59 protein-coding genes, 2 pseudogenes and 1 riboswitch (1 of these 62 only partly in view) are annotated in these 57,671 nt (G+C 39.0%); of the genes and pseudogenes, 48 read left to right on the plus strand and 13 right to left on the minus strand.

What is annotated here, in order from left to right; all coding sequences use genetic code 11:
- Nucleotides 1–360: 360 nt before the first annotated feature.
- Nucleotides 361–621: pseudogene (locus AC5WOF_RS16135) on the plus strand (DUF4158 domain-containing protein); the annotation flags it as partial.
- Between the two features lie 139 nt (nucleotides 622–760).
- Here AC5WOF_RS16135 and AC5WOF_RS16140 read toward each other — a convergent pair.
- Both AC5WOF_RS16140 and AC5WOF_RS16145 read right to left on the minus strand, forming a co-directional pair.
- Entirely contained in the window at nucleotides 761–1,726 is a 966-nt protein-coding gene (locus AC5WOF_RS16140; RefSeq protein ID WP_496050982.1) for a M20/M25/M40 family metallo-hydrolase, read from the minus strand.
- Between the two features lie 218 nt (nucleotides 1,727–1,944).
- Complete coding sequence (locus AC5WOF_RS16145) at nucleotides 1,945–2,592, minus strand: DUF2238 domain-containing protein (RefSeq protein WP_496050983.1); 648 nt, start codon at nucleotides 2,590–2,592, stop codon at nucleotides 1,945–1,947.
- 151 nt (nucleotides 2,593–2,743) lie between these two features.
- On the opposite strand from AC5WOF_RS16145, the gene AC5WOF_RS16150 reads away from it, so the two are divergent.
- The 6 genes from AC5WOF_RS16150 (at nucleotide 2,744) to AC5WOF_RS16175 (ending at nucleotide 10,115) form a co-directional block, all read left to right on the plus strand.
- Nucleotides 2,744–5,149 carry an AAA family ATPase gene (locus AC5WOF_RS16150; RefSeq protein ID WP_496050984.1) on the plus strand — a complete coding sequence of 802 codons (2,406 nt, stop codon included), beginning with the start codon at nucleotides 2,744–2,746 and terminating at the stop codon, nucleotides 5,147–5,149.
- A 120-nt stretch (nucleotides 5,150–5,269) separates the two neighbouring features.
- A complete protein-coding gene (locus AC5WOF_RS16155) occupies nucleotides 5,270–6,160 on the plus strand; it encodes a hypothetical protein (RefSeq protein WP_496050985.1) in 891 nt (296 codons plus the stop codon).
- Between the two features lie 164 nt (nucleotides 6,161–6,324).
- Complete coding sequence (locus AC5WOF_RS16160; protein WP_496050986.1) at nucleotides 6,325–6,495, plus strand: hypothetical protein; 171 nt, start codon at nucleotides 6,325–6,327, stop codon at nucleotides 6,493–6,495.
- Nucleotides 6,496–6,510: 15 nt separating this feature from the next.
- Nucleotides 6,511–7,401: an SDH family Clp fold serine proteinase gene (locus AC5WOF_RS16165; RefSeq protein ID WP_496050987.1), complete on the plus strand. Its 891-nt coding sequence runs from the start codon at nucleotides 6,511–6,513 to the stop codon at nucleotides 7,399–7,401.
- Nucleotides 7,402–7,623: 222 nt separating this feature from the next.
- The gene (locus AC5WOF_RS16170) at nucleotides 7,624–8,832 is read left to right on the plus strand and encodes an ATP-grasp domain-containing protein (protein WP_496050988.1); all 1,209 of its coding nucleotides are present in this window, start codon (nucleotides 7,624–7,626) and stop codon (nucleotides 8,830–8,832) included.
- Between the two features lie 71 nt (nucleotides 8,833–8,903).
- On the plus strand, nucleotides 8,904–10,115 hold the full coding sequence (locus AC5WOF_RS16175; protein ID WP_496050989.1) for an ATP-grasp domain-containing protein: 1,212 nt from the start codon (nucleotides 8,904–8,906) through the stop codon (nucleotides 10,113–10,115).
- A gap of 511 nt (nucleotides 10,116–10,626) precedes the next feature.
- On the opposite strand, the gene AC5WOF_RS16180 is transcribed toward AC5WOF_RS16175, so the two are convergent.
- Nucleotides 10,627–11,643 carry an NADP-dependent oxidoreductase gene (locus tag AC5WOF_RS16180; RefSeq protein ID WP_496050990.1) on the minus strand — a complete coding sequence of 339 codons (1,017 nt, stop codon included), beginning with the start codon at nucleotides 11,641–11,643 and terminating at the stop codon, nucleotides 10,627–10,629.
- 295 nt (nucleotides 11,644–11,938) lie between these two features.
- Nucleotides 11,939–12,772 carry an alpha/beta hydrolase gene (locus AC5WOF_RS16185; protein WP_496050991.1) on the minus strand — a complete coding sequence of 278 codons (834 nt, stop codon included), beginning with the start codon at nucleotides 12,770–12,772 and terminating at the stop codon, nucleotides 11,939–11,941.
- A 423-nt stretch (nucleotides 12,773–13,195) separates the two neighbouring features.
- Between AC5WOF_RS16185 and AC5WOF_RS16190 the strand changes: the two genes are divergently transcribed.
- From AC5WOF_RS16190 to AC5WOF_RS16240, 11 genes and pseudogenes are all read left to right on the plus strand, one after another.
- Entirely contained in the window at nucleotides 13,196–13,936 is a 741-nt protein-coding gene (locus AC5WOF_RS16190; RefSeq protein ID WP_496050992.1) for an SDR family NAD(P)-dependent oxidoreductase, read from the plus strand.
- Nucleotides 13,937–14,067: 131 nt separating this feature from the next.
- Nucleotides 14,068–14,172: riboswitch (SAM riboswitch) on the plus strand.
- A gap of 132 nt (nucleotides 14,173–14,304) precedes the next feature.
- Nucleotides 14,305–15,324 (plus strand): annotated as a pseudogene (locus AC5WOF_RS16195) (methionine ABC transporter ATP-binding protein).
- Nucleotides 15,325–15,376: 52 nt separating this feature from the next.
- Nucleotides 15,377–16,063 carry a MetQ/NlpA family ABC transporter substrate-binding protein gene (locus AC5WOF_RS16200; protein ID WP_496051117.1) on the plus strand — a complete coding sequence of 229 codons (687 nt, stop codon included), beginning with the start codon at nucleotides 15,377–15,379 and terminating at the stop codon, nucleotides 16,061–16,063.
- Nucleotides 16,064–16,081: 18 nt separating this feature from the next.
- Nucleotides 16,082–17,278 (plus strand): M20 family metallopeptidase, encoded by a 1,197-nt coding sequence (locus AC5WOF_RS16205; protein WP_496050993.1) that lies wholly within the window; start codon nucleotides 16,082–16,084, stop codon nucleotides 17,276–17,278.
- A gap of 122 nt (nucleotides 17,279–17,400) precedes the next feature.
- Nucleotides 17,401–17,859 (plus strand): hypothetical protein, encoded by a 459-nt coding sequence (locus tag AC5WOF_RS16210; protein ID WP_496050994.1) that lies wholly within the window; start codon nucleotides 17,401–17,403, stop codon nucleotides 17,857–17,859.
- Nucleotides 17,860–17,863: 4 nt separating this feature from the next.
- Nucleotides 17,864–19,441 carry a hypothetical protein gene (locus tag AC5WOF_RS16215; protein ID WP_496050995.1) on the plus strand — a complete coding sequence of 526 codons (1,578 nt, stop codon included), beginning with the start codon at nucleotides 17,864–17,866 and terminating at the stop codon, nucleotides 19,439–19,441.
- Nucleotides 19,442–19,455: 14 nt separating this feature from the next.
- On the plus strand, nucleotides 19,456–19,644 hold the full coding sequence (locus tag AC5WOF_RS16220; RefSeq protein WP_496050996.1) for a hypothetical protein: 189 nt from the start codon (nucleotides 19,456–19,458) through the stop codon (nucleotides 19,642–19,644).
- Nucleotides 19,641–20,159 carry a hypothetical protein gene (locus AC5WOF_RS16225; RefSeq protein WP_496050997.1) on the plus strand — a complete coding sequence of 173 codons (519 nt, stop codon included), beginning with the start codon at nucleotides 19,641–19,643 and terminating at the stop codon, nucleotides 20,157–20,159. The genes AC5WOF_RS16220 and AC5WOF_RS16225 overlap by 4 nt, the downstream gene beginning before the upstream one ends.
- Nucleotides 20,156–21,706, plus strand: a complete 1,551-nt coding sequence (locus AC5WOF_RS16230; RefSeq protein WP_496050998.1) for an AAA family ATPase — start codon at nucleotides 20,156–20,158, stop codon at nucleotides 21,704–21,706. Before AC5WOF_RS16225 ends, AC5WOF_RS16230 begins: the two co-directional genes overlap by 4 nt.
- 136 nt (nucleotides 21,707–21,842) lie before the next feature.
- The gene (locus AC5WOF_RS16235; protein WP_496050999.1) at nucleotides 21,843–23,294 is read left to right on the plus strand and encodes an amino acid permease; all 1,452 of its coding nucleotides are present in this window, start codon (nucleotides 21,843–21,845) and stop codon (nucleotides 23,292–23,294) included.
- Nucleotides 23,295–23,537: 243 nt separating this feature from the next.
- Entirely contained in the window at nucleotides 23,538–23,828 is a 291-nt protein-coding gene (locus tag AC5WOF_RS16240; protein ID WP_496051000.1) for a transposase, read from the plus strand.
- Between the two features lie 38 nt (nucleotides 23,829–23,866).
- Here AC5WOF_RS16240 and AC5WOF_RS16245 read toward each other — a convergent pair whose 3' ends face one another.
- The 4 genes from AC5WOF_RS16245 to AC5WOF_RS16260 form a co-directional block, all read right to left on the minus strand.
- Nucleotides 23,867–24,493, minus strand: a complete 627-nt coding sequence (locus tag AC5WOF_RS16245; RefSeq protein ID WP_496051001.1) for a PspA/IM30 family protein — start codon at nucleotides 24,491–24,493, stop codon at nucleotides 23,867–23,869.
- Nucleotides 24,494–24,520: 27 nt separating this feature from the next.
- Nucleotides 24,521–24,895, minus strand: a complete 375-nt coding sequence (locus AC5WOF_RS16250) for a hypothetical protein (protein ID WP_496051002.1) — start codon at nucleotides 24,893–24,895, stop codon at nucleotides 24,521–24,523.
- Nucleotides 24,896–25,139: 244 nt separating this feature from the next.
- Nucleotides 25,140–25,634 (minus strand): CAP domain-containing protein, encoded by a 495-nt coding sequence (locus AC5WOF_RS16255; RefSeq protein ID WP_496051003.1) that lies wholly within the window; start codon nucleotides 25,632–25,634, stop codon nucleotides 25,140–25,142.
- 174 nt (nucleotides 25,635–25,808) lie between these two features.
- Nucleotides 25,809–26,582: a DODA-type extradiol aromatic ring-opening family dioxygenase gene (locus AC5WOF_RS16260; protein ID WP_496051004.1), complete on the minus strand. Its 774-nt coding sequence runs from the start codon at nucleotides 26,580–26,582 to the stop codon at nucleotides 25,809–25,811.
- Between the two features lie 179 nt (nucleotides 26,583–26,761).
- Here AC5WOF_RS16260 and AC5WOF_RS16265 point away from each other — a divergent pair, with 179 nt between their 5' ends.
- The gene (locus AC5WOF_RS16265) at nucleotides 26,762–27,373 is read left to right on the plus strand and encodes a tetratricopeptide repeat protein (RefSeq protein ID WP_496051005.1); all 612 of its coding nucleotides are present in this window, start codon (nucleotides 26,762–26,764) and stop codon (nucleotides 27,371–27,373) included.
- Here the strand turns inward: AC5WOF_RS16265 and AC5WOF_RS16270 are convergent.
- The 3 genes from AC5WOF_RS16270 to AC5WOF_RS16280 form a co-directional block, all read right to left on the minus strand.
- Nucleotides 27,368–27,781 (minus strand): hypothetical protein, encoded by a 414-nt coding sequence (locus AC5WOF_RS16270; protein ID WP_496051006.1) that lies wholly within the window; start codon nucleotides 27,779–27,781, stop codon nucleotides 27,368–27,370. The genes AC5WOF_RS16265 and AC5WOF_RS16270 overlap by 6 nt on opposite strands.
- A gap of 65 nt (nucleotides 27,782–27,846) precedes the next feature.
- Entirely contained in the window at nucleotides 27,847–28,173 is a 327-nt protein-coding gene (locus AC5WOF_RS16275) for a hypothetical protein (protein ID WP_496051007.1), read from the minus strand.
- A 169-nt stretch (nucleotides 28,174–28,342) separates the two neighbouring features.
- Nucleotides 28,343–28,705, minus strand: coding sequence for a hypothetical protein (locus AC5WOF_RS16280; RefSeq protein ID WP_496051008.1), 363 nt, complete (start codon nucleotides 28,703–28,705; stop codon nucleotides 28,343–28,345).
- Between the two features lie 260 nt (nucleotides 28,706–28,965).
- Between AC5WOF_RS16280 and AC5WOF_RS16285 the strand changes: the two genes are divergently transcribed.
- The 9 genes from AC5WOF_RS16285 to hslU all read left to right on the plus strand — a co-directional run bounded on the left by AC5WOF_RS16285 (nucleotide 28,966) and on the right by hslU (nucleotide 38,505).
- A complete protein-coding gene (locus AC5WOF_RS16285; RefSeq protein ID WP_496051009.1) occupies nucleotides 28,966–29,202 on the plus strand; it encodes a hypothetical protein in 237 nt (78 codons plus the stop codon).
- A 254-nt stretch (nucleotides 29,203–29,456) separates the two neighbouring features.
- On the plus strand, nucleotides 29,457–29,600 hold the full coding sequence (locus tag AC5WOF_RS16290) for a YqzM family protein (protein ID WP_496051010.1): 144 nt from the start codon (nucleotides 29,457–29,459) through the stop codon (nucleotides 29,598–29,600).
- A gap of 157 nt (nucleotides 29,601–29,757) precedes the next feature.
- Nucleotides 29,758–30,918, plus strand: coding sequence for an ADP-forming succinate--CoA ligase subunit beta (gene sucC / locus AC5WOF_RS16295; RefSeq protein WP_496051011.1), 1,161 nt, complete (start codon nucleotides 29,758–29,760; stop codon nucleotides 30,916–30,918).
- 24 nt (nucleotides 30,919–30,942) lie between these two features.
- Nucleotides 30,943–31,848 (plus strand): succinate--CoA ligase subunit alpha, encoded by a 906-nt coding sequence (gene sucD, locus AC5WOF_RS16300; RefSeq protein WP_496051012.1) that lies wholly within the window; start codon nucleotides 30,943–30,945, stop codon nucleotides 31,846–31,848.
- A gap of 62 nt (nucleotides 31,849–31,910) precedes the next feature.
- Nucleotides 31,911–32,993 carry a DNA-processing protein DprA gene (dprA, locus tag AC5WOF_RS16305; protein ID WP_496051013.1) on the plus strand — a complete coding sequence of 361 codons (1,083 nt, stop codon included), beginning with the start codon at nucleotides 31,911–31,913 and terminating at the stop codon, nucleotides 32,991–32,993.
- Between the two features lie 163 nt (nucleotides 32,994–33,156).
- On the plus strand, nucleotides 33,157–35,229 hold the full coding sequence (gene topA / locus AC5WOF_RS16310; RefSeq protein ID WP_496051014.1) for a type I DNA topoisomerase: 2,073 nt from the start codon (nucleotides 33,157–33,159) through the stop codon (nucleotides 35,227–35,229).
- 1 nt (nucleotide 35,230) lies between these two features.
- Nucleotides 35,231–36,562, plus strand: coding sequence for an FADH(2)-oxidizing methylenetetrahydrofolate--tRNA-(uracil(54)-C(5))-methyltransferase TrmFO (trmFO, locus tag AC5WOF_RS16315; RefSeq protein ID WP_496051015.1), 1,332 nt, complete (start codon nucleotides 35,231–35,233; stop codon nucleotides 36,560–36,562).
- Between the two features lie 21 nt (nucleotides 36,563–36,583).
- On the plus strand, nucleotides 36,584–37,123 hold the full coding sequence (gene hslV / locus AC5WOF_RS16320; RefSeq protein ID WP_240876719.1) for an ATP-dependent protease subunit HslV: 540 nt from the start codon (nucleotides 36,584–36,586) through the stop codon (nucleotides 37,121–37,123).
- A gap of 2 nt (nucleotides 37,124–37,125) precedes the next feature.
- On the plus strand, nucleotides 37,126–38,505 hold the full coding sequence (gene hslU, locus AC5WOF_RS16325; RefSeq protein ID WP_496051016.1) for an ATP-dependent protease ATPase subunit HslU: 1,380 nt from the start codon (nucleotides 37,126–37,128) through the stop codon (nucleotides 38,503–38,505).
- 29 nt (nucleotides 38,506–38,534) lie between these two features.
- Here the strand turns inward: hslU and AC5WOF_RS16330 are convergent, their stop codons facing one another.
- Complete coding sequence (locus AC5WOF_RS16330; protein WP_496051017.1) at nucleotides 38,535–39,428, minus strand: PIG-L family deacetylase; 894 nt, start codon at nucleotides 39,426–39,428, stop codon at nucleotides 38,535–38,537.
- A gap of 70 nt (nucleotides 39,429–39,498) precedes the next feature.
- Entirely contained in the window at nucleotides 39,499–39,741 is a 243-nt protein-coding gene (locus tag AC5WOF_RS16335) for a hypothetical protein (protein ID WP_496051018.1), read from the minus strand.
- A 241-nt stretch (nucleotides 39,742–39,982) separates the two neighbouring features.
- Here AC5WOF_RS16335 and AC5WOF_RS16340 point away from each other — a divergent pair, with 241 nt between their 5' ends.
- The 20 genes from AC5WOF_RS16340 to AC5WOF_RS16435 all read left to right on the plus strand — a co-directional run.
- A complete protein-coding gene (locus tag AC5WOF_RS16340; RefSeq protein ID WP_496051019.1) occupies nucleotides 39,983–40,672 on the plus strand; it encodes a tetratricopeptide repeat protein in 690 nt (229 codons plus the stop codon).
- Between the two features lie 159 nt (nucleotides 40,673–40,831).
- Nucleotides 40,832–41,536 carry a 30S ribosomal protein S2 gene (gene rpsB, locus AC5WOF_RS16345; RefSeq protein ID WP_240876723.1) on the plus strand — a complete coding sequence of 235 codons (705 nt, stop codon included), beginning with the start codon at nucleotides 40,832–40,834 and terminating at the stop codon, nucleotides 41,534–41,536.
- Nucleotides 41,537–41,660: 124 nt separating this feature from the next.
- Nucleotides 41,661–42,314 carry a translation elongation factor Ts gene (tsf, locus tag AC5WOF_RS16350; RefSeq protein WP_496051020.1) on the plus strand — a complete coding sequence of 218 codons (654 nt, stop codon included), beginning with the start codon at nucleotides 41,661–41,663 and terminating at the stop codon, nucleotides 42,312–42,314.
- A 66-nt stretch (nucleotides 42,315–42,380) separates the two neighbouring features.
- A complete protein-coding gene (pyrH, locus tag AC5WOF_RS16355) occupies nucleotides 42,381–43,109 on the plus strand; it encodes a UMP kinase (RefSeq protein WP_496051021.1) in 729 nt (242 codons plus the stop codon).
- A gap of 32 nt (nucleotides 43,110–43,141) precedes the next feature.
- Nucleotides 43,142–43,663, plus strand: a complete 522-nt coding sequence (frr, locus tag AC5WOF_RS16360) for a ribosome recycling factor (protein WP_496051118.1) — start codon at nucleotides 43,142–43,144, stop codon at nucleotides 43,661–43,663.
- 93 nt (nucleotides 43,664–43,756) lie between these two features.
- Nucleotides 43,757–44,527: an undecaprenyl pyrophosphate synthase gene (uppS, locus tag AC5WOF_RS16365; RefSeq protein WP_496051022.1), complete on the plus strand. Its 771-nt coding sequence runs from the start codon at nucleotides 43,757–43,759 to the stop codon at nucleotides 44,525–44,527.
- 191 nt (nucleotides 44,528–44,718) lie between these two features.
- Complete coding sequence (locus AC5WOF_RS16370) at nucleotides 44,719–45,522, plus strand: phosphatidate cytidylyltransferase (protein WP_496051023.1); 804 nt, start codon at nucleotides 44,719–44,721, stop codon at nucleotides 45,520–45,522.
- 39 nt (nucleotides 45,523–45,561) lie between these two features.
- Nucleotides 45,562–46,710 (plus strand): 1-deoxy-D-xylulose-5-phosphate reductoisomerase, encoded by a 1,149-nt coding sequence (locus tag AC5WOF_RS16375; RefSeq protein WP_496051024.1) that lies wholly within the window; start codon nucleotides 45,562–45,564, stop codon nucleotides 46,708–46,710.
- A gap of 12 nt (nucleotides 46,711–46,722) precedes the next feature.
- The gene (rseP, locus tag AC5WOF_RS16380) at nucleotides 46,723–47,988 is read left to right on the plus strand and encodes an RIP metalloprotease RseP (protein WP_496051025.1); all 1,266 of its coding nucleotides are present in this window, start codon (nucleotides 46,723–46,725) and stop codon (nucleotides 47,986–47,988) included.
- Between the two features lie 15 nt (nucleotides 47,989–48,003).
- Nucleotides 48,004–49,698 (plus strand): proline--tRNA ligase, encoded by a 1,695-nt coding sequence (locus AC5WOF_RS16385; protein WP_496051026.1) that lies wholly within the window; start codon nucleotides 48,004–48,006, stop codon nucleotides 49,696–49,698.
- A gap of 502 nt (nucleotides 49,699–50,200) precedes the next feature.
- On the plus strand, nucleotides 50,201–51,067 hold the full coding sequence (locus AC5WOF_RS16390) for a hypothetical protein (RefSeq protein WP_496051027.1): 867 nt from the start codon (nucleotides 50,201–50,203) through the stop codon (nucleotides 51,065–51,067).
- A 3-nt stretch (nucleotides 51,068–51,070) separates the two neighbouring features.
- Nucleotides 51,071–51,658: a class D sortase, LPxTATN-specific gene (srtD, locus tag AC5WOF_RS16395; RefSeq protein WP_496051028.1), complete on the plus strand. Its 588-nt coding sequence runs from the start codon at nucleotides 51,071–51,073 to the stop codon at nucleotides 51,656–51,658.
- A gap of 361 nt (nucleotides 51,659–52,019) precedes the next feature.
- Nucleotides 52,020–52,472 carry a ribosome maturation factor RimP gene (rimP, locus tag AC5WOF_RS16400; RefSeq protein WP_496051029.1) on the plus strand — a complete coding sequence of 151 codons (453 nt, stop codon included), beginning with the start codon at nucleotides 52,020–52,022 and terminating at the stop codon, nucleotides 52,470–52,472.
- A 19-nt stretch (nucleotides 52,473–52,491) separates the two neighbouring features.
- The gene (gene nusA / locus AC5WOF_RS16405; RefSeq protein WP_496051030.1) at nucleotides 52,492–53,565 is read left to right on the plus strand and encodes a transcription termination factor NusA; all 1,074 of its coding nucleotides are present in this window, start codon (nucleotides 52,492–52,494) and stop codon (nucleotides 53,563–53,565) included.
- Nucleotides 53,562–53,840: an RNase P modulator RnpM gene (rnpM, locus tag AC5WOF_RS16410; protein WP_496051031.1), complete on the plus strand. Its 279-nt coding sequence runs from the start codon at nucleotides 53,562–53,564 to the stop codon at nucleotides 53,838–53,840. The genes nusA and rnpM overlap by 4 nt, the downstream gene beginning before the upstream one ends.
- Entirely contained in the window at nucleotides 53,830–54,129 is a 300-nt protein-coding gene (locus AC5WOF_RS16415; protein ID WP_240876735.1) for a YlxQ family RNA-binding protein, read from the plus strand. The genes rnpM and AC5WOF_RS16415 overlap by 11 nt, the downstream gene beginning before the upstream one ends.
- Nucleotides 54,130–54,146: 17 nt before the next feature.
- Nucleotides 54,147–56,339, plus strand: a complete 2,193-nt coding sequence (gene infB, locus AC5WOF_RS16420) for a translation initiation factor IF-2 (protein WP_496051032.1) — start codon at nucleotides 54,147–54,149, stop codon at nucleotides 56,337–56,339.
- Nucleotides 56,340–56,621 carry a DUF503 domain-containing protein gene (locus AC5WOF_RS16425; RefSeq protein ID WP_496051033.1) on the plus strand — a complete coding sequence of 94 codons (282 nt, stop codon included), beginning with the start codon at nucleotides 56,340–56,342 and terminating at the stop codon, nucleotides 56,619–56,621.
- Nucleotides 56,622–56,633: 12 nt separating this feature from the next.
- A complete protein-coding gene (gene rbfA / locus AC5WOF_RS16430) occupies nucleotides 56,634–56,981 on the plus strand; it encodes a 30S ribosome-binding factor RbfA (RefSeq protein ID WP_240876738.1) in 348 nt (115 codons plus the stop codon).
- 12 nt (nucleotides 56,982–56,993) lie between these two features.
- Nucleotides 56,994–57,671, plus strand: the 5' portion of a protein-coding gene (locus AC5WOF_RS16435) for a DHH family phosphoesterase (RefSeq protein ID WP_496051034.1). The gene runs 267 nt beyond the window's last position; the window shows 678 of its 945 coding nt (coding positions 1–678); the start codon lies at nucleotides 56,994–56,996; its stop codon lies beyond the right edge, outside the window.

Raw genomic sequence — 57,671 nt, forward strand, 5'->3', positions numbered from 1 at the left:
TCTCGATGATATGTTGCCGGACACATATTTAATTTAACACCTTTCTATGTTGCCGGCAACAGGAAACTATATCCAAACCAATTATGTTTTATCCAGACTATGAAAGGTATCATCTCCCAAATTACCTACACAAATACAAAATGACTAGAAATCGCACATGTGTAGCCTCCAGTCATTTTGTATTTATTGTTGTTCCGAATTTTGTTTTGAAATTGGAACTTTCTGCATTTTTACTTTGGTCTTGCCTGAAAAATCAAAGTGCCTTATATTCAGATAGGTAGAAAAGTACCGACTCTAACCATACTAGGAAATTTAGAAAGGATTGCACCTTGGTTGAAATAACAATGGACAAAAGAAGAATTTATTGAACATTTTAATTTATTGCAGCCGGAGAGGCTATTGATTGCAGCCAAGAAATTCGAGACACAATTAGAATTTACAGTTTTATTTAAATACTTTCAGCACGAAGCTTGTTTTCCTGGTGGACCAGAAAATATTCCTTTTCCAGTAGTTGAGTTCTTGGCCAAGCATATATGTAAATTGCTTGAAGCATATTCTAAATTATCCATAACCGACGCTCAGTATGAATATGAACGTATCATCCCGAAGTTTCCTGTATAAACACGAAATAACTTGGGTTTACTACTTGCAAAGCTTCAAGTCATTTAATCATTTAATGGATCAATGATACCAAAATCGGTCTTTGCTCCCTCTACCCCCAGTAAGAACCCCCATTTAAAAAAATGGAGGTTCTTATCATTTAGAATGCTTTATTTGCCTTTTCGATCAACTCTGTGAGAACAATAGTAAACCCTCTTAAATGTTCTTTTACTCTCCCAGGGAATTCTTTTTCCAAAAAGGTGAGGTTATCATTTTCTGTGTGCCAGATTTCACCATGTTTAACTGTTTGTGTATAACCGTCTAAATCACCGATTTCCCAGTTTGTTGCTTCAAAGTATGCATAAGGGATACCAGCAGCTTTAAAAGGAGCATGATCACTCCAATCACCAGTTGTTCCTGCTGGGTAGTCTGGATTTAAGCCTGGGTTAGTAGACATCGGAATTTTATGTTTTTTGGCAATCTCTAACGCTAAGTCTCTTAGCTTCCCTTGTTTCCCTTGATCACCATAAACATACATATTATCTCCAGCGATTAAGCTATCTAGGTTAATCATCGCTACTGTATTTTTTTTCTCGGCATCTGTCATTTGAGATACATAGTATTTGGAACCTTGTAAACCAGCTTCTTCTGATCCAAAGAAAATGATTTTTAGTGTGAAAGGGGTTTTCTTTTTGGAGAGAGTTTGGAGTGTCTCTAGCACAACACCGATACTGGATCCGTTATCATCTGCTCCTTTTCCAACAGAAATGGAGTCATAGTGAGCGCCGATAATAAGCTCTTTGTTCGATTTCCCTTTCTTTGTTGCAATAATATTTTGTGATTGATAGGTGGTGTTTTTACGGGTGTACGTAAAGTTTTGAGTGGTTGGGTTTAATCCTAAATTTTTTAGTTGAGCAGTAAGATATTCACTTGCTGTTTTTTCAGCAGTTGTTCCAGTTACTCTTGACCCAATCTGTTCAGATAAATACTTTACTTGGTTGTATGCTGTTTCTCCAACATCTTTTGGTTTAGCTGTTGCGATCGAAAATGGTGTAAGAATAAGAGAGAGTGCAATAACATTTGTAAGTGCCCATTTTAATGGTTTCTTTTGTACAGATAACTCCAAAAAATAACCCCCTATGTACTTATTCTAATTTGGTATGAATCTATTTAATTTTAATTTATTATCGGATACTTTACTATAGTTTTTAGTCATGAAATATATTTATAGTGGGATTATTTTGTGAAGTATCTATACAATGAAGGGTTTGTATGTATGATTTGGAGGCTATCCATCATTATAAAAACTAAAAAAGCTGTATGAAAAAATACAGCTTTTTGATGTTAATTTGGTTGAAGACGTGGTCTATGTTTTATCCACTGCTTTTTCTTCTTCATATAAAGCATTTGTTTGTTTTGAAGTTTTCCTAAACTAAGGATGATTATCGAACCTATTAATGCGCAAATCATATCCCAGTGTGAATCAAAAATATCACCTTGATAGCCTAAAAAGTTTTGAATATTACCATCGAAGAAATATGCAACACTGAATTCAAATATCTCAAAAAAAGCACTGATGGATAAGCTTAACATGCCTATAATCAGAAATTGCCATTTTTTTTGTTTTAATAGTTTCATACGGGCGAAGTATTCACGGAATAAAACGGTAGAAATCATGCCTTGAAATATATGCCCAAATCGATCAAAATCATTTCGCTTAAGGTGAAGAGCTTTTTTTAATGAGTTAAATAAGGGTACCCCTCCATAGGTATAGTGACCACCTATTAACATGATGAGAGTTCCGAAAAAAATAATCCAATAGGACAATGGAGTCAAAGGGAATCGTTTATATGTAAAGATCAGTACTAAGATTAATGCAATTGCTGGTGTTACCTCGAAAAACCATATACTTCGTTTAATAGGGTGGATACCCGACCATATGAGGACAATGGTAAATAAAATGAGTTGTAAGACCAAAATGGATTTTTTCACCGTTCCACCCCTTTTTTATGTTTCTATTATTGTCTCGAATAGTTGGAATACCTATGCGTAGTTGGTTCTATTTACCTTTTCCCAATCTTGCGTCTCATTTGATCAAAAGGTAAGATTAATAAGAATGTTTTAGTTTTTAGGAGGTGTTTATTTGTCTCAAACCCCTATACAGAAAGGAAAGGCTGAACTAACTGAATTATTGTATACACGTGTACGTTCAGATGGATATCGAAGAATTTCCCCCGCTGAAATGAACATCTGGAGGAAAAAATCGGAATATAAAACAAATCAGTATCTAGCTTCCTATCCATTTCTGCGTATGTTTCGTTATATATTAATTGGCTTTTTCAGTATTCCTTGGGTATTCAAATTTGCTATACTTTTTGCGTATCTCTTTGTTTCCTGGAAATTTATACCTTACTTTTTTGTTCTATTGCTGGTTACCCCTATTTGGTTAGCTGTTTTAGGTTATTTTATAGAACGATCTTCTTGGTTAATGGAGAAAATGGGCAAGGGCAGTGAGTTAGATCGATTTCGAAATAATTTGGTCCATTATACGAATTTGATCATAGATCTGGTTAATTTGGATCAAGATCTATATTCCTATCGTGTTGCATCTTGTGGAAAAGATTATCCAGACTGGTTTGATTTTTATTTGGAAAAACAACAAGCCAATAGTGCACTTACTCCTTTTCAAGAACAAAAATATTTGGAAGTCTATTTGAATCAACGCATTTATCACTATGCAGTACAACAAAAAGACGTTTATTTTCGTATCAATATAATGGCTCAAACTCAAATATCGGAAGAAGAAAGACGAAAACAATTAGATAAAATGATGCAACAAGCATCTATATCCATTCCCAATCATCAGGGTTGGAAATATGATTTTTCATCGGAGACAGCAGCATCTATATTTGAGTTAAAGAAAGAGGATCGAGCTCAATTACTAAAAGAAGCCATGCGAGAATTAGATGGTATGATTGGACTAGCACCAGTGAAAGAATTTGTACATGAGATGAAAGACATGGTAGCTATCCAAATTGAACGTGCCAAAATAGGACAAAATGTCCAAAATCAAAGTTTGCACATGATTTACACAGGGAATCCAGGAACTGGGAAAACCACGGTGGCACGTATTGTAGCAAAAATATTCCAAGCACTTGGTGTCGTTTCCAAAGGACATTTGGTTGAAGTGACAAGAGAAGATCTTGTCGGAGAATATATTGGACATACAGCACCAAAAACGAGAAAAGTTATAGAAAAAGCGATTGATGGAATTTTATTTATAGATGAAGCCTATGCTCTTTCACGAGGTGGAGATAATGACTTCGGTAAAGAAGCGATTGATTCTCTTGTGAAAGGTATGGAGGAAAATAGAGAAGATCTGGTTGTTATTCTAGCTGGTTACACCAAGGAAATGATGGAGTTTATGAAGGTCAATAGTGGATTAAAATCCAGATTTCCTAGTCAGATTAAATTTCCAGATTATACAGCAGAAGAATTGTTATCGATTGCAAAAAAATCTTTGGCAAAAGAACAGTTCCAACTTGATCCACAAGTGGAAAAAACATTGCTTTCCGTATTAGAACGTCGGCAAATAGCTGGCAGAAATGATGATGGAAATGGCCGTTTGGTTCGAAATGTCATCCAAGAAGCTATACGTAAACAATCGAAGAGATTGAAGCAAGATGGTTATCGTTCTTCAGAGGAATTAAAGATTTTACGACCTGAAGATTTTGGAGTTAATCAAACAGATGAAGTTTTTGACTTAGAAGCCGAATTTGCCAAAATAATAGGCAATGAAAAAGTAAAAGAACATATTCGAAGTCTTGTTGCTCAAGTGAAAATTCAAAAGTTGCGAAGAGATCGAGGATTTTCAAAAGGAACGGGGCAATCTCTTCATATGATTTTTAAAGGCAATCCGGGTACAGGAAAGACTACCTTTGCGCGAATTATCGGAAAAGCATTGAAAGAATTAGGAGTTTTAAAATCAGGTCAATTGATAGAGACAGACAGAAGTGGATTAGTTGCAACATATATAGGACAAACCGCACAAAAAGTAAATGAGGTCGTTCAAGAAGCATTGGGTGGAATTTTATTTATTGATGAAGCTTATGCGCTTGCTTCGAAAACCGAAGGTGATTTTGGGAAAGAGGCGATTGATACGTTAGTTAAGGCGATCGAGGACCATCGAGAAAATTTGTTGGTGATACTCGCTGGGTATGATCATGATATGGATGTTTTCTTGCAAACCAATGCGGGTCTTACTTCGCGTTTTCCTAATGTATTTCAGTTTTCAGATTATACAGTTGATCAATTATATTTGATTTTGTTAAAAATAGCTGAAGAGGAACAATACCAGATTGTACCAGAATGTAAAAATGTCGTTCATTCTGTGTTGCGATCGCATATACAAAGTGGTAAATCAAGCAATGGTAGGTTTGTTCGGAATTTATTTGAGCATGCTGTACGGAAACAATCTGTACGTCTTGGCAATAAAGGCAATATTGACAAAGAAGACTTAGCAAAATTATTACCTGAAGATTTTATTTGATAAGGAATCCACATGTGATTCCTTATTTTTTATGACGTAAAAATGAACGGGGAAGCCAATTTTGCCAAAATACGATATAGTTGGATTAATGGGATTTTTTCTAAACAGGAGGTATTTCGATTGCGAAAGATTGTTACTTATACATTTATCGTTTTTCTTCTTATCTCAATTATGCCTAGACCTTTAACGTTTGCAGCAGAACCACAGATGGAGTCAATGCAAAAAAAAATAGATGAATTAGAGTTAGAATTAAATAAATCCAATTTGTTAGATGAAAAATTGAATCTAATAGAAAAGAATAATGATGATTTTAAAGATAATATGGAAAAGAATCAAGAAAATTTAATTAGTACATTCAATATTTTTATTGCAGTAGCCGCGTTTTTATTTGGAGTCATGGCCGTTGTCTTGTCTATTACGATTGGTCAAAGCAGGAAAGAATTTAAAGAAAATATCAATGACTCGATGGATATTATGAAATCTGAAGTGGAACGCCAGTTTGATCAAGAGTTAAAAGAAAGCTTAAATCGGAACAAACAACATTTTCAAGAAAGCATTGAAGAGGAAAAGAAGACGATCCAATATATGATTGAACGTGAACTCGCTTATAAAAAAGTAAGGGTATTGATCACAGGCTCAAAAGAGGAGATACATCTTATGAAGACAAGAGAACTCAAACCAATTGAGCGCAGAGGAATAACAGATATAACACTTATGCCTTTTGATGAACAATTATTTAAAGAAAAACTGCTCGATAACGATTTTGATATTGTTGTATACCGCTATAAGACAGCATGGGGGAATAACCAAGATGCCAGAGTGAGAGTTGTTGTTGATGAGCTTACAAAGGCTGGTTCTGATATTCCTTTAATCGTATATAACTATGAAAACGGACGCGTGGAAGGAGAAGATAAACGCAAATTAGAGGAGTACTTATGGACTCGTTATGCCAATGTGCCTGCAACACTAGGGGATAGTTTGATTACTGTAGCTTATACGTTTTCTAAGTAATAGGTGTACTGATTTCCCGCTGAAATGTTTTTCCAATTATGTACATGCTTGTCCAAACCATGTTAAAATAAAGTTGCTTAGTGTTTTGATCACCATAAACCGTTCATCATATTCAATAGGTTGCATATACTAAGTTTGATGAAATATCAAAGGGGGTTTTTTGGTTGTTCCAATCACTTCTAAGAGCAAAACAACAATTTGTCGAAGAGACGAATACTGATAAAAACTTTGAAATGTTTGTTAAGTCATTCCAAGAGTTTGAGAAAAACATGGTAGCAATAGAAGAGAAACCAGAACGAAAAAAACTTTATGGGAGACCCTATCGGTCTAGCTAAGAAAGGGGGGTAGGCGTGGATTTTTTATCTCCCAGTATGTCACAACTACCGCCAAATCAACCACTATACCAAGCTGTTCACCGTGATCGATACACTAGGCAGTCTTTAATGAAAGAGATTGAGAAAGCGACTGGCCGTCGTTTGATTGTATATATTGCCAATTTCAACCATCCAGAAAGTGCGATTACTCGTGAGGATATTGCTCCATTTAGTGAGATGGTAACAAGTCTTGATAAAGATAGTGAAGTTGATCTTATGATTCAAAGTCCTGGTGGCGATCCAAATGCAGCTGAAATCATTGTACACACCCTGCTTGCTAAAACAAAACATTTACGCGTTGTGGTGCCCCAAGCAGCAAAAAGTGCTGCAACGTTAGTCAGTTTAGCTGCAGATGAGATCCTGATGAGCAATACATCTGAGCTTGGACCTATCGATCCGCAAGTTACAATCCCCACCGCTTTTGGGCTTGCATTCCGACCCGCCCAAGCTTTTTTAAATGGGTTGGAAATGATTAAAAGAGAACATGCAGGTGGACAAGCGCTGAATCCTGCATACTATCCATTCTTAAAAGGGGTAGATGCTGCATTAATCGATTATTGCTTAAAATCGATTGAACATTCCAAACGTTTAGCCGTCAAATGGTTGTCTCGATCCATGTTTAAGGGACAGCTAGAGGAAGCCAAACGTATTGCTGAAGAGCTGATAAACATCGAAAAGTATCCCAATCATGGTCAAGTTATTAATTACCAAGATGCTAGAAAAATCGGGTTAAATGTCGTTTATAAGGCAGATCATGACCCACTATGGAGAGCAATGTGGCAACTTTATATTAATTACATCATTATGATGAGAGAGAAAGAAAGCATAAAGATTTATGAAAGCACTTACTCTTCCATCATGGTTTAATTGTCAAGTAGAAATGATCGAATACCTTCAATGCTGAAGAGTAATCGGTCATTTCTATTATTTTTTAAGAAAACTTTTTTTATTTGTAGTTGATCGACGATTTGGTGAAATGGTATAATTTTAAGCAGGCCAGCAAAGACATTTGTAATTTTACACAGATATTACAGAAAGGAGTGCGTTTCTTCTTATAAAATAATTGCTCCATACAGTGGGGAGGTTTTTATGAGCATTTTAATAATTAACCGTTTTGCTCATGACCGTTGTCAGTATGAACAATGGCTAAAAGGTCTGGATGAAGAATTGCTTCTTCTAACATCAGAGGAAGTAATGGATAGTTTCCCAGCGAAAGCCTATGCTTATATCGAATCCTTTCCTCAGTTTGACATCAATGGTAAAGTGGAGCTCCGTGCAATTGAATTATTTGCACGATATCAATTTCATACCATTATCGCCATTTCTGAAAGAGATGTGCTTCGTGCGAGTTACTTGCGTCAATATTTTGGGCTGCAAGGACAGTTGCCTGAAAGTGCCATCCATTTTCGGGATAAAGTAATGATGAAACAAATTGCACAAGCGCATCAACTTGCTGTTCCGCAATTTGAATCCTTATCTACCAATTTGGATTTAATAACGTTTGTGGAGAGGTATGGTTACCCTGTTGTGATCAAACCAGTTGATGGTGCTGGATCACAGAATATTCAAGTAATTGATGATCCGCTGGCTCTAGAATTGGTTTTAGAAAGTGGCATATGCCACTCCACAGAAGTGGAAACGTTTATTGCTGGAAATATGTATCACGTGGATGGTCTCGTTACCGAAGGAGAGGTTGCATTTATTTCTGTCTCCAAATATGCGAGCGGATGTCTTGCATATCAATCAGGTGGGTATAATGCTAGTTATTTAATCAGTCGTGACAATCCGATGTTTGAAAGACTTGTAACTTTTACAACTCGTTTGTTACAAGCACTAGATACTCCGCAACATACTGCATTTCATGCAGAATTATTTCATACTCCAAATGATGAAATTTTTTTGTGTGAGATCGCTAGTCGAACAGGCGGAGGACGTCTCGATGCTTATTTGGAACAAGCATATGGCATTCACTTGACTCGAGCTTGGGTACAAGCTCAGTGTGGAATAGATTTATTTGAACAAGTATCAAGTGTAATGCGAATGGATCAAAGGGTTCTAACGGGTGATGTTCTTATCCCTCCAAAAAAAGGAGAATTTATTTCTGGTCCATCAGAAAGCCCCCCTTCTTGGGTAACGGAATATCGTATGCTAGCAACACCAGGACAACGTTATGATCATCCCAAATTAAGTATTGACCATATCGCATCTTTTGTAGTACAAGGCGAAACAGAAGAAGAAATAGAGGATCGACTAACTTATATAGCCAATTGGTTTGAACAGTCTTCATATTGGAAATAAGGTCTATCTTAAGAGGGAGCACATGGAAAGGGTAAAAACAAAAATTTTAATATTCAGAAAAGAGTGATGGCATGAGTATTTTAATTTTAAATCGTGTTTCGCGTGATCTTGCACCATATGAAGAATGGTTAAATCACTTAAACGAAGATTTAATTTTATTGACATCCGACGAATATTCAGAAGACTTTAATCCAGAAAATTATTCCTATTTCGAGTCTTTTTCGAACTATAATTACAATGCAAATGTGGAACAAAGAGCAATTGATTTGTTTGATCGGTATAAATATCGTGCTATTATTGGCTTATCCGAACGAGATGTTCTTCGTGCTGCTTATTTACGTGGCCGCTTTGGCTTGGAAGGTCAGACATGGGACAGTGCATGGAATTTTCGCAGTAAAATCAAAATGAAAGAATTGGCGAATGGACATGGTTTACCATGCCCGGCTTACCGTGAGATTCATAATAGTTTTGATCTGATTGAGTTTGTGGAAGAGCATAATCTTCCGGTTGTGATCAAGCCAATTGACAGTGCCGGTTCCGTAGGTACTATGGTTATTGAGACACAAGAGCAACTGGAAACTATTTTGTATGAAGGTGTCCCGCATAACTGGGAAGCAGAAAAGTTTGTAGAAGGTGATTTGTATCACGTAGATGGGTTTATTTATCATGGAGAATTGATCTTTACTTCTTGTAGCAAATACGTTGAATCATGTTTATCTTTTCACGAAGATGGTAAATTCACAGGTAGTTATATTTTAGATCAGACAACTGATTTGGCAAAAAGACTATCTGACCGAGTAACGAAACACCTACGTATTATGGCTCCTCCAGAGCATACACCATTTCACGCTGAATTTTTCCATACACCTGATGATCAAATTATTCTTTGTGAAATAGCGAGCAGAACAGGGGGAGGAAGGGTAAATATCCAGATCGATCAATCTTTTGGAATCAACCTGAATAAATCTTGGATTTATGCCCAGCTCGGATTACCTTTGGAATTGCCTACAGGTGGAAGAAAACAAGTAAAACCACATATTTTGACGGGTTCCGCACTACTGCCCCCAAGAAAAGGAATTTTCAACGGTTTCCGTGCAGAAGTATGGCCAGATTATGTAACCGAATATCGTTTACTTGCCAAACCAGGTGAGAAATTCAATGGTCCAAAATCAAGTGTGGATCATATGGCATCCCTGGTTATTGTCGCCAGCACAGAAGAAGAGATGGAAGAGCGACTCCAAGAGTGTAACCGGCTGTTTCGAGAGCATAGTGTATGGTCGTAATTTCCTAACTTAAAAGACTGACAAGCACCACGAGAGCAGGTTTCTTTATGAACCAACTCTCGTGGTGCTTGTATTTCTAAAAGGAGTGATACTTTGTAGTGAATCTATCAAGCTAAACATGGGGTGAAAATTAACTGGTAAGTTCTTTCGTGATCGCGAGCAAAATCAGTTGGTGATAATAAGGTTATGTTAATTTTGACAACTCCGCACGGCTCAAGCCGTTGGATTCTTGGGACGATAGCTTATGACTATTTCATTACCAAGCTAACCCCGTGTGCCCCGCGGTTTACAAATGTTTATTTCTTTTTTGCCGCTAACAACTTGGTTTTCGTCTGCTGCGACTATACATATATCACCATGAGAATGTTTGTTTGTAAAGTTGCTTTTTTCAAAGGTTGGACTGGTGAAGGAATCTTCCTTCACCAGTCCAACGCTCGCTTCCAGCCCGCGATTGAAACCGTGGGCTTTCTCGCTAACAATGTTATAATGCGATGTCTTGATGAAAAGGGAACTATAATTCCGTTAGTTGAACCAAAGATTTACCTATTTTTTGACCAGTGAAAAGTCTTTTATATGCTTCTAAGGTGTTTTCCAGTCCCTGTGTGACATCAAATTCCATTTTCAGTTTTCCTGCTTCATACCAAGGGCGCATAATTCGGTTCACATCAGGTCCGCGATGATAAAAATCTGGGGAGAAAAATCCGGTGAATTGCAAGCGTTTCATTAAAACTTGATCAAATTTATACGGGCCTGGGATTGGGCTTTCTTGGTCATAATTCATCAGTAAGCCGCATATTGCTACTTGTCCAAACAGAGCCATATTTTCTAAAGCTGCATCCAAAATAGTTCCGCCCACATTATCATAATATACATTGATTCCCTCTGGACACAATTCACGTAAGCGTGTTGCGACATCTTCCTTGCGATGGTCAATAGTCGCTGTAAAACCTAGTTTCTCTGTCAACCAAGCCCCTTTTTCCGCTGAACCTGTAATCCCAATTACTTTGCAGCCAAGCTGTGCAGCTACTTGTCCAGCTAAAGCACCGGTTACACCTGATGCGGCAGAGACGACAAAAGTATCCCCCGGTTTTGTTTTTCCATACTCCACTACTCCCAAATAGGCAGTCCAACCATTCGGGCCAAAAACAGCTAGATGTTGACGCAGGTCATCAAGTTGCCAACTGACTCGTTCTACATAGGTGTCATCTGGTCTGGAGATCGAATAATCAGACCATTGTCCATAAGCACGAGCTAAATCCCCAGCACGAAAATCAGGGTGCCGAGATTCGACAACTGTTCCTAGTACCATTCCTATTACCGGAGAATTCAGCGGAGTTGGAGGGGAGTAAGAATCTTCTCTAGCGGTCATCCACATTCTAGTGCCAGCATCAAGGGAAAAATATGCGTTACGAATTAATACATCGCCGTCAACAAGTGGAGGGATTTCTTCTTCAACGAGTTCTAATGCTGAAGCATAATCATTACCGACAGGTCGCTTGGTCAATACCCAGTACCGATTTTTTTCCACTATATCGCCTCATTTTGCTTGTGATTTTGTTTGGGCTGTTCTACAAAAGGCGTATTTTTTGTAATTCATTAAAAAAGATAAAGCTTCTATACGCGTATAATATACTTGTAGCAGAAGAATTAGATATTAGTCAAGTTGCATATGAGTATACAGAAAGTGGGACATGCCTTTGGAGAGGGGATGGAAGTAAAGCAGGAGGTAAGCATATGTGGTGACTTCGTGTAGTCTTGAAATTTTTTAAAAAGAGAATCAACACTTAGGGGGTGACGGCTGTCGCGTGACAGCCGTCTTTCTCTTAGTTTCCTTGGATTCGAGAGATGAACCCATCCATTACTTCACAAACGATCGGACAGGAAGTGCTGAGAAGACTGTTGTGTCCTCCCGGCACTTCCACTACTTCTACCTGCCTGATTCTTTTCTTGGCGAACCGAGTGGTCTGTGTGCTGTCAACCAGCTCGTCTTTTTCGGACACGACGACCAAAACAGGCAGTTGAAGGGTATTCTCTTTGAGTGTCTGATTGGTATATCTGATTGCTCGAATCAGTTCGATGGTGGAAATCAAGGTACGATCCACCTCTGAGCTCCAGTATTCTTCCAATACATATTTGGAATGAGGGAAGTGGATTGTCGGGAAGAATCGACTGGCTTGCTTAGCGATCTGGCGGTCGAGGGTGGAAGCTCGAATTACTTCCGTTGGAAGACGCAATTTCCATCGGAGCTTAAGAGGGGGACTGACGGCGATCACTCCGATAACCTCTAGCCCGTACTCTTGCATCAGACGATCTTTGAGTGTCGATATCTGAAGAGCGATGAGCCCGCCCAAGGAGAATCCTAGCAAGTAGAGTTTCTTGATTCCCCGCGAACGGATTTCCAGCAATTGTGTCCAGATCGAACGCACCCAGTCTGTCCATTTGCTGTTATCGAAGTCAGGATAACTCGGCACCTCTACGGAATGACCCAGACTCGACAGCTTTGTGGAACTTGGTTGCATACAGCTGGGTTTCTCATACCATCCTGGGATGGCATAAACAGCGGTGTCACTGGTTACCGGAAGGAGAATTCCCGGAAGGAAGAATGGACCTTCGATTGCTTCTTTTAGATCGGTGCCAAGTAGTTCGTTAAATGGCATGGTGTCCTCTCTGTGATCTCTTTGGGAAACGTAGGGGAGTGATTTTCTCACTTCGTTTCTATCATTAACATATCTTGATGAGTAAACTTTCGTCAAGATATGTTCGTGTTTATTTTGGGAATTCTTCATCAATAGGTGGAAATACTTATATAAATTCGAATTATTATTTATAATTTTGTATTTTTATATATAAAGCAAAGATAAATAGAAAATAAATAAATAACGTTTCATTCTATTAACAAAGATCTTTGACAATTCATTATCATTTTTATAACACATGAAAGTAAAATAATATCTTTATATTATTACAAATATTATGTAGATACAAATTAAAAGATGTTATAATGTTCCATATATTCAATAGAAAGCGGTTCATCATGATAGAATCGCAAAACATCTGCGATTTCAAAGGGGATAGGTGCTATGGGGCGCTTAGCGGGTAAAGTTGCAATTATCACAGGTTCGGCAAGTGGACAAGGGAAAGCAGAAGCTATTCTTTTTGCCAAAGAAGGTGCAAAAGTGATTCTTGCAGATATCCAGAAACAAAAAGTATATAAAGTAGCAGAGGATATTCAAAAAAATGGCGGGGAAGCAATTGCTTTTTTTCATGATATTTCGATTGAAGAGCATTGGAGTAATTTGATAAGAGCAATTTGCAAGAAATATGGGAAAGTAGATGTTTTAATAAATAATGCTAGTACAACAGCGAGTCATGACGATTTGATTGAAGAATGGAGACGAGTATTAGATATAAATATGATTGGAACTTTTTTAGGAATGAAATATGTCGTTCCAGTTATGAAAGAAATAGGTGGTGGTTCGATCATAAATATTTCTTCAGTTGCAGGTTTAATAGCTGGTGGAGTCAATCCATACACTGCTTCAAAAGGGGCGATTCGAGCGATTAGCAGAAGTGCTGCTGTCGAATATGCCAAGTACAATATACGGGTAAATTCTGTTTATCCAGGAATGATACATACACCAATGACGGAAGATTTGCTTGCTAATGAAGGGATTCGAAAACATTTTGAATCCGTTACACCGCTCCCTTTTTTAGGTGAATCAAATGATGTGGCTTACGGAGTCTTATATTTAGCTTCAGATGAATCGAGATTTACTACAGGTACCGAATTAGTTATCGATGGAGGTTGGACATCTCATTAGAGATATCTATTTTCTTTTGGGTTAAGCGATTTAAGGAGAAAATAAGCATTATACCCTTTATTGATTAATATTTAAAATTCTATTGACTTACTATGTATTTAAATATAAAATGACCTCAATTAAATATTAACTTCTTATCTAGAGAGATGGAGGGACCGGCCCTTTGATATCTCAGCAACAGATCATTTACGATACTGTGCTAATTCCTGCAAGCAAGTTTGCTTGGGAGATAGGAAGAGTTATTTAAATGAGCGGATATTCCTTAGTTTAAAAGCCTCTTTCTATTGATGAATAGCAAGAGGCTTTTTTTGTTTTTCTACGATTTATCCATCTATTGGGATGTAATATTTTTACTAGGAGTATGGAATTTGATTGAATTGAGTAATATCAGCAAAATCTACCCTGGATCGCCACCAGTGGAAGCACTGAAAGAAGTGTCTCTACATATAGAAAAAGGAGAGATCTATGGGGTAGTGGGGGTGAGTGGAGCGGGGAAAAGTTCGTTAATTCGATCTGTCAATCTGTTAGAGGAACCAACCACAGGTGAAGTAATAGTAGATGGTGTCGCATTGGCTGCTCTGTCATCTGAAAAATTAAGGGAAGCTCGTCGAAAAATTGGTATGATCTTTCAGCAATTTAACCTGCTAGAGTCCAAAACAGTTTTTCACAATGTCGCATTGCCTCTCTATTTAGTTGGAAAAAAGCGTAAAGAAGTAGAAGAAAAAGTAATGCAGCTTCTTACCTTTGTTGGTTTAGCAGATCAGGCTGAACATTACCCTGGGCAATTGTCAGGTGGACAAAAACAACGGGTAGGTATTGCTAGGGCTTTGGCTACTGATCCCCATATCTTGTTGTGTGATGAGGCAACTTCTGCTTTAGATCCTGATACAACGAGATCAGTACTCGATTTGCTTTGAAAGGTGAATACAGACTATGGGATCACCATTTTGTTGATTACTCATGAGATGGATGTGGTGAGAAATCTGTGTGACCGCGTAGCAGTGATTGATCAAGGGAGAATTGTGGAACAAGGAACGGTTTATGAAGTGTTTACCAATCCAAAGTCCGAAACAGCACAGCGATTTGTTCGTACTATTTTTGGACAGGAACTACCAGAAAGTGTCCGCCAATCCTTGAAAAAACAGGATTAAATCTTACGAATTGTATTTACTGGTGAAAACGCAAAGAGACCACTTATTGCAGAAGCAATAAGGAAATTTCAAACCGATATCAATATTTTGCAGGGTAGTATTACAGAATTACAAGGGAAACCTTTTGGAGACTTATTAAGAAGTATTCAAGGTGATTGGAAGGTAACAGAAGACATTATTCAATATTTACAACAGCATCAAGTACTAGTGAAAGAGGTGACATCAATTGGCGTTTGATTGGGCGGTTTTTTGGCCGCAGTTAGTAGATGGAACAATTGCAACGTTCATCATGGTTTTCGTATCGCTTGTTTTTTCCATATTGATTGGTTTTCCATTGGGAGTGGTGCTGGTTGTAACTCGGCCAGGACATATATTAGAAAACAGAACGCTTTTCACGATTCTCAACGCAATCATCAATATTTTTCGATCCGTTCCTTTTATTATTTTATTGGTTACGATCATCCCTTTTACACGATTGGTAACAGGCTCATCAATCGGTACAGCAGCTGCTATTGTACCATTGATTTTTTATGCAGCGCCTTATTTCGGACGCTTAGTAGAAAGTTCTTTATTAGAAGTAGATGCTGGAGTGATAGAAGCAGCAAAGGTGATGGGAGCTAATGGAAAAGGTCTGATGGAAGCAATAGCTTCTAATCCCAAGCATTTAAAAATTGTTACGGTTGCAGCACCACAGACCCCTCGCTCGATGGATGATGCAGCTGCTGCAGTTATTAACAATGGGATTGCTGTAAGTGCAGGTCTCAGCCCAGTAAAAGACCCAATATTTAAGGAAGACAAAACTGCAAAGCCATATATCAATATTATCGCTACACAAACCAAGAACAAAGATAATGCTAATTTGAAAAAACTAGTAAAAATCTATCAATCTTCTGAGGTAAGTGAATATATTAAGAAGGTCTATAATGGAGGAGTAATTCCAACGGTTGTTCCCATTTCTGAAATTGAAAATTTATAAAAAAGGGGCAGGATAAACTTGGCGCAAACTAAAATAGTAACCATTCGTGAGCAAATAACTCAATATATTGATGAAACACGTGATACATGGATTCAAGTAAGTCATGACATACATGAACGTCCTGAAATAGGGAATGAAGAGTATTTTGCAAGTGGTCTGCATACCAAATTGCTAAAAGAACACGGATTTGATGTGGAAGTGGATATCTCAGGTCACCCAACTGGGTTCATTGCAAGAAAGAAAAGCCAAAAACCTGGTCCTGTGATTGGTTTTCTAGCAGAGTATGATGCACTTCCAGGGTTAGGACATGCTTGTGGACATAATATTATTGGCACAGCAAGTGTATCAGCAGGGATTGCACTGAGTAAAGTTTTAGATGAAATTGGCGGAGAAGTAGTAGTATTTGGTACCCCAGCAGAAGAAGGAGGACCAAATGGGAGCGCAAAAGCTAGTTTTGTAAAAGATAATCGCTTTGCTGGAGTGGACGCCTGTGCCATGATTCATCCCAATTCGGAAACCGCCAGAACATCTCCATCTCTGGCATTAGATCCTTTGATTTTTTCTTTCTATGGTAAACCTGCACATGCAGCAGTTGCTCCTGAGAAAGGGATCAATGCATTGGACGCAGTTATTCAACTCTACAATGGTATAAATGCACTTAGACAACATGTTCCAGATGACGTTCGGATTCATGGAGTGATTACACACGGTGGAGATGCTCCCAATATTGTCCCCGAATACGCTGAAGCGAGATTTTTTATTCGGGCTGCAAAACGGACAATCCTCAATGGTGTGACAACAAAAGTAAAAGCAATCGCGGAAGGTGCAGCATTAGCTACTGGTGCTCGGGTAGAAATCAAACCATTGCAAAATGAGATTGACGATTTACTTCTCAACCCTGCATTTGATGAAGTATTAATAAAAGAGCTGGAAAATTTAGGGGAAAAGATAGTAGAACAAACAAAAGGTTTAGGTTCGACTGATGCTGGTAATGTTAGCCATGTTGTTCCTACCGTACATGCATATATCAAGATCGGCCCATCTGATCTAGTTGGTCATACGGATGAGTTTCGCCAGGCAGCTAAATCTCCGCTAGGGGATAAAGCATTGATTCGTTCGAGTAAGGCTTTAGCACTTACTGGAGTCCGTTTAATTACTGAGCCATCCCTGCTTACATCCATTCAAGAAGACTTTCGGAATCGAGTTTCAAACTAGCGAAAAGTGTAATAGATGTTTCAGAAAGAAAAGGTAGGCGACATGCCAAAACCTTTTCTTTTTTGTATACTCTATTTGCAATATAATGAAGGAAAGTTATTTTGGGAAAGGGGCGGATTATTTTGCGTCGACCTATTATTCCAGGTTTAAAAGAAAGAGATCAGGAAACCAATTTGGTCACTCGCCCGATTACTTCAAAGTTGGAATTGGCAGAACGATTAAGGAGAAAGAGGACAAAAGAATATTTGGAATTATTAGCTGATTTAGATGTACACAGTGCAGTATCAATGGACGTAGATTCGGTTATCACTTCCATTGAGAAACAATTTATGGATGTACCAAAAAAAGAACAATTAATTGGGATATTAGCAAAGTGTTATTTAGATGATTGCTACGATGTGCATCTGATTGATCGAGATAAAACAATACTACAACACATAAAAAAAACGGATTCCCTGCCTAAAGAATTCTCTAAAGCAAGAAGGTTGGCACTTCATCCGAGTTATGCTTGTATCGAAATATATCCGGATTGCCTACGAGCCATTGCTGTAAATGGTGAAGTATCTGTTGTAAAGGAGTGAAACTATGCCTGATATTGATTTGCAATTAGCTGAAATTCGATTGGTACGTGTGAAGCAAGAACTAGAACAAAAATACGGTCATTATGATCAACTCCGGCGTACCGCTACGGGAATCTTGCAAGCAATTGATTTATCGTTAGTCAGATCAAATATGATAAAAAGTGTGACAGAAGAGATGATGGTCGTTACCCCAAAATACTGGCTAGCACCTGCATTGGTAGCGTTAACGGGATGGGTAAGTGATCAAAGAGATCTGGCTCAAAGAGCTTTAGAGGAAGCTATGCGACGGGACCCCAAGAAGGCCAGTTTATTTTTTGCATTAGTCAGTAGACGATACAATCGACAAGAAGCATGTCGACAGTGGTTTGCGCAATATTTCCAAGAAGTAAACCCCATGAAGATGGATCGGGATATGGTGATGGTGATCGATGGAATAACAAATGGGATCTTACCTCTATCTATCTGTAATTCCTTTATGGATCAAAGTGAGCAGTGGATTGAGGAATTTACATCTAAAGTAGATTTACTGACAGAGGAGAGAGCCAAATGGCGTGATGCTCTATTCCAACGTGTAAACTATCCGTCAAAAGATGAGAATTACCCTTATTTAGCAGAAAATAGCACCAACTGGAAAGAAGTTGGATACTCGGCTCAGATTGTTCAATATCATGAAGAGATTGGTAATTATATGGAACAAGCACTGAATAGAGATCTTACACCCTCTTCACGAGTAGAAGAAGCAGTGGATGATTTACTAGAAAAACTAGTATTCCAATACGAGGAAGATGAGCTTCCGCTCCGGCGAGAAGAAAGATCCATGCAGATCATAATTGAAGCGGGTGGAGAAGATGATGAGATTGAACAAAAGGTAAAAGCAGAAGCAGAATTATTTGCTCCAACGCAAAATTACTTAGAGTTATTACGGAATATGGCTATGTATCCAGAGACACTAAAAGTTTCGGCTGCATCTCAGCGATATGCTTTAGCTGTTTTAAAAGATGTAGTGCTGGAAACGCACAATGATCTGGCCTTATCTATTCGAAATCAAATCCCTGTTGATATTCAGCTAATCAGTCCGAAAAAGGTAAGAGAGTTACACTTGATGGATGATTGGAAATTTTTTACCCAAGATGGCAACAATGAAAAATTATGCGAAGAATCGGTTCGAGAAGCCTTAAAGAAGTCCAGTAAAAGGAAAATAAAAGAGATGTGGAAAACGCGCTTTTCTAAAAGTTATTTAAAACATAAAAAGGCAAAACTCATTCTGACAGCAGTGTTATCTTTCGGAGTATTTTCCTATCTTTCTTTCCAGTACTCGCCCATTATTGGTCTGCTTCCGATCTTAGCAGGAGTTTTTTTCTATAAATGGCGAAAGGAAAAACCATTTCGTGACCAACTAAAAGAGATAGAACAATATGTACAGATGGAGATGCAAGCAACTTTAGCTGATGTAGTAGATTATCGAGCTGCATTTGAAGAAGCGGATCAGAAAGCAGAACGCTTGCCAGAGCTGTTAAAACCATTACATGTAAAAGAAGCATTGCAACGGAACTATGATAAAACGCGCGTTATTATGAGATGAGGAGGAGAAAGAAGATGGATGATAATCCGTTTAAAGATGAGGAGCCAATGAGTGTATTTAAAGATACGCCGGCTAAAGAAACAGCAAAACATACTAGTCCTGTAAAACAAGATAATCATCTAGAAGATGGGGAGTATAGCCAATTTCCAAAATGGGATCTATTACCTCCATCTAAATTGATCAAAAGAGGGAAAAAACAATGAGCGGATTCAAACCCCCAACTACGTATTCTGATTGGATCGCTAGTTTTCAAATTTTTCGTGAAGCAGACCATGACGAAGAATTACTAGAAACAGTAGCTATCGGACAAGTTCCTTGGACAAAAGGGGTTGCAGAGCGTTTTACCCAAAAGATGGGGGAAGCAGTCTCTTTTCGTCTGCAAAAAGCAGTAAATCAGTTTACAAAAGAATTAGGTCGTGTACATGGAAATGAAAATGCAATGGTACAAGCTATTCTCGCTTTTCGACGTCAAATTAATTACCTTGTACGCTTTGTGTCTGTTCCTGTATTTCCAGAAGAACTTAGGAGCAAAATGAATGAGGAATTGGAAAAGAATGTGAAAGAGATTCAGTCTTATCTTTTGGACGAAGCTAAGAAAGAATCTAGTGGAAGGCTGCTTCGGATTATTCAACACACTCCAATTTGGGTAAATCAACCACAGGAAAATCAATCCCCTATTCCAATGGGAAAAACGAAGAGGAGAATCATATTCGAATGAGCGACCTAAAAGGCTTTACAGATGTAGTAGAGAGATATTTAAAGGCACGTATACCGTTTATTTCCATTAGGAGTTCGGAACGGTCACGGGTATTGGAAGTAGTTCGCCATTTAGCTCAGAAGATAAATATACCTATGTATGTTCATACACTGTCACAAGGAATGAGAGATTTAGTGCAGCATCGGACAGTTAGTGAGGATAGATCGGTTTTAGGAGCGATTGATTTTATTAGTAGCCAATTTTCACAAAGACAAAATCTCACATATATCTTAACAGAAGTCTCTGATTTAGAAGATGATACACCAACAGCACGTTATTTTTATGATGTAGCAATGTTAGCAGCGGAAACGGGTGGTTCTGTAGTAGTCATCACCTCTAATCCAGTTTGGAACCCGCTGGCGCGACTTGGAATGTCTGTCACACTAGATGTTCCTACAGAAGATGAAATGCTGGAGATTATTCGAGAGCAGATCAATCCATACCGAGGGCAAATGCCAATTTCTTGGACAGAAAAAGAAGAGAAGGAAGCAGCTGCTATATTAGCTGGTATCAGTCAAATTGAAGCGGAGAATGTAATTGCTACTCTGTTAGCCAAAGGGAAAATTGAACAAGGAGATCTCGCCGAACTATCACAAGTAAAAGATAGCGTTTTCTCTGATATTTCCGGACTCGAACGAATTTATATACGCGATCAAGATTTAACGGTTGGAGGATTAGAAGGGCTTAGAAAATGGTTAGATCATGAAAGACCATTGCTTACTGCGGATTTACGAGAGAGGGGAATACGTCCACCAAGAGGAGTGTTGCTCGTTGGAGTACCAGGGTGTGGAAAATCCTTATCTGCAAAAGCGATAGCTGCTAGTTGGAACCTACCCCTTTATCGATTAGATTTAGCTACGATCTATGGGCAGTATGTAGGTCAATCAGAGAGTAGGTTAAAAGATGCATTGAGTACTGCAGATCATGTATCTCCTTGTGTATTATGGATCGATGAGATTGAAAAAGGCTTGGCAGGTACGCAAGGAGACTCTACTGGAGTTACCAATCGTATCGTAGGTCAGTTTTTATTTTGGTTGCAGGAAGCACGTTCGCGTGTGTTTGTGGTAGCGACTGCAAATGATGTTTCTAAACTTCCCCCAGAACTTTTACGGCGAGGTCGCTTTGATGAGTTATTTTTTGTTGATTTGCCAACACCAGAGGAACGAAAAGATATTATTAATATCTATATACATCGTGGTTTAAAACGAAATTTAGATGACAGATTATTAGATGAGCTAGTTCGTCTATCAGATGGATTTGCAGGTGCTGATATTGAGTCCGCTGTGCGTGATGTCGTTAAACAAGCATTTCTCAATGGAGATACTTCTATCACGGTCGATCTCTTTCGCCGAAGTTTTCAAAATGTGGTACCACTTTCTCAAACAAGCCCCGAGCAAATCAAAGCCATCCGAAAGTGGGGGAGAGAAAGAGCTGTGCCTGCTTCCGGAAAACCAATTGTCGATGACGATACAGATTTAAGTCAGATTAGAAGCATACTCTTCCCTTAAAGTTATATATAATTATTTAAAAATAATGTTGAAATTTTTATTTTTTAGCTTTATTCTAGATGAAGGTAAAATTATTTAAAAGAAGGCAAAATAGGGGAAAAAATACCGCTTCACAGCGGTATTTTTTCTTAAGAACATGGAGGTGTTTTGCTTGGAAGAAAATAATTTGCATCGCAAGTTGTCTTCTCGTCACATATCTATGTTGGCGATTGGTGGATCAATTGGTACAGGGCTATTTCTAGCTAGTGGTTCTGCTATACATCAAGCCGGTGCAGGCGGTGCAGTATTGGCTTATGCAGTCATTGGAATAATGGTATTTTTTCTGATGACAAGTTTAGGTGAAATGGCGAGCTATATGCCTGTAACTGGATCATTCAGTACATATTCATCTCGCTTCGTTGATCCAGCACTTGGCTTTGCTATGGGTTGGAATTACTGGTATAACTGGGCCATTACCATCGCAGTAGAATTATCAGCTGGGGCACTTTTAATGAAGTTTTGGTTTCCGAATACACCTTCTTATGTTTGGAGTTTATTATTTTTAATCGTATTTGTAATTTTTAATCTCATCTCTGTTCGTGGATTTGGAGAAGCAGAGTTTTGGTTTGCATTAATTAAAGTATTGGCTATTATTGTTTTTATTATTGTGGGTATCTTAATGATTTTTGGTGTGATAGGTGGGTCAGCGGTAGGTTTTTCTAACTTCCATGCTGGATCAGGTGCTTTTCATGGCGGTTATTTTACTTTGTTTCAGTTGCTAATTGTTGCTGGTTTCTCTTTTCAAGGAACAGAACTAGTGGGAGTGACAGCAGGTGAAAGCAAAGAGCCTGGGAAGTCTTTGCCAAAAGCAGTGAAGCAGATTTTTTGGCGTATATTGCTCTTTTATGTTCTAGCATTACTTGTAATCGGTTTCTTAATCCCCTCTAACGATCCTAGGCTCTTGGGTGGAGATGGAACTCAAATTGCCCTCAGTCCATTTACGATCGTATTTTCAAAAGCGGGACTTGCTGGTGCAGCCTCCTTTATTAACTTTATTGTATTGACAGCAGTACTTTCTGCTGGTAACTCAGCCATCTATGCATGTACTCGTATGCTTTGGAATCTGGCGAAAGAAAAACAAGCACCGAAAAAATTAGGGAAGTTAAATCATAGAGGAGTTCCTGTGATTGCATTAATCATAACCGTATTAGTGGGAGGACTTACCTTTTTGTCATCTTTATATGGGGACGGGAAAGTTTATCTATGGTTACTCAATGCCTCTGGTCTGTCTGGTTTTATTGCATGGCTAGGAATCGCAATTAGTCACTACCGATTTCGAAAGGCATGGGTAGCTCAAGGGAAGGATCTAGCCTTACTCCCATACCGTGCACGATGGTTTCCGTTTGGACCCATTTTTGCTGGGGTATTTTGCTTTGTGATTATTATTGGTCAAAACATACAAGCATTTACTGGTCCTAGTATTGATTGGCAAGGTGTGCTTGTTTCTTATATCAGTATTCCGTTGTTCCTTATTTTATATGGTGTTTATAAGTGGAGAAAGAAAACAAAGTATATTCCTTTGCAGCATGTGAAATTGAATAATGAATAAAGAAATAGAGGTTGTTGCATAAATAAGACGGAACTCAGGATAAAGTCGCTTGATGTGAGTGTTTTCCGCGTTTGTTGTTGAAAAAACACAAAGGACGCTCCACTCATCCAAAGCGCAGATGTGCCCTTGTCTGAGGTGCACATCTGCGCTTTTACGTTGAATAATGCAACAAGCTCGAAATAGATTAATTGAAGCATGTATGGGAAGTTTATTCACCGCAAACACTGATAATGGGTGATAAGAATGAAAGTGTTGCTGGTGATAGGAATCATATTTTTACCACTTTTTCTCTGTTTGGTTCAACGAATATGGCCAAGACTAGAAGTTTACTTGAATAGTGCCGCTGTTGTGTTTCTGTTAATCTTTAGCAGCATTGCTTCCATTGAGATCTATACGATTATTCATGATCACACTGTTTTCATGACCAGCATTCATGGGCTGTTTCTCAATCCTTTTTTCTTAGTTACTGGTGCTTATTTAGGGTTGTACGTAATCTATCGTCTTTGGCTTATTTTAGGTAGAGAGTGGAAGTAGAAAAACAGAGGAGTACATTCGTACATCCCCTGTTTTTTCTATTGTGCTTCTTTTGATTCTTTTAGTTTTTCGATTCGTAAGTCGATTTCATCTAATTCTTCAATCTCATTTGTTTTCGTAATCTCTTTCTGATGACCATTCAAGTGATTGATTTCATCGTTGATCCTTTGAAAATCGTGAAGTAATTCCTCTGATTTTAAGGCTTCGAGTGTTTGGTTGATGCTATGATATGCTTTTGCTCGGTTTACTCTTGCGACCAAGCTGTTTTTCTTATCTACGAGATTTAGGTATTCCCGTTCTAAGGTGTAAAGTTTTTCTTTTAAATCTTCGATTCCAGCTTCCGTTTCCGCGATATATACTGCATATTCTTCTGTTTTTGCTTGATAGTGAATCTTTTCATTGGAAGCTTTTGTGGCCAATGCTTCTTCGCCTGCTTTTGCAGCTATTTCTGCTTGCTTTTCTCGTTTCACTATTAGCAATTTTGCTTCTTCCTGTTGTTTTTGAAAGTTTTGGAGATAACCAAGCTGTTTACTAATCACATCTTTTACTACGAAAATTTCTTTCTCCATATCTTTTAAATATTGTTTTAACATGGATTCTGGATCTTCTATTTCACTGATTACCTGTCGGTAGGTGGATTTAAAAAAACGACGAAAGCGTCCCATTCCTATTCTCTCCCTTCTAAAATGAACCTAAGTATGTTTATTTTTTTCTACAAAGGCCTTCCAATCGGCGTCAAAGCTGTTGTCAAAAGAATGTTTGGCAGCGGTTGATCCAGTAACGCTAGTCGAAGAGGCTTGATAGAGTAATTTCCATCCGAAGTAGAGTAAGGTTCCGCTGATGAGTAAGGCAAATAGCAAAGGTACGATAAACAAACAACATATCGCTGCTATTCCCAAAAGGAGATAAGCTTTGTTTTTCCCTTGTCTTGTATGGGCATGCTTTAATTTTTTTACTCCATAAAATGCAAGGCTTGCCATTAGTACCAAGAGGAAAATGCGTCCGAAATGGACAAGCAGCACAATGGAACCAATGACAAGCAGGATAATCCCAGCAACTTTCTTCATCTTGTTTCCCCCCTTTGTTGTTGTTGCTAGCATTAGAATATAGTAGATGGAAGTGAACCAAAACGATCTAGAGGTTTAACTTTATCTAAGACTTTAGTCGCATTTCGACTGATTCATATAGGTATTCATTTTTTATTCGATAGAAAGTAATCATTTACCTGTTTTTTTATGAGAAACATACAGAAAACGTCATAAAAACAAATTAGAATCAATCACATAAGAAAAACAGTGGAATACCCACTGCTTATCCTATAAATTGTTGAGTCCAATACGTTTCGTACTTTCCTCCACCGTCTGCATAACCTACCCCGATATGTGTGTAGTTGGGATTTAAGATATTTTCTCGATGTCCTTCGCTCTTCATCCAGCCTTCCATCACTTCTTCTGGAGTTTTGTATGCTGCTGCGATGTTTTCACCACAATATCTGTAATCTACCCCTTCTTTTTTCATATGGTCACAAGGTTTTCCATAAGTAGGAGAGGTGTGATTAAAATAATTTTTATCACGCATATCTTCTGATTTTTGACGAGCTAGTTGACTCACTTTAAGATCAAATTTTAGTGGTTTTAAATTGCGTTTTTTTCGCTCTTCATTTACTAAGTTGATTACTTGTTGTTCGTATTTGGATACGGTGTATTCTTTTTTTGAACTGACATTTTGAGCAAAAGTTGTTGGGATAAGAGAGAATAGGCTGATGAATAAAGAGAGAATAAGAAAGCATGAAAATATTTTTCGCAATGGAGTAACCCCTTTCTGAATGTATGAGAATATCTCCATTATAAAGAAAATTAGCATTATTTAGGTGGCGAAAAGATTAACATATCTATTTCGTTTCTACATTTTTTTCTTTCTGTTATTGCTATTTGTTTGGGATCGTATTTCTTATACACACGATCCCGTTGTATATACCGCTTATAGATTTAAATCAAACCCAACACAAAGATAGCTAAGGCTACCTAGTTCATAGCCTTCAAATAAAACAGATGTTTTAGAAGAACATGTCCCTGCGGCGATCAAAAAAGGAACAAAATGTTCAGGTCTTGGAACTGCTCGACCAACATGAGGAGCAAGTGCAGTGTATTGTAGTAAAGCTTCTTTATTTTGAGCTGTGATTTGATCGACGAGCCATTGGTCAAATTGTATTGCCCATTGCTCAGGCTCTTCTTGATCCCAGTTTAAGATTCGAAGATTGTGGACTGTAGAACCACTGCCGATCAGCAAAATATCATGTTTGGCTAATTCGCGGAGCGCCTCTCCGATCCGATATTGTTCTTCTGCTGGAAGAAATGGATTTACAGATGCTTGTACGATCGGGATTGCGGCATCGGGATAAAGGTGTTTGAGCAATGTCCAACTCCCATGATCGAGACCTCGAACGGGATCTAATTTTGTGGAGATTCCTTTATCTGAAAGGAGTTGCTGGGTGAGTTTCGCTACTTCAGTAGAACCTTTTGCAGGATAAGTAATCTGATACATTTCATCTGGAAAACCACCAAAATCATAGATCATTTTATAAGTTTCATCGTGATAGGATAGCGTGAGAATTTCGCTTTCCCAATGAGCACTAAAGAGGACAATGGCTTTTGGGCGTTTCAGGTCTTGTCCTAGCTTATGTAGAAATTTGCTATAACTATCTTCTCGAATGGCAATAAGAGGAGAACCATGAGACAGGAAAAGGGATGACATAGGTGAGCTCCTTTTTGGTTATAGTTTCCCCGATTGGTAGTAAAGACAAACTGTTATTTTGCTAAAGTGATGATACCGGTTTTCTAAAGTCTGATTCTTTCCTATTTTGATGCTGCTTGATAAGGTAGGACCATCCAATTTCATGCTATAATGGAATCGGAAGGGGCCAGAAAAATAAAATGAGATTATCGAAACTTAAAGAGAAATTACCGAATCTATCGCATTATATGCAATATAATCCAGCTCAATTTCTCCGTGAACAGCCAGTCGATGAAGGGGAATTAAAGGCTGTTTTAGAAGAAGCAAATACATATCTTCGGCAAGTATTACAAGAACCAAAAGTCGATCCGCAAGTGTTGATTTTTCTCTATAGTTACCTTGGCAATGGTTATCGGGTATTATACCAAACTTCAAAAGCAGTACAATATTTGGAGAAGGCCTTAGAGTTGACAAAAAAAGAGGAAGATTTACAGGGTGAATTACGAGCCCTGATTCGACTTGGGGAAGCTTTTAAATATGATGAGAGACATGAAGCAGCTTTAGCTTGTTTTGAACAAGCCTTAGCGATCAGCAGCTACAAAGATTTAGAGAATTATCGGGACTACGCACTTCAACATATGGGGAAATGTTTACTGGAATTAGGAGAGTATGAAAATGCGATCCTGCGCTTTGAAGAAGCGCTTGATCTGAGGAAAAAGAAAAACAATCCATCGCTTATTTTAGCAACAGAAACAGCGATTGTTATGGCTTATATTATGAAAGATGAAGAAGGGAACACGCCAAGTTTATAACATCTGGGGATAGAGAAGACGGAATTGTCCAATGACTGTTGCGTAATCTTTTTCCACAATTTCTAAAAGTTGCCCATCTTGCAAATAGAAGAAATAGGTACTGTGTTGTTCTGTTTTGGAATAATACATGCCGACCAATTTATCTTGATAATCAAAAGTAGCTCCTAAAATTACGGCTATTTCACTATCATCTTCTGTTAGCAAAACTTGAAAAAAATAAGGCTCCAGTTCGTCCAATAAACGTTCCCGATAAGTTTCACCTGGAAAGCGAAGGGTGATAGTATCGGGTGTTTCTGTGTCTACAAGGTAAATGTCTTTTCGTGATTCTTTGTCCCAAACGATCAGGGCATGTTGGACTTGATGATGGGAGAAGAGATATTGGTGATCCGTGGCAAATTTTATATTCAAGACAAAAACTCCTTTCAAGTGCGGCGCCCGGAGTACACAGTTGTGTGCTCCGGGCGCTTGCTGAATCAGAGTTCTCCGTTGAGAATCCTACTGATCCAGTTTTCCTTTGCCTCCTTCACAGGAGACTCAGGTGCTTCCTGCATTCGCTCATACTGGATGACCTCCAGCATGGCTCCGACGGCTCCTTCGAGAGTACCGAGGGAATCCCCCCTTCCGCGCACCATCTGGAGCAGGGTGATGAGCTGCTCGACAGACTGAGGCAAGTACGAGAGACCAACCGTAGCGCTGATGTGAGCCAGAGCGTTCTGGAACGTCGCATTCTGCGGCAGCTTCTCTTCCGGGTGGAACGTCTTCAGGTGTTCCTGAAGGGCATCGACAGCGGTTGACAGCATGTGCCGTCCTTTCTAAATGTGCGGCGATTGCTATGCCTTGCACTTTAAGTATATGCCAAATATTTGTTTTTTTCCAATTGGGATAATTTCTTTTGGAACGCGCGGCGCCCGAGCTTGTACGTGAGTACATGCTCGGGCGCCTCTGCCTCTATGACAAAGGGAGTATTTACTAGTCCGAGAGGCGGCTTCTCCTCCACAGAGTGGTTGAGGGAGTGTTGTTTTTATAAGCGACTCGCAGAACTTGCAGTCGTTTGTTGAGTGCATCCAGAGCCCAGTCGATACGGCCGTTGATCTGGATGAGTTTTTTGAACTGCATGTCTGGTACCGTTTCGAGCACTTCGACGATAAACCGGACTTTCAGGTGCAACGGGAGGTCGAGCAGCGGCCAGTCTGCCCTCTCTCGAACACCATGCCTCTTCAGTTCCCAGAGTGCAACATCAGCTGCACGCTCAAGATCGCCATCCTGAGGAATCCTATCGTGTTTCGAAAATTCTTCCGACAGGAAAGAGCGAATGTAAGGGTTAGGGTTCATGGTGGACCTCGACCTTTTACCTGTTATATGGGAGTCTGCAAGTTCGCTAATCTTATATATTATTATAGGGTTATTTTTATATTATGACTATATTTTTTTGGAATTATAAATCCAAAACATGAGATGAAAAGAAGTTTTAAAAATAATTAATTGAAAATTACATATATACGTGTTTTCCTTGTCAAAACGTTTGTAGTGTTGTTACAATACAAATAACCGATGAGAACATCATGTTCGCATCACTCTCTCCAGGAGAATCCATGAACTTCGGTGCCAAGACCCACAACGGCATCACCGGCGGTACCCCCATCGAGCGTGTGGAGACCAAGACGTCCCCGACGTACGGTGCCCCGGACCACGGCGACGGTGTCAGCGGTGGTACTCCCATCCAGCGTGTGGAGACCCCGAGGAACCGCGCGGATCACGGCAACGGCATCACCGGCGGACAGCCTGTCCCGTCGAAGCCGGCTCCCTACCGTGGGGTCGTTGTGGAGTAGAGCTCCTACTCCATTAGTTGAGCTCCCGTCTCGGGTATTCATTCTGGAGCGCCGGTCGCAGAGCAATCTGTGACCGGCATCCAAATGCCAATAATCAAATTTACTATAGAAAAGCCGTCAAAACCTCACTAGGTATTGACGGCTTTCGTTTGTGATGAAATAAATAATTCTATAAAATAGTTTTCAGTCTATAAGATGTTTTTACTCTCGCTTTTTTGGTATACTAAGCCTGTTATAAGAGGGGAGGGTCCTTGGTGAGTTCACAAGTGCAAGCGCATGATGATTCCAATGAAAACAAAGAAAATGAATTTATTGATTTTATGGTATCCGCAGGGGTAGCAGGTGGACTGCTCTTCGGGATTTTTATCATTGCAACCATCATCAAGTTATTGATGTAAGGACACCTTGATTTGGTGTCCTTTTTCTCTTGGCAAGTCAAAAAAAATGGACTATACTTGCAGAGGAGCCGAGGGAGAGAAAACTTGAGCAAATGATTTTATTTGCCATTACATATACCCTGATTTGGCTTTTTATCTATGGACTGGAGGATGGAGCATGAACGTACATGAGTACCAAGGAAAAGAAGTGCTAAAGAAATTTGGCGTCCAAGTACCAAATGGATATGTCGCTTTTAATGCAGATGAAGCAGTAAAAGCAGCACAATCCTTAGGTGGAAACCTATGGGTGGTAAAGGCACAAATCCATGCAGGTGGACGTGGAAAAGCTGGTGGAGTAAAACTAGCAAAAAGCCTAGATGAAGTACGTGAATTTGCAAATGAATTAATCGGAAAAGTACTAGTTACACATCAAACTGGTCCAGAAGGAAAAGAAGTAAAACGTCTTCTTGTCGAAGAAGGCTGTCCTATTGAAAAAGAATATTATATCGGTGTGGTCATCGACCGTTCTTCTAACTCTGTTGTATTGATGGGTTCTGAAGAAGGTGGAACAGAAATCGAAGAAGTAGCTGAAAAAACACCTGAAAAAATCTTCAAAGAAGTGGTAGATCCAGCAGTAGGTTTGCTGCCTTTCCAAGCAAACCGCCTTGCAAATCGGATCAATATCCCTAAAGATAAAGTGAGAGAAGCAGTGAAGTTTATGCTCGCTCTTTATAAAGCTTTCGTAGAAAAAGATTGTGCATTAGCAGAAATCAACCCACTTGTTACGACGACAGATGGCCGAGTTATGGCTCTTGACGCAAAATTAAACTTTGACTCCAATGCTTTGTATCGTCAAAAAGATATCGTTGCTCTTCGCGATCTAGATGAAGAAGATCCAAAAGAGATCGAAGCATCCAAATATGACTTGAGTTATATTGCCTTAGATGGAAACATCGGTTGCATGGTAAATGGTGCTGGACTTGCAATGGCAACAATGGATATCATCAAACATTATAATGGAGACCCAGCTAACTTCTTGGATGTTGGGGGCGGAGCAACTGCTGAGAAAGTAACAGAAGCTTTTAAAATTATTTTGTCTGATGAAAAAGTAAAAGGTATATTTGTCAACATCTTTGGTGGAATCATGAAATGTGATGTTATTGCAGATGGCGTTATTCAAGCTGCAAAACAAGTTGAACTTGATCGCCCACTTGTGGTTCGTCTCGAAGGAACCAATGTGGAACTCGGCAAGAAAATGTTGAATGAGTCCGGTCTTGCAATTGTAGCAGCAGATTCCATGGCTGATGGAGCACAAAAAATCGTCGAACTAGTGAAATAAGGTTGATAGAGAGGAGCATGCAAGGTGAGTATTTTCGTTAATAAAGACACCAAAGTGATCACTCAAGGAATCACTGGTGCAGTTGGTCTTTTCCATACCCAACAAGCGCTTGCGTATGGAACTCAAGTAGTAGGTGGGGTAACTCCTGGTAAAGGTGGTACCACTGTAGAAGGTCTTCCTGTTTTTAATACAGTTGTAGATGCAGTTGCAGCAACTGGTGCTACTGCTTCAGTTATTTATGTAGCAGCTCCATTTGCCGCTGATGCAATTATGGAAGCAATTGACGCAGAACTCGATCTTGTTGTTTGTATTACAGAAGGTATTCCAGTATTAGATATGGTAAAAGTAAAACGTTATTTAGTTGGCAAGAAAACTCGTCTGATCGGCCCAAACTGCCCTGGTGTTATCACTCCTGATGAATGCAAAATTGGGATTATGCCTGGGTATATTCATAAAAAAGGTCATGTAGGTATCGTCTCTCGATCTGGAACCTTGACTTATGAAGCAGTACATCAGCTCAGTACTCGTGGTATTGGACAATCTACAGCAGTTGGTATCGGTGGAGACCCAGTAAACGGAACCAACTTTATCGATGTGTTGGAAGCATTTGAAAATGATCCAGAGACCAAAGCAGTTATCATGATTGGTGAAATTGGCGGTACCGCTGAAGAAGAAGCGGCAGAATGGATCAAAGCAAATATGACAAAGCCTGTTGTGGGCTTCATCGGTGGGCAAACTGCACCTCCTGGAAAACGTATGGGTCACGCTGGTGCGATTATCTCTGGTGGGAAGGGAACAGCAGCTGAGAAAATCGCTACCTTAGAGCGTTGTGGTGTGTCTGTAGCATCAACTCCTGCTGTTATCGGAGAAACCTTGGTAAACTTATTGGAAGCAAAAGGATTATTGGATGGATTTGTCGTAAAGAGCTAATAGTATGAAAAGGGAACCTATGATAGGTTCCTTTTTTGTTTCCAATAGAGGAGGCTCATCTCTTGCTGCGCAAATCATTAATTGCTATCCATCATCTAAAAGGTGTTGGTTGGTCAACTATTCGTCACCTATTTCAATTTGGATGGGAAGGTGGCAAAATACAAGAGAGTATTTTAAGTAAACTGCCAGTGAAATCTGCCCAAGTGATCCGTAAAAACTGGTCATCTAGTTATATGGAAAAAGTGCTGCGCAAACTGGAGGGAAAACAAATTGATACCATGACAATATTTGATGATGATTACCCTCCTCTGTTGCGTGAGCTTCCCCAAGCACCGTGGGTATTGTACTTGCTCGGCGACCGAGCACTATTGAATACAAAATGTATTGCCATTGTCGGAACAAGAAAAGCTAGCATATATGGTCGAAGAGTAACTGAACAATTGAGTCGTGAATTATCTCAGGCGAACTGGACGGTTGTCAGTGGGATGGCAGCTGGAATTGATGGGATAGCTCATCAGAGTGTATTAGCAGTTGGAGGTAAGACGATCGCTGTTTTAGGGACAGGGATCGATGAAATATTTCCAAAATATCATCAAAAATTGTATCATCAGTTGATTCGATCTGGTTTGGTGATCTCCGAATATCCGCCAAGTACACCTGGCCATCCTGGACTTTTTCCACAACGAAATCGAATCATCAGTGGTTTGTCTTTTGGGACAGTAGTCGTAGAAGCGGCAGAGAGAAGCGGGTCTTTAATAACTGCTGAGTTTAGCATGGAACAAGGCAGAGAAGTCTTTGCTGTTCCAGGTCCGATTCATTCGCAAGGAAGCAGAGGAACACTCTCTTTGATTCAACAAGGAGCAAAGTGTGTGCAATCAGTAACCGATATATTAGAAGAACTACCAGATTGGCGGACAGAAGCCTTTACGGAAACAAAGCAGGAGATTGCAGTTACGATCGAATTCACTCCCCTAGAACAAGAAGTATGGAAATATCTTTCTGATGAACCTGAGCATCTTACATCTTTAATGGAAAGAATTGCTGATAAAATGACAATTAGCGATCTACATAGTTCTTTGTTATCTTTAGAAATAAAAGGTTGTATCGCTCAGTTACCAGGTTCGCAATACATAAAGAAATCTTGATTTGTTTTAAATTTGCAGTACAGATCCATACTGATCTGCATTGGATGTAAGGTGAAATCATTTTTCTTAACCTAAATATACAACTTATACCTATTGTTGCACACTGATGTTTGGTTTGGTATGTTATCAGGTATGAACGAAAGGCGAGGAAGGAGGGCCCCTGATGGCCGACTCGTTGGTGATCGTAGAGTCCCCAGCAAAAGCAAAAACTATTAGTAAATATTTGGGTCGAGGCTATATTGTAAAGGCATCGATGGGCCATGTTCGAGATTTACCAAAGAGCCAGTTAGGTGTAGATGTGGAGCAAAATTTTCAGCCTAAATATATAACAGTTCGTGGTAAAGGCGATGTGATGAAACAATTAAAAGATGCCAAAAAGCGTGTAAAACGGGTTTATCTGGCAGCTGACCCTGATCGTGAAGGAGAAGCGATTGCTTGGCATTTGGCTAACAGTTTAAATATTGATCCAAATGAAAGTTGTCGTGTTGTTTTTCGGGAAATTACCAAACAGGCTGTGAAAGACGCGTTTAAACAACCGCGTCCCATTAATATGGATTTGGTAAACGCGCAACAAGCACGACGAATTCTCGATCGTTTGGTTGGTTATGGCATAAGCCCGCTTCTTTGGAGAAAAGTAAAACGAGGTTTGAGTGCTGGTCGAGTACAATCGATTGCAGTTAAACTTGTGATTGATCGTGAAAAAGAAATACGAAATTTTAAACCAGAAGAATATTGGACAGTTACTGCTCATTTATCGACTGGCAAAGACACGATTGAAGCACAATTTTATGGATATGAAAATAAAAAGACAGAATTAAAAAAAGAGGCCGATGTTGAAAAGTTATTAGCGACGATAAAAGGAAAAAGATTTATTGTATCAGACGTCCGTTTAACAGAGCGCAAGCGAAATCCGTCTCCTCCTTTTATAACCAGTACGTTGCAACAAGAAGCTGCTCGTAAACTCAATTTCCGTCCACAAAAAACAATGGCAATAGCTCAGCAGCTCTATGAAGGAATAGAGCTTGGAAAAGCGGGTAGCGTAGGACTTATTACTTATATGCGTACAGACTCAACGAGAATAAGTGATACGGCAAAAGAGGAAGCAAAAAATTATATTCAGAAGACGTATGGAGATAATTATGTATCCAAAGGAAGCAATGAAGCTACTAGGAAAGCAAATTCTCAAGATGCTCACGAGGCAGTTCGACCATCTTCTGTGCTCCGTACTCCCTCGGAGGTAAAGGATTATTTAAAACGAGATCAACTCCAATTATATAAGCTCATTTGGGAAAGATTTGTTGCGAGTCAAATGGCTCCTGCTGTTTTGGATGCCGTTACAGCTGATATACAAGCAGGAGAAGCGACATTTCGTGCAACTGGTTCAAAAATAAAATTTCAAGGGTTTATGAAGGTATACATTGAGGGAACAGATGAAAAGAAGCAGGAAGAGGAAAAATTTCTACCTGCTTTGGAACCGAAACAAACATTGACCAAGAAAAAAATAGATCCAAAGCAACACTTTACACAACCACCGCCTCGATATACAGAAGCGAGATTGGTCAAAATACTTGAAGAAAAAGGGATAGGCAGACCTAGTACCTATGCACCAACATTGGATACCATTCAAAAACGCGGCTATGTTTTGATGGAGGATAAACGTTTTGTCCCATCTGAACTCGGGGAAATAGTGTTAGCTATGATGGAGGAATTTTTTCCAGAGATTTTAGATGTTACCTTTACTGCCCATATGGAAGAAGATTTGGATCAAGTTGAAGAAGGGCAAATCGATTGGGTGAAGTTGTTGGCTGAATTTTATAAGCCCTTTCGAAGTCGTTTATCCGTTGCTGAGGAAGAGATGGCAGAAGTAGAGATTGCAGACGAAGAATCAGATGAAGTCTGTGAGAAGTGTGGCAAGGTAATGGTTTACAAGCATGGTCGTTTTGGGAAATTTTTAGCTTGTTCTGGATTTCCTGATTGTCGTAATACAAAGGCAATCGTCAAATCTACTGGTGTAACTTGTCCTGTTTGTCATGAAGGGGAAGTAGTAGAGCGAAAGAGTAAAAAGAATCGTTTGTTTTATGGATGTACACGCTACCCCGGGTGCGATTTTGTTTCTTGGGATAAACCAGTACCTCGTCCATGCCCCCGATGTAAGGGGATGTTAGTAGAAAAAAAGAAAAAGAAAGAAACATTCATTGTTTGCACCAAGTGTGATTACGAAGAGGAGAAAAGTTAACATGAAAAGCGTTACAGTAATAGGTGCAGGACTGGCAGGCAGTGAGGCAGCTTGGCAAATTGCTTCCCGTGGGGTTGCCGTTAAATTGATTGAGATGCGACCTGTACGGAAAACACCTGCACACCGGTCAGACCAGTTTGCAGAACTAGTATGCAGTAATTCCCTCAGAGCTGCTGGTCTTACCAATGCAGTCGGTATTTTAAAAGAAGAGATGAGGAAACTTCATTCTTTGATCATAAAAAGCGCAGACCAGCACGCAGTTCCTGCTGGTGGCGCACTTGCTGTGGATCGAGAAGCATTTTCGGAGACGATTACCCGTACTTTATCCGAGCATCCTAACATAGAAGTAGTCAAAGAAGAAGTAAAAGAGTTACCTGATGGCATAACGGTTGTCGCTACAGGTCCTCTGACATCGCCAGATTTGTCTGCTAAACTTCAAGCATTGACAGGAGAAGAATATTTGTATTTCTATGATGCTGCTGCACCTATTGTAGAGAAAGACAGCATAGATATGGAGAAGGTTTTCCTGCAATCACGTTATGACAAAGGTGAGGCAGCATACCTCAATTGTCCAATGAATGAAGAAGAATTTAATCGGTTTTATGATGCACTCATCTCAGCAGAATCTGCACCTTTAAAAGAATTCGAAAAAGAAATCTATTTTGAGGGATGCATGCCTATAGAGGTGATGGCTCGTCGCGGCAAGAAAACATTGCTCTTTGGACCGATGAAACCAGTTGGATTGACAGATCCACGAACAGGAAAACGTCCTTTTGCTGTTGTCCAGCTCAGACAAGATAATAGTGCTGGAACTTTGTTTAACCTAGTTGGATTTCAAACACACCTTAAATGGGGACCACAAAAAGAAGTACTTCAACTAATTCCTGGTTTGGAAAATGCAGAAATTGTTCGCTACGGTGTTATGCACCGCAATACATTTTTAAATTCGCCTAAATTACTCAAACCTACTTATCAGTTTCGAGGTCGTGACGATTTATTTTTTGCCGGCCAAATTACAGGTGTAGAAGGGTATGTTGAGTCTGCTGCATCTGGTTTATTAGCAGGGATAAATGCTGCGCGTATGGCTAGAGCAGAAGAACCTGTTACTTTGTCTCCTGTTTCAACAATGGGGAGTTTGGCTCACTACATAACAACAACAGATAGCAAACATTTTCAACCGATGAATGCAAATTTTGGGTTATTCGCTCCACTGGATTCTCCAATGAGAGGAAAGAAGGAGCGGGCAGAGCAATATGCTGAGCGTGCTATAGTAGAGTTGGATAAAATATCTCCTCAGATCAATGTACAATCAAGCAAACAGATCATCTCATGATAGATAGAAAGTAGGGATACAATGGAGCAATTTCATGCAACTACTATCTTTGCCATTCGTCATAATGGGGAAGCTGCGATAGCTGGTGATGGTCAGGTCACATTTGGAAATCAGATGATCATGAAACACGGTGCTAAAAAAATTCGTCGACTTTATCGTGGGCAGGTAGTAGCAGGATTCGCTGGTTCTGTGGCAGATGCTATTACATTGTTTGAAAAATTTGAAGGGAAGCTTGAAGAATACCAAGGTTCCCTCACCAGAGCAGCAGTAGAGTTAGCAAAAGAATGGCGTACAGATAAGATGTTGAAATCTTTAGAAGCGATGTTGATTGTTTTAAATAAAGAGCAATTGTTATTAGTTTCTGGTAATGGGGAAGTGATCGAGCCAGACGATGATGTATTAGCTATCGGTTCAGGTGGAAGCTATGCATTGTCTGCTGGTCGTGCACTAAAAAGATATGCCCCTGATTTAACCGCAAAAGAGATAGCCAAAGCCTCTTTGACTATTGCTAGTGAAGTTTGCGTGTTTACCAATGATCATATCATCGTTGAGGAGGCTTAAAGATGTTAACTCCAAGGCAAATTGTTACAGAATTAAACAAGCATATCGTAGGTCAAGATGAAGCCAAACGGGCTGTTGCGATAGCACTACGCAATCGTTATCGTCGTAGTTTGTTGCCTGCTGATTTAAAAGAGGAGATTGTTCCTAAAAATATTTTGATGGTTGGACCTACAGGTGTGGGGAAAACAGAGATCGCTCGAAGGCTTGCAAAATTGGTGGGAGCACCATTTGTAAAGCTTGAAGCTACCAAGTTTACCGAAGTTGGGTATGTGGGTCGAGATGTCGAATCTATGATTCGTGATCTTACAGAGACAGCAATTCGAATGATAAAAGGCGAAAAGCTATCGAAAGTGAAGGAACAAGCAAAAATATTGGCAGACGAACGTCTGGTGGAGTTGTTGGTACCAGATAAAAAGCAAACTTCCTCTTTTAAAAATCCAATTGAAATGCTTTTTCAAACAGGTCAGCCAAAAGAAGAGCCTTCTAAAGAAGAGAATGCATCTATGCGACTGGAACGAAATAGGATGGCTGCACGATTACAGCAAGGAGAGCTCGAAAATCAATTAGTTGAACTGGAAATTGAAGAACAAATGGGCTCCATGTTCGATATGTTTGCTGGTATGGGTGGAGACCAAATGGGCATGAATATGCAAGAAATGTTTAGTAATATTATGCCTAAGAAAAAGAAAAAACGCCGTCTTCCTGTAAAAGAAGCTAGGGAAATATTGATCCAAGAAGAAGGGCAAAAATTGATCGATATGGATCAAGTGACCCAAGAAGCATTGGAACGTGTAGAACAAACAGGGATTATTTTCTTAGATGAAATTGATAAAATCGCCGGTAAAGATAAGCATGGTCCAGACGTTTCACGTGAAGGCGTGCAACGTGATATTTTGCCGATAGTAGAAGGGTCAACTGTGGTTACCAAGTATGGTTCTATTAGAACAGATCATATTTTGTTTATTGCAGCAGGAGCATTTCATGTTGCAAAACCATCTGATCTCATCCCAGAACTTCAAGGGCGTTTTCCTATTCGCGTTGAATTAAATGATCTAACATCAGACGACTTTGTCCGTATTTTGACAGAACCGAAAAGTGCACTTTTGAAACAATATGCAGCTCTGTTGGAAACGGAAGGGATTAAAGTTATCTTTACAGAATCTGCCATCAGAGAGATTGCGAAGTTAGCTGCTGATGTGAACAGTCAAACTGAAAACATTGGTGCAAGAAGGTTGCATACGATACTTGAGCGATTGTTAGAAGAGCTTTCATTTGAGGCTCCTGATATTACTTTGGAGGAAATCACAGTAACTCCTGAGTATGTCAAGGAAAGATTGCATAGTATTGTATCGGATCGAGATTTAAGCCAATTTATTTTGTAAACAAAAAGAAGCCGTTTTGGCTTCTTTTTTTACTGTGTTGGTGTATGCTGTCTATTTTGAATGTTTGCTAGCATAGAAATAAACTGTGGGGAAACACTGTGATAGCCGATAGCAAACGAATCTACCATGGGATTCCAAGCTTGATATACAAATGCAGCTTTTTTCACTCGGAAGGCTTGGTTTGTGTTGGGAGTAACAGTGGAACCAACTTTAACTGTATTCCAATCGTTTCTAGATACATATAAACGGACATCTGTTAATTCTTTTTGATTATACAAATCTACCAAAGCTTGTCCACTGATGGAGTGCGATAAAGAGCTGTCGTGTTGGGACATCGCTTTAAAACTTGCGCCAGGATATTTTTGTGCATATTCCAGTACCAACGATTTCATTTCATCTAAAGTCAAAGTTCCATCAGATGTGAGATTACGAATATGAATATTTTCAGGTTTGACACCTAACTGCATCAGTGCTGATTTTAGTTCATTTGTTCTAGCATCAGAAAATCTTTGATTATCAATAGGTTTGTATCCTTCCACAGCGGGGTTGTGTGTTCCGCCCCACCAACTGGAACCAACTTCCCCATTTAATATCTTTTGAGCAACTGATCCAGCGCCATCGGTATATAAAACCGCTATGACTTCTCTTCCAGCATCTAGGTGTTGGGTGATGGCAACTCCCATCGATAAGGTTTCATCATCTTGGTGAGGGATAAAAAAAATGGCAGGTGGAGTACTTGCAATTCGGGTTGATGGTGAGGTTATTTTTGGAGCTAAGGTATCAGGATCTTTTAATGTTTTGGATTGGGTGACAACAATAAAGTTTCCTCCCCCAGTTACTTCCGCTAAAATTTTATTTTTTTTAGCATCATAGCTTTGGTTTTCTACACGAAAATATCCCGCTTCTTTCTCCAGAAGATTCATATCGATATAATACTGCTTCTTTTACATCTTTTTTGACAGGTATGTTCAAAATATACATAAGGCTCTTATCTTAGGAATTTATTTCGAATTTCAATTCTTCCCCCATCTTTAATGATTGGAGGTTACTAGGACGGATAGTGAACTTTTTGCTTACATCTCCTGTTCCTTTCACCGTTCCAGTTATTTTCCATTGGTTACTTGGAATAGGGCTGCTCTTTTTGGAGATGGCACTAGCAGATGGAGTAGAGAAAAGGTTAAAGGAGAGAAGGGAGCAACAAATAACAAAAAACAATAATAGATGTAATTTTCTCAAAGTTGATTCCCCTTTTGTTTTAGGATGATATTATTTTCATTTGTTACATAATTTATTTTAATAGAAAATTCTCGATATTGTTATGTGAAAATATTGAGTCTGAAATGTTCAGAGATGTCTTTTTAGAATCACAAAAGAAAGATATCTATTATATGTTTTTCCTCGTATTTGTCTACCATTTTCTCTATTTTTGTGATAATAATATTTGTTGTAATAATGTTAACAAAGGAGCTGGATATACATGAGTGATCACGTTATGTCTGATGGCGAAAAATGGTTACGAAAATCAGCTGAAATGGGCAATGTAAAAGCAATGCATAATCTAGGATGGAGATTACTAGATGCTGCGGGTCTTCCTCATAATGAGCAAGAAGGGGAAATGTGGCTAAAAAGAGCTATTTCTCTTAATTATGATCCGGCATTAAGTGCATTGGGCTGGAGACTTTTAGATGGGAAGGGAATTACGCAAAACATTGAAGAAGGTGAACGCCTGCTTAGAGAAGCAACGAATAAAGGTAATACATATGCTATGTGCTCTCTAGCATGGGCTATTTTAAAGGGAACTCTTCCAAATAATGATCTAGCTGAAGCAGAAAGACTATTGACTCGTGCTGCAGAAGGTGGAAATTTAGATGCAATGGATAGCTTGGGATGGCGTTATCTAGATGCAAGTGGATTTCCTTATAATCAAGAATTAGGAGAGCACTGGTTGAAAAAAGCTGCAGATGCAGGTAGTGCAGAATCCATGTACCAATTAGGATGGCGTTTAGTTGAAGGTTTTACCTTGCCACACAATGAACCTGAAGGAATTATGTGGTTGGAAAAATCCTCCAACGCAGGTCATACTCATGCGATGTCATATCTTGGGAATTTATTGCTGGACAAAGAAGAATTTGCTCAAAAACAACAGAATCCCAGTAATTTACACTGATTTACGAACTTAAGCCTTGCAAGCTATTTGCTTTATATGATATATTCGTCATTGGTGTAAAACACACGTCAGAGGAGTGAACAGTGGTGCCAAAAATGTTGGTTGCTGTTTCTCGATGATCCTTGGCGGAGGATTAAAAACCATAAGGAGGCTGAATTCATGGCAGTTGTATCCATGAAACAATTATTAGAAGCAGGTGTTCACTTCGGTCATCAGACTCGTCGTTGGAACCCAAAAATGAGTCGTTTTATTTTTACTGAACGTAATGGTATTTACATCATTGATCTACAAAAAACAGTGAAAATGATGGAACAAGCATACCAATTTGTTCGCGATCTATCTCGTGAAGGTGGAAATGTATTATTCGTTGGAACAAAAAAACAAGCACAAGAAGCAGTAAAGGATGAAGCAATTCGTTCTGACATGTTTTTTGTAAATCATCGTTGGTTAGGTGGAACATTGACCAACTTTGGAACTATCCAAAAACGTATTCAACGACTACATGAGCTAGAGCGCATGGAAGAAGACGGTACTTTTGAAGTACTTCCTAAAAAAGAAGTTGTTCTCTTGAAAAAAGAACAAGCTCGCTTGGAGAAATTCCTTGGCGGTATTAAAAATATGAAAAAACTTCCTGATGCAATCTTTATTATAGATCCTCGTAAGGAACGGATTGCTGTTGCAGAAGCTCGCAAATTAAACATTCCGATTATCTCTATTGTAGATACTAACTGTGACCCAGACGAAGTAGATTATGTAATTCCTGGTAACGATGATGCTATCCGCGCTGTGCGTCTATTTACTGCTAAAATCGCTGATGCGATTATTGAAGGAAGACAAGGCGAACAACAAAGTTCAGCTTCGTAAGTTTTTTGCGTAGGGGTGGTAGAGCCACCCCTTTTTATTAGTAGTTTATTGTTAAATGGTTTCATTTTGGGAATTTGACCATATAGATGATTAATTGATTTGTAGTGAAAGGTAGTGGCAATAGATGGCTATTTCTGCATCAATGGTAAAAGATTTGAGACAAAAAACAGGCGCTGGAATGATGGATTGCAAAAAAGCGCTTACAGAAACAAATGGCGACATGGAGAAAGCAATCGAATACCTTCGTGAAAAAGGTATCGCTGGTGCTTCTAAAAAAGCAGATCGTATCGCTGCAGAAGGTATAGTTGAGTCTTACATACATGCTGGCGGCCGTATTGGTGTGCTGGTAGAAGTAAACTGTGAAACAGACTTTGTTGCAAAAACTCCTGAATTTGGAGCATTTGTAAAAGATATTGCTATGCAAATCGCAGCAATGAATCCAAAATATGTTCGTCGTGAAGATGTTGGAGAAGAAGAAGTAGAAAAAGAACGTGAGATTTTGAAGCAACAAGCACTTCAAGAGGGCAAACCAGCTAACATTGTGGATAAAATGGTAGAAGGTCGTCTTGTAAAACACTTCAAGGAAATCTGTTTACTTGATCAAGTATTTGTAAAAGACAATGACAAAACGATTGATCAATTGGTAAAAGAGCAAATTTCACGTATTGGAGAAAATATTACTATCCGTCGTTTTGTTCGTTACGAACTTGGAGAAGGTATTGAAAAGCGCCAAGACAACTTTGTAGAAGAAGTAATGTCTCAGGTAAACAAAGGCTAAAGCGATATGGGGAGCACATTTCGTGTATCCCCCTTTTTCAAATACTGACAGAAAGGTGGGGATCGTGTGAGCACTCCCAAATATAAACGGGTTGTCTTAAAGTTGAGCGGTGAAGCACTAGCTGGTGAGCAAGGGTATGGGATTGACTCAGCGGTACTTACTTCTATTTCCCGTCAAATCAAAGAGATCATTCATTTAGGTGTAGAGGTTGCAATAGTAGTAGGCGGAGGAAATATTTGGAGGGGTATTGCTGGAACGAAACGCGGGATGGATCGTGCCACAGCTGACTACATGGGGATGTTAGCTACGGTAATGAATTCACTTGCACTGCAAGATTCCTTGGAATCCATGGATGTAGCTACAAGGGTACAGAGCTCTATCGAAATGAGACAGATTGCTGAGCCTTATATCAGACGAAGAGCTATTCGCCATCTAGAAAAAGGACGGGTTGTGATTTTTGCAGCCGGAAACGGTAATCCTTACTTTTCAACAGATACGACAGCTGCTCTACGGGCTGCGGAAATAGAGGCAGAAGTCATTCTCATGGCGAAAAATAATGTGGATGGTGTTTATAACACAGATCCACGCCTCGATCCAAATGCTGAAAAATATGATACACTTACTTTCCTAGAAGTATTGAACAAAGGATTAGCCGTAATGGATTCTACAGCTTCTTCCTTGTGTATGGATAATAATATTCCTTTGATTGTATTCAATATTACGACAGAAGGTAATATTCGCCGGGTATTAATGGGTGAATACATAGGAACTGTTGTGAGGGGGAATCACACTTGATTAATGAAGTAAAATCAACTGCTCAAGATAAGATGGAAAAAGCGGTTCAAGTATTAAAACGGGATTTAATGTCTCTTCGGGCGGGGCGTGCTAATCCTGCTTTATTGGATAAAGTGATCGTAGATTATTATGGAAGCCCCACACCAGTAAATCAACTGGCAAACATTAGTACACCAGATCCTCGTACTTTGTTTATCCAACCATGGGATAAATCAGCTGTAGCACAAATCGAAAAATCTATCCTCAAATCCGAACTAGGTCTTACACCAAATAATGATGGTTCTTCCATACGAATCACAATTCCACCACTAACAGAAGAGCGTCGAGCAGATTTAGTAAAAGTAGCGAGAAAAACTGGCGAAGAAGCAAAAGTAGCTGTACGAAATATACGCCGAGAAGCTAATGATGAATTGAAAAAGTTAGAAAAAAACGGTGAAGTAAATGAAGATTCTTCTCGTCGTGGCCAAGAAGAGATTCAAAAAGTAACTGATCAATTCATCAAATTGATTGATAAGGTAGTTGCTGATAAAGAAAAAGAGATAATGGAAATTTAACATTGGGTAATAGAAAACTCCTTCATTTGAAGGGGTTTTCGACTACACCTTTTTTATCCACAGAAGCAATTTTCAGTGGCGGAGGTATATATTATGCGGTTAGGATTAAAGGGGCTGTTTAACCAACACAACCAAGGTAATGGTCTTACTGAGGAGATTGATAAACAAACTTTGCCAAAACACGTAGCCATTATCACAGATGGCAATGGCCGCTGGGCTAAAAAACGTGGATTACCGAGGACAGCTGGTCATGCAGCAGGTATGAGGAGAGTAAGAGAAACGATTAGAGCAGCAAATGATTTGGGGATTGAAGTACTCACTTTCTATTCTTTTTCGACTGAAAATTGGAAAAGACCTAAAGAAGAAGTAGACTATCTTATGAAATTGCCTGTCGAATTCCTAAAAACAGATTTACAAGAACTAATAGATCGTAATGTTAAGGTGCAAATGTTGGGAGAAAAACGACAAACCCCCAATTTTACTCAGGAAGCTCTAACGAAATTTGAGGATAAAACCAAACACAATACAGGTATGATTTTAAACTTTGCAATCAACTATGGTTCGCGTGATGAAATTCTTTCCATGATCCAACAGATTATAGATGACGTTGAATTGGGAAATATTAGTAAAGAAGACATATCTGAACAAGTAGTCAGTGAACGCTTGCTTACTAAGGGATTGCCTGATCCAGACTTGGTGATCCGATCTAGTGGCGAGATTCGAATAAGTAATTTTTTGCTCTGGCAAATTGCTTATAGTGAGTTTTGGTTTACAGAAGCACTCTGGCCTGATTTTTCGAAAGAGATGTTCTTTGAAGCAATAAAGGAATATCAACGGAGATCGAGACGATATGGATCTCTCTAAAAAGGGTAACATTATTAAGTTGGAAAATAGCGAATCGTGACATTATGATTCTGCCATATCTAATGGATTTGTATTTTGCAATTCCTGTAAGGGAGGTAGGACAGGGGAGGATAGTTGCTCTCGGTTAAAAACTGAGAAATCCCGACATTCCTCTACACCAACGTCATAAGGTGGTTATCCTGTCGGCAATTATGAAAGAACGCATCATTTCAGGAGTACTAGGAGCAGGTTTCTTTTTGCTCGCATTATGGCTAGGCTCTTGGTGGTATTCTACATTCATTTGGATACTGGCATCCATCTGTTTTTTGGAATACTGTCGTCTGTTCGGATATTCATACCGTAAACCCCAAGTAATCCTTGGGTTGGTGTTCGTTTTCTTGATTATTGTCGCTGGATTACGGACGCAATTAAGGTTAGAGTCTATTGCCTTGTTACATAGTGAAAATATGTTAATTCTTATTTTGGTTGTATTTCTTGCTTTATTGGTATTTTCTCGTAATCAGTTTGATATTTATCAAATGGCGCACTTATTTATTGGTACGATATACATAGGTCTTGGTTTTTCATATATGATTAATATTATTTGGCATCCGAATGGTTTTTTATGGGCATTGTTTATATTGTTAATCATTTGGGCTAACGATACAGGTGCGTATTTTACTGGAAAAAGTTTGGGTAAACACAAGCTATGGCCTTCGATTAGTCCTAATAAAACCATTGAGGGTTCTGCTGGCGGAGTATTAGTTGGTTTAGTAGTTAGTGGCATTTTTGGGTATCTGTTCCCGCAGATTTGGTCAATTGAATCTGCGATAGGATTAGGATTCCTTATTTCGGTAGTAGGGCAACTAGGAGATTTAGTTGAATCTGCTATTAAGAGGACCACTGGGACAAAAGATTCAGGTCGGATTCTTCCAGGACATGGAGGTATTCTCGATCGGTTTGATAGTTTAATTTTCACTTATCTTATTCTTCATATCTTTACTGGTTTTTTTTAGAGAGAAGATATTTAATGGGAATGTAAAAGGAGAACATAGATGTTAGAAAAAATATCTATCTTAGGTTCAACTGGATCTATTGGAACCAGTACGCTAAATGTAGTTAAGCAGCATCCAGAACAATTTCAAGTGGTTGCTCTAGCTGCTGGTAGTAACATTGAAGAAATGATCTATCAGGCACAATTTTTTCGGCCTAAATTAATTTCCATGTCTACAAAAGAATTGGCCGATAGAGTAGCTAGAGAAATTCCTGATACAATCAAAGTGGTATGGGGAGATAAGGGTTTATTAGAAGTGGCAACGCATCCAGATTCGACTTATGTTGTATCCTCTCTCGTTGGTAGTAGAGGATTAGAACCTACTTTAGCTGCAATCGAGGCAGGTAAAAAGATCGGTCTTGCCAACAAAGAATCATTAGTTACAGCTGGTCATCTTGTGATGGATCTCGCTAAAAAAAATAAGATAGATATTTTACCGATTGATAGTGAACACTCTGCCATATTTCAGTGTTTAAATGGGGAGAGAAGAGAAGATGTTAAAAAGTTAATATTAACAGCTTCTGGAGGAGCATTTCGTGATTTTTCAAGAGAACAGCTAGCAGATGCTACTCCTGAGATGGCTTTAAAACATCCAAACTGGGCAATGGGAGCTAAGGTTACCATTGATACTGCTACTTTGATGAACAAAGGATTAGAAGTAATGGAGGCACATTGGCTGTTTTCTTGTCCTTATGAACAGATCGATGTGCTAGTTCACCCTCAAAGCATTATTCATTCGATGGTTGAATTCCAAGATGGGGCGGTGATGGCGCAGTTAGGTATACATGATATGAAAGTACCTATTCAGTACGCACTGTCTTATCCTAAAAGATTGTCACTTGCAATGCCTTCCTTGTCTTTGAGTGAAATCGGACAGCTTACATTTGTAAAACCAGATTATTCTCGTTTTCCTTGTTTAGAGATGGCTTTTGAAGCTGGTAAGGCTGGAGGAACAGTGCCTACTGTTTTAAATGCTGCAAATGAGATTGCTGTCGAGAAATTTTTAAATAAATCTATCCCTTTTTTAGGAATAGAGGCTATGATAGAAAGAACACTAAGTAAACATGTATCTATCAATAACCCACAACTAGAAGACATTCAACATGCAGACCAGTGGGCACGTGAATTTGCTCGTCAATTAACCCTATAGGTGGTGGTGTTGGTGCACGTATTGCAAACTGTTATTTCATTTGTTTTGGTTTTGAGTGTATTGGTGTTTGTGCACGAACTTGGTCATTTTCTGTTTGCAAAAAGAGCTGGAATATTGGTACGTGAATTTGCAATTGGTTTTGGTCCTGTTGTTTTCTCAAGAAGAAAAGGAGAAACACTATATGCCATACGCCTATTACCTTTAGGTGGATTTGTTCGTATGGCGGGAGAAGATCCAGAGATCATTGATATCAAGCCAGAATCAACACTTTATTTGGATTTCCAAAATGAGTTGGTTAAAGATATCTGGATGTTCAAACCAGACCAAACAGAAAAAATGATTTCGGGTACCTTAGTGGAAATGGATACAGAAAAAGATCTATTTCTTACTGTTCGATTGGAAACAGGAGAACAAGTACGTTATGCCTTGCATCGTGAAGCATTTATTCATCTGAGCAAATCAAATGAGATGCAAATTGCTCCACTTGATCGTCAATTTAGCTCTAAAACAGTTGGACAAAAAGCACTAACCATCTTGGCTGGACCTGTATTTAATATTATTTTGACGATTATCCTTTTTGGGATTTATACATCCGTTACGGGTATAGAGGCAAAACTTCCTATTCATACCGTGACGAAAGACTCGCCTGCTCAAAAAGCAGGGTTAAAACAAGGAGATCTTATTGAATCTGTTAATGGTCAGCGTGTCAGTACAATAGATATGCTTCGTATCCAATTGGTCAATTCAAAAGGAAAACCTGTACCTTTCCTAATTAAACGTGGAAATCAAGAATTGCATCTAAATATTGCCCCTAAGAAACAAGGTGATGTTTATATAATTGGGACAACATTTGATGAAAGACAAATGAAACGAAAAGCTACATTTGGTGAAACCATTCAGGAAGGATTTAAACAGACCTATAATTGGTCAGTAGTGATACTAGATGGTTTCCGGAGTTTAGTAACAGGTCAGATATCAGTCAAAAGTCTAGGTGGACCAGCGCAGATGGGTTATTTGACAGGGAAAGCAGCTGATGCTGGATTTATCGCTCTGATTAAATGGACAGCTCTTCTTAGCTTAAATCTTGGGATTTTCAACCTACTTCCTATTCCTGCATTAGATGGAAGTCGTCTTTTCTTTATTATTATAGAGGGATTGAGAGGACGGCCTATCAATCCAAACAAAGAGAGTTTAGTTCACTTTGTAGGGTTTGCAATGTTAATGATGCTAATGATTTTTGTAACATACAACGATATAGTAAAAATATTTTTTACCTAGAGAAGAGGAAGGATTTTGAGACAGAAGACTGCACTTATCCCTACACTTAGGAGTGTTGCGGAAGCAGAAATGATCAGCCATCAATTATTGCTCCGTGCTGGTTATATTCGCCAAGTGGCAGCAGGAGTGTATAATTATTTGCCATTAGCCCAACGAGTATTGCAAAAAATTTCTAAGATTGTTCGAGAAGAAATGGATCGGATTGGTTCACAAGAACTACTAATGCCTGCTCTCAATCCAGCTGAACTATGGCAAGAATCTGGACGATATGATACATATGGTCCAGAATTAGTGAAATTACAAGATCGTCATGAGCGCAATTTTATTCTTGGTCCGACTCATGAAGAAACCATAACCGATTTACTCCGTAAAGAAGTAAACTCATACAAAAAGTTACCGATGACACTTTATCAGATTCAAACCAAATTTCGTGATGAAAAGCGTCCTCGTTCAGGGCTATTACGCGGTAGAGAATTTATTATGAAAGATGCATATTCTTTTCATGCTGATCGCAAGTCGCTAGATGAAACTTATAAGGATATGTATCAAGCATATGTCAATATTTTTACCAGATGCGGGCTGGAGTTTGGAGCGGTTGAGGCGGATTCAGGATCTATAGGTGGAAAGGGAACCCACGAATTTATGGTGTTCTCTGAGGCCGGCGAAGATAAGATCGCGATTTGTACATCTTGTGATTACTCTGCGAATATTGAAATGGCTGAGATTATGATAGATGATGTTATTCGTTCAGAGAAGCAAGATGTTCAAGCAATGGAGAAAATCTATACACCAAACATAAAAACAATTGATCAACTTGCATCATATCTTCAAGTTGCTCCGAGTTCTCTAGTAAAAACTTTATTATTTATTGTAGATGATAAGCCTGTGATGGTTTTGGTTCGTGGAGACCATGAAGTAAATGAAGTAAAAGTGAAAAATGTATTAGAAGCAACAACATGTTCTTTAGCAGATGAAGCAACCATCTATAAAGTTACTGGTGCAACCCCAGGTTCACTTGGACCAGTCCATGTAAATGAAAAAATAACTATTCTTGCAGATTTTGCTCTACGCGGATTTGATGAATGGCATACTGGAGCTAATGAGACAGACTATCATTTTTTACATGCCGTAGAGGGAAGAGATTTTGAAGTTAGCAAGTATGCAGATTTGCGTACTGTGGAAGAGGGAGACAAATGTCCGCGATGCAAAGGGACAATCCGCTTTCAAAAAGGTGTTGAAGTTGGACATATCTTCAAACTAGGTACTAAGTACAGTGATGCTATGAGAGGTACTTTTCTCGATGAGAATGGTCGGGAACAAACCTATATTATGGGTTGCTATGGAATTGGTATATCTCGAACACTCTCTGCTGTCGTAGAACAACATCATGATGATGGTGGAATCATTTGGCCGGAATCTATTGCTCCATATGCAGTACATCTTATTGCAGTAAATATGAAAGATAAAAACCAAAGTGAGCTAGCCGAAAAGCTATATCGACAATTGATGCAAGCAGGTATTGAAGTTTTATTTGATGATCGTCCAGAGAGAGCTGGAGTTAAATTTAAAGATGCAGATTTAATTGGTATTCCCAAACGAATTGTGGTGGGGTCAAAAGCTGAGGATGATATAGTGGAACTAAAGTTTCGTCGTACTGGTGAAAGTCAAGAACTTAGTGTGGAAGAGCTTTTAGATATAATGAAAAAATAATTGATCAAGCCCCTTTTCTTTTTAGAGAAGGGGTTTTATATGGTAGGACTCAGGTACCAATGAATTAGATTCAATGATTTATCCTTTTTGTACTAAATATTGCTTTTTAGGCATGATACTTTTTGAAACTTAATTATACAAATTGTTTTCTCTATGGTCATTTTAGCAACTTTTTTGGAAATAAGATTGTATATTGTTGCTGATGAAGTGGTAGGAAATGATAAATTCTAATAGAGAGTGTTTTTATTTTCTTTATTAAAATTGCATTATTTTGTTGGATAGGTTATTTGGCCAAATTTTAAAAAAGGCCTAAGATTTTGAAGGGAAGCTATTCATGTTCTATCTAAAAAGTTGTAACTTATAACAAATTTATTAAACATTGATTATTTCAATTGACACTGATTTCTCTGAACACTAAGATGAGAATAGACAGATAAAGAAAAGTATTCCATACATTTATGGTTGAAAAAGGGAATAGAACAAAAGGAAAGGTTGATTATATTTGAAGAAAAAAGTAGCAACAGGCTTTTTTGTTCTAGGTTTATCCGTTTTTGCTTTAAGTCCAGCAGCATTAGCGGCGAACAAAAATTTAGTAGATTTAGATGCAAAAGTAAAAATTCAAGTTCCTGGTACCGATGATGGTAAGCCACCATGCACAGGCGTTGATTGTGATGAAAACGGAGACAATGGTGGAAGCACCGACAACGGCGGAACTACCGACAATGGTGGAAGTACCGACAATGGTGGAAGTACCGACAATGGTGGAACTACTGACAATGGTGGAACTACCGACAATGGTGGAACTACCGACAATGGTGGAACTACCGACAATGGTGGAACTACCGACAATGGTGGAACTACCGACAATGGCGGAACTACCGACAATGGCGGAACTACCGACAATGGCGGAACTACTGACAATGGTGGAACTACTGACAATGGTGGAACTACTGACAATGGTGGAACTACTGACAATGGTGGAACTACTGACAATGGTGGAACTACCGACAATGGCGGAACTACCGACAATGGTGGAACTACCAATAATGGTGGAACTACCGACAACGGTGGAACTACTGACAATGGCGGAACTACCAATAATGGCGGAAGCACCGATAACGGTGGTGTAGATTCTCCTGAAAATAATGGTGGGGTAGATGCACCAAGCACAAACACACCTGTTGTAGTTGCGCAAAATAGCAATACCTCTGCTAATTCTACCACTGTTTCTGATACAACTTCAGATCAACCTACTACCGTTAATGGTGGAGAATTACCAAAGACAGCTACTCCTTTACCACTTGCTGGATTGATTGGTGCAGGTCTTGCTTTTCTAGGCCTAGTTCTTCGTAAAAAAGTGAAAATGTAGAACATGAAAAAAATACCACTCTTGTTGATGGCAGCAGGAGTGTGCCTGATGTGCTATTCCCTATTCGCATACGTACCTCAAATGTTTATCGGCAGTTCGGTCAATAAGTCGGATATCGACAAAGTAATGGCAGAAGCAAAAAATCAAACAAATGTGGATAAGCGAATTTTATATCCGACCCGACCCAAAACTGGTGAAAAGGTTGGGGATCTTATCATCCCTAAACTAAGTGCCAGTTTGCCTATCATTGAAGGTACAGATCCAGATGAATTGGAAAAAGGTGTAGGTCACTTTGCGCAAAGTGTACTTCCGGGTGAGAAGGATAACTCCGTTTTAAGTGGTCATAGAGATACGGTATTTCGCAATGTGGGTAAACTGAAGATTGGTGACCAATTGGTTACTAAGACCAGTGCAGGTGTTTTTACTTATAAAATCGTAAAAATGTGGATAGTAGATGCTAATGATCGAACCGTTATAGTCTCTCATAAAGGAAAGCAGATCCTAACCCTTACTACTTGTTATCCTTTTAACTGGATTGGTCCCGCTCCAAAGCGGTATATCATACAATCGGAATTAATAAAAACAACATAGTTCTTTCCTTTTTTTATCAACCAAGAGGCAGGAGTCATCCTCCTCTTTTTTTTTAAATAAAATGGAAGCGCTATTTATTCTTCTATACGATTTTTTTGCAAATAGGAGTCTCAATGAATAGGAATCGAAAAAAGACACTAAAAATTAGGTAGTTTTAAAAATCTGATTGTGTTATAATCTTTTTGGCAATACTACACACATTAACTACATTTGTTTTTGCAGATGTGAAATTCTTCACCTTATAGAAACACTTCAGGTGGAGTGCTTTTCTAGGGAATGGTGATTTTAGATAGGCTCCTATGAAAGAGTGGGTAAACACCCACTCTTTGCATTTTAAAAGCTACTTATGGAGGTAGTATTCTTGAGTCGACAAGTTGTAGAGCAAGTAGAAAAAATTGCCGTTCCACTCCTCCAATCTTTAGAACTGGAATTGGTAGAAGTGGAATATAAAAAAGAAGGGTCGAATTGGTTTTTGAGAGTTTTTATCGATGGGATTAACAAACCAGTCGATTTGGACGATTGTGCTAAAGCTAGTGAACAGCTTAGTTTAGCATTAGATGAAAATGATCCAATCCCTGGAAACTACTATTTGGAAGTTTCTTCACCAGGTGCAGAGAGACCATTGAAAAAAGAATCCGATTATCAAAAAGCAATTGGAAAAAATATCCACGTTAGTACATATGAACCTATTGATGGCCAGCGTAAGTTCGAAGGGATACTTGAAAATGTTACACCTGATGAAGTTGTAGTTGCATCACAGGTAATTCCTCGAAATAAAATAGCAAGTGCTAGACTAAGCGTGGTTTTTTCATGATGAAGGGAGGATTATGCCGGTGAATGCGGAGTTCATCGAAGCGCTCGGTCAACTAGAGAAAGAAAAAGGTATCAGCAAGGATATCTTGATCGACGCAATTGAAGCAGCATTAATATCTGGGTATAAACGAAATTTCCATTCTGCTCAAAATGTAAGAGTGGATATTAACAGAGAGTCTGGTAGAGTTCGTGTGTTTGCACGTAAAAATGTTGTAGAGGAAGCATTGGACCCTCGTCTAGAGATTTCCTTAGAAGCAGCAAAAGAAATCAATCCTAACTATGCGTTAGATGATGTTGTGGAAATCGAAGTAACTCCTGCCGATTTTGGACGTATTGCAGCACAAACAGCAAAACAAGTAGTAACACAACGTATTCGAGAGGCAGAAAGAAATATCATCTACTCTAATTTTATTGATAGAGAAGAAGATATTGTAACTGGAATTGTGCAGCGCTCAGATAATCGTAACTATTTTATTGATTTGGGTAGAGTGGAAGCATTATTACCTCATTCAGAAACTATGCCAGGTGAACGATTTAAACACGGTGATCGTGTAAAGACGTTCATCACGAAAGTAGAAAAATCAACCAAAGGTCCACAGATTTTTGTATCTCGTACACATCCAGGTTTATTAAAACGTCTGTTTGAATTAGAAGTTCCTGAAATTTTTGATGGTGTAATTGAAATCAAATCCATTGCACGTGAAGCAGGCCAGCGATCAAAAGTTGCAGTGACTTCACGGGACCCCAATGTAGACGCTGTTGGAGCATGTGTAGGTCATAAAGGAGTTCGTGTTCAAACAATCGTCAATGAGCTTCGTGGAGAAAAGATAGACATTATTCGTTTTTCTGATGATTTGACTGAGTGGATAGCATCTAGTTTGAGTCCATCTAAAGTAACTTCCGTGGAAATTTTTGAAGAGGAAAAGATGGCAAGAGTAGTTGTTCCTGATCACCAGTTATCATTAGCTATTGGAAAAGAAGGACAAAATGCTCGTTTAGCTGCTAAACTTACCAATTGGAAAATAGACATCAAGAGTGAGTCTGAAGCAGGAATAGAATTTACACCTGCTATTTCTGAGGATGAGATCGAGTGAAAAAGAAAAAAATTCCAATGCGAAAATGTATTGTCTCTCAAGAAATGTTTCCTAAAAAAAGTCTTATCCGTGTAGTGAGAACACCCGAAAATGAAGTATTGATTGATCCGACAGGCAAGAAGTCTGGGCGAGGTGCTTATCTATGCGCAAAAGTCGAATATATTGATTTGGCTCAAAAGAAAAAAGCGTTAGAGCGCGTTTTTCAAACAAAAATTGATTCTGCTTTGTATGATCAACTTAGGGAGTATGCAGAGGGAGTTTCACATGAAGAATAATTTCTTTCAAGTGTTAGGTCTAGCACAGCGAGCACGCAAGTTAACTCTGGGAGAAGAGTTTGTTCTTCAATCTGTACGAAATGGTCAAGCTAAATTGGTTATTTTAGCTACTGATGCAGGTAAAAATACAACAAAAAAGTTCACAGATAAGTGTAGTTCTTATCAAGTGCCTTTGTTACAAGCAGGCACAAGATATGAGCTTGGGGCTGCGGTAGGAAAAGGAGAACGAGTCGTAATGGCAGTTACAGATGTAGGTTTCTGTCAGATGTTAAGGGGGCTCGTTACGTAACTAATGGGGGTGAACGGATGACGAAAATCCGTGTATATGAGTATGCCAAAGAGAAAGACATGAGTAGTAAAGAAGTTTTAAACATATTAGAAAAAGTAGGCATTCCTGTAAATAACCACATGAGTATCATGGACGAAACTGCAACAAAAAAAGTGGAAGAGTTTGTAACGAAATTAAAACAGGGGTCTACAACTGCAAAACAGGAGAAACCGAAAAGTCAGAAACAAACTGTACAACATGGGGCGGCGAAGTCTATGGAACAAACAAACAATTATTCTCAAGAAGAAATACAAGAAAAAGGCCAACCTTCTTCTCGAGCGAACCAAGAGCCAATTAAAAAAAATAAGCAAACACGTAGTAACAATTCTTTTTCCAAAGGGAAAGGCCCAAGAGGAAAAGGAAATCGCAAAAGAAATGATAAAAGATCACAAAACAGGGAAAAACAAGCACCAGTATTGCCAAAAGAAATCACTGTATCTGGTCCTCTTTCTGTTGGAGAATTTGCCAAGTTATTGAGAAAAGAAGGATCTGAAGTAATCCGCAAACTAATTCCAATTGGTGTTATGGCGACGATTAACCAAGAAATCGATGTAGAAACAATGTCACTAGTAGCAGAGGAATTTGGAGTTGAAGTGATCTATAAAGAGGAGTTTGATGAATCGAATATCGAAGAGATTGAAGAAGTAGATTCAGAAGAAAATCTTTTAGAACGTCCTCCTGTTGTAACGATCATGGGGCATGTAGACCATGGAAAAACAACTTTATTGGATAAAATTAGAAGTACGAATGTAACCTCCGGGGAAGCAGGAGGGATTACTCAGCATATTGGTGCTTATCAAGTGGAAATTAATGGTAAGAAAATTACATTTCTAGATACCCCTGGGCATGCTGCATTCACAACGATGCGTGCTCGAGGCGCGGAAGTTACGGATATTACCATTCTTGTTGTTGCTGCGGATGATGGGGTAATGCCACAAACAGTTGAGGCGATTAATCATGCTAAAGCTGCAAATGTTCCCATAATAGTAGCTGTCAACAAAATGGATAAACTAGATGCAAATCCGGATCGTATCAAACAACAGTTAACCGAGTATGGATTGGTACCAGAAGATTGGGGAGGAGACACCATATTTGTCCCTGTATCTGCCATAAACGGAGAAGGTATGGAAGATCTTCTGGAGATGATACTATTAGTATCAGAAGTACAAGAGTTACGAGCAAATCCAGATAAACGTGCTCGAGGTGTTGTTATCGAAGCAGAGCTGGATAAAGGACGAGGTGCTGTTGCTACTGTACTTATCCAAAATGGTACCCTAAAGGTGGGAGACGGAATCGTCGCAGGAAATTATTTTGGCAAAATCCGAGCAATGATCAACGATCATGGCCGTCGAGTCAAAGCAGCGCCGCCTTCCATGCCTGTTGAAATTTTAGGTCTCCCAGATGTCCCAAATGCAGGGGATCCCTTTATAATATTTGATGATGAGAAAAAAGGTCGAGCTATAGCTGATAAACGGAACCAAAAACAACGAGAAGAAGAGCGTGGTGCGCGGTCACGTGTAACCCTTGATGATTTGTTTAAACAAATTCAAGAGGGCGAAGTGAAGGAATTAAATGTTATTATTAAAGCAGACGTACATGGATCTGCTGAAGCAATGAAAGGTTCCTTAGAAAAGATTGATATTGAAGGAGCTCGAGTGAAAATCATTCATACTGCTGTCGGGGCTATAACCGAATCAGATGTGATTCTCGCCTCTGCTTCTAATGCGATCATTATTGGCTTTAATGTACGTCCAGAACCAAATGCTCGGGCAACTGCTGAACAAGAAAAAGTAGAAGTTCGCTTACATCGAGTTATTTACAAAGCAATAGAAGAAATTGAAGCTGCAATGAAAGGCTTATTAGACCCAGAGTATGAGGAAAAAGTAGTAGGTACAGCTGAAGTGAGACAAATCTTTAAAGTTTCACGTGTCGGTACGATTGCAGGGTGTTATGTGATCGAAGGCAAAGTAGTACGTGATGGAAAAGCAAGACTGATTCGTGATGGCATTGTTGTCCATGAAGGTAATCTGGATACCTTGAAACGCTTTAAAGATGATGCAAAAGAAGTTGCACAAGGTTATGAATGTGGTATTACATTAGAAGGTTATAATGATATGAAAGAAGGGGACTTGATCGAGGTTTACGTCATTGAAGAGGTAGCGCGTACGTAATTGTTTATTGGATTATTGACGTGTGATGGAAAAATCCCCACTTCCCTCTCGCTTAAAGACAAGAGAAGAGTGCTACAGTCTGTACTTACTCGTATCAAGAACAAATGGAATCTTTCCGTTTCAGAAGTTGGAAGACAAGATGATCGCCAAGTGTTTGAGCTTGCCATTGTTGGGGTAGCAACAACTAAGCATGTGGTGGAAAAGGAGCTTCAGCTCGCTTTAAAACTTTTAGAAGCGACAGATGAAATGATGATCTTTCATATTGACATCACTTTTGTGTAGGAGGTGTCGCCCTTGGCACGCATCCGTGTGAGCCGCGTTGGCGAACAGATCAAAAAAGAGCTTAGCCAAATTATTCAACAGGAAATAAAAGATCCTCGAATCGGTTTTGTTACCGTGACAGCAGTAGAGATGAGTGGTGATCTGCAACTTGCAAAAGTTTATGTGAGTATCTTAGGAAGCCAATCGGAGAAAGATGAATCAATTGCGGCATTAGAAAAAGCAAAAGGTTTTATTCGCTCTGAAGTAGGACGTCGGGTACAACTCAGACATGTACCTGATATCCAGTTTTCTATTGATCATTCACTTGATCATAGTGATCAAATTACGCGATTGCTTCATGATGTACGAGACGAAGATTAGGAGAAACGGTTTATGTTAGACTGGACAAGTGCTACTCAAACACTTAAAAATGCTAGTCAAATCCTAGTGGTTTCACATGTGAATCCAGATGGAGACGCTATTGGTTCTACATTAGCAATGGGATTAATAGCAAAATCACTTGGTATTTCGGTGTCACTTGTAAATGAATCGCCTGTTCCTGAAAAACTCGCTTTTTTGCCAGGGACAGAGCTTATTCAGTTATCGTCTCAAGTAAAAAAACGTTTTTCTGTTATTATTACAGTTGATGCTGCTGATATTTCCCGTATTGGGGAATGTCAGCAGCTTTTTGCCGATGATCCAATTATTATCAACATTGATCATCATGCAACAAATGACCAATTCGGCACCATTAATATTGTGAAAGCAGACGCAGCTGCGACAGTAGAAATTTTGTATGACTGGGCTGCATATCTAGATATTCCTATATCCAAGCAATTAGCTACCGTTCTTTATGCTGGTTTATTGACCGATACAGGTGGATTTCGCTATTCCAATACATCACCGAATGTATTACGAATTGCAGCTAATTTACTAGAGGCTGGTGCAGACTCCTATGAACTTGCGGATCGTTTGTTGGAGTCCATTAGTGTACGATATTTGGCACAATTAAAAGAAGCTCTAGGGACAATGCAGATTGTACTTGATGGAAAAGTAGCCTATCTTACTTCA

It is taken from the genome of Shimazuella sp. NTD250, from assembly GCF_059510375.1.

What these genes read in the sequence shown, in the direction of transcription:
- AC5WOF_RS16250 (WP_496051002.1), bottom strand. Translation starts at nt 24,895, where the DNA reads ATGAAGAAAGTTGCTGGGATTATCCTGCTTGTCATTGGTTCCATTGTG.
- srtD (WP_496051028.1), top strand. Translation starts at nt 51,071, where the DNA reads ATGAAAAAAATACCACTCTTGTTGATGGCAGCAGGAGTGTGCCTGATG.
- AC5WOF_RS16245 (WP_496051001.1), bottom strand. Translation starts at nt 24,493, where the DNA reads ATGGGACGCTTTCGTCGTTTTTTTAAATCCACCTACCGACAGGTAATC.
- AC5WOF_RS16235 (WP_496050999.1), top strand. Translation starts at nt 21,843, where the DNA reads ATGGAGGTGTTTTGCTTGGAAGAAAATAATTTGCATCGCAAGTTGTCT.
- rpsB (WP_240876723.1), top strand. Translation starts at nt 40,832, where the DNA reads ATGGCAGTTGTATCCATGAAACAATTATTAGAAGCAGGTGTTCACTTC.
- trmFO (WP_496051015.1), top strand. Translation starts at nt 35,231, where the DNA reads ATGAAAAGCGTTACAGTAATAGGTGCAGGACTGGCAGGCAGTGAGGCA.
- AC5WOF_RS16275 (WP_496051007.1), bottom strand. Translation starts at nt 28,173, where the DNA reads ATGCTGTCAACCGCTGTCGATGCCCTTCAGGAACACCTGAAGACGTTC.
- sucC (WP_496051011.1), top strand. Translation starts at nt 29,758, where the DNA reads ATGAACGTACATGAGTACCAAGGAAAAGAAGTGCTAAAGAAATTTGGC.
- AC5WOF_RS16285 (WP_496051009.1), top strand. Translation starts at nt 28,966, where the DNA reads ATGAACTTCGGTGCCAAGACCCACAACGGCATCACCGGCGGTACCCCC.
- infB (WP_496051032.1), top strand. Translation starts at nt 54,147, where the DNA reads ATGACGAAAATCCGTGTATATGAGTATGCCAAAGAGAAAGACATGAGT.
- AC5WOF_RS16225 (WP_496050997.1), top strand. Translation starts at nt 19,641, where the DNA reads ATGAGCGGATTCAAACCCCCAACTACGTATTCTGATTGGATCGCTAGT.
- tsf (WP_496051020.1), top strand. Translation starts at nt 41,661, where the DNA reads ATGGCTATTTCTGCATCAATGGTAAAAGATTTGAGACAAAAAACAGGC.
- AC5WOF_RS16370 (WP_496051023.1), top strand. Translation starts at nt 44,719, where the DNA reads ATGAAAGAACGCATCATTTCAGGAGTACTAGGAGCAGGTTTCTTTTTG.
- frr (WP_496051118.1), top strand. Translation starts at nt 43,142, where the DNA reads ATGGAAAAAGCGGTTCAAGTATTAAAACGGGATTTAATGTCTCTTCGG.
- AC5WOF_RS16240 (WP_496051000.1), top strand. Translation starts at nt 23,538, where the DNA reads ATGAAAGTGTTGCTGGTGATAGGAATCATATTTTTACCACTTTTTCTC.
- uppS (WP_496051022.1), top strand. Translation starts at nt 43,757, where the DNA reads ATGCGGTTAGGATTAAAGGGGCTGTTTAACCAACACAACCAAGGTAAT.
- AC5WOF_RS16230 (WP_496050998.1), top strand. Translation starts at nt 20,156, where the DNA reads ATGAGCGACCTAAAAGGCTTTACAGATGTAGTAGAGAGATATTTAAAG.
- AC5WOF_RS16340 (WP_496051019.1), top strand. Translation starts at nt 39,983, where the DNA reads ATGAGTGATCACGTTATGTCTGATGGCGAAAAATGGTTACGAAAATCA.
- AC5WOF_RS16200 (WP_496051117.1), top strand. Translation starts at nt 15,377, where the DNA reads ATGGTTTTCGTATCGCTTGTTTTTTCCATATTGATTGGTTTTCCATTG.
- topA (WP_496051014.1), top strand. Translation starts at nt 33,157, where the DNA reads ATGGCCGACTCGTTGGTGATCGTAGAGTCCCCAGCAAAAGCAAAAACT.
- AC5WOF_RS16330 (WP_496051017.1), bottom strand. Translation starts at nt 39,428, where the DNA reads ATGAATCTTCTGGAGAAAGAAGCGGGATATTTTCGTGTAGAAAACCAA.
- AC5WOF_RS16415 (WP_240876735.1), top strand. Translation starts at nt 53,830, where the DNA reads ATGAAGAATAATTTCTTTCAAGTGTTAGGTCTAGCACAGCGAGCACGC.
- AC5WOF_RS16170 (WP_496050988.1), top strand. Translation starts at nt 7,624, where the DNA reads ATGAGCATTTTAATAATTAACCGTTTTGCTCATGACCGTTGTCAGTAT.
- AC5WOF_RS16265 (WP_496051005.1), top strand. Translation starts at nt 26,762, where the DNA reads ATGAGATTATCGAAACTTAAAGAGAAATTACCGAATCTATCGCATTAT.
- AC5WOF_RS16175 (WP_496050989.1), top strand. Translation starts at nt 8,904, where the DNA reads ATGAGTATTTTAATTTTAAATCGTGTTTCGCGTGATCTTGCACCATAT.
- hslV (WP_240876719.1), top strand. Translation starts at nt 36,584, where the DNA reads ATGGAGCAATTTCATGCAACTACTATCTTTGCCATTCGTCATAATGGG.
- AC5WOF_RS16215 (WP_496050995.1), top strand. Translation starts at nt 17,864, where the DNA reads ATGCCTGATATTGATTTGCAATTAGCTGAAATTCGATTGGTACGTGTG.
- AC5WOF_RS16220 (WP_496050996.1), top strand. Translation starts at nt 19,456, where the DNA reads ATGGATGATAATCCGTTTAAAGATGAGGAGCCAATGAGTGTATTTAAA.
- AC5WOF_RS16190 (WP_496050992.1), top strand. Translation starts at nt 13,196, where the DNA reads ATGGGGCGCTTAGCGGGTAAAGTTGCAATTATCACAGGTTCGGCAAGT.
- AC5WOF_RS16260 (WP_496051004.1), bottom strand. Translation starts at nt 26,582, where the DNA reads ATGTCATCCCTTTTCCTGTCTCATGGTTCTCCTCTTATTGCCATTCGA.
- AC5WOF_RS16375 (WP_496051024.1), top strand. Translation starts at nt 45,562, where the DNA reads ATGTTAGAAAAAATATCTATCTTAGGTTCAACTGGATCTATTGGAACC.
- hslU (WP_496051016.1), top strand. Translation starts at nt 37,126, where the DNA reads ATGTTAACTCCAAGGCAAATTGTTACAGAATTAAACAAGCATATCGTA.
- AC5WOF_RS16280 (WP_496051008.1), bottom strand. Translation starts at nt 28,705, where the DNA reads ATGAACCCTAACCCTTACATTCGCTCTTTCCTGTCGGAAGAATTTTCG.
- AC5WOF_RS16185 (WP_496050991.1), bottom strand. Translation starts at nt 12,772, where the DNA reads ATGCCATTTAACGAACTACTTGGCACCGATCTAAAAGAAGCAATCGAA.